The following is a 57,671-nucleotide window of genomic DNA, read 5'->3' on the forward strand; positions in this document are numbered from 1 at the left end:
CTGAAGGCCCTGGTCACGGACCTGGGCGCGATCGACGCCCGGGAGATCTCCAGCTTCCCCGTCGGCGATGGCATCGTGCTCCGCGTCGGCCGCTACGGCCCCTATGTCGAACGCGGCGAGAAGGGCGAGGAGGGCCACCAGCGGGCCGACGTCCCCGAGGACCTGGCGCCCGACGAGCTGACCCTGGAGCACGCGGAGGAGCTGCTGGCCAAGCCGAGCGGTGACTTCGCCCTGGGCAAGGACCCCGTCTCCGGCCACGAGATCGTCGCCAAGGCAGGCCGCTACGGCCCGTATGTCACCGAGGTCCTCCCCGAGGGCACCCCGAAGACCGGCAAGAACGCGGTGAAGCCGCGGACCGCGTCCCTCTTCAAGACCATGTCGCCCGACACGGTCACCCTGGAGGACGCCCTGCGGCTGATGTCGCTGCCGCGCGTGGTCGGCACGGACGCCGAAGGCGTGGAGATCACCGCGCAGAACGGCCGGTACGGCCCGTATCTGAAGAAGGGCACCGACTCCCGGTCGCTGGAGACCGAGGAGCAGCTCTTCACCATCACCCTGGAGCAGGCGCTGGCGATCTACGCCCAGCCCAAGCAGCGGGGCCGGGCCGCCGCCAAGCCGCCGCTGAAGGAGCTGGGGACCGACCCGGTGAGCGAGCGGCCGGTCGTGGTGAAGGACGGGCGGTTCGGCCCGTACGTCACCGACGGCGAGACCAACGCGACCCTGCGGACCGGCGACAGCGTCGAGACGATCACGCCGGAGCGGGGCTACGAGCTGCTGGCGGAGAAGCGGGCGAAGGGGCCCGCGAAGAAGACGGCGAAGAAGGCCGTGAAGAAGACCGCGGCCAAGAAGACCGTCGCGAAGAAGACGGTGGCCAAGAAGACGGCCGCGAAGAAGACCACGGCGAAGAAGACCACGGCCACCGCGAAGAAGACGGCGGCGTCGAAGGCGTCGGCGGACGAGTAGCGGTGGTGTTCGAAGGCCCGTGTCCCGGTGCGGGGCGCGGGCCTTCGGCATGTACGGGGCCGGGCTCCGGGGGCCCGTACCGTACGGGGCCCCAATCTCCGGGAGTCCGTACCGTACGGGTACTCCGGCTCGCGGCTCCCGTCCGTCCCGTACGCCCCCCGGGCCGACCGTCCCGCGCGGTGCCGCCGGTTTCCCGCGGCCCGGGCCCGCGGCGGCTCCGGCCTCCGGGAAGGCCGGAGCGGGGGTCCGCCGGTCATTCGTTCGGGTGGCGGACCGCGGTGGGCCGGTCGCGCCCTTCCGCCCCCGATGCCTTCGGCGCCTGGGCCCTCGGCGCCCCTGAAGGCTCCCCGAGCCTTCGCCGCGCCGAGGCCGCAACGGCGGAGGCGTTCAGAGGCGCACCTCGGCGCGGAGTTCCGACCGCGCGCCGTCATGGGCTGGCGGTGCCCCAGCCCGGCACCCGCCCGTCGTCCTTCGCGCCGCGTGAGCGGGGACGTACGCCCCGTATCGGACGGTTCGACCGCGCGGCACCCCGGGCGGTCATATGTTCGGGCGCGACTCCGGGGGTGGTGGCCGTCCGGCTAGGCTGGGCGGATGACGCGAGCCGAGCAGCCAGCCGAGCCGAAGGCGGTCGAGAGCGCCGACTCAGAGACTGCCGAGGGCTCGACCGCAGTAGACCCCACCGGCCCCGAGGGCATCCGCCCCGACGACGCACTCGCCGCCGACTCCCGGGAGCGCGCCCTGCGCGCCCTGCTGAGAGTCCCGTCGCTGCGACGGCTGTGGCACGCGCGGATCGCGGGCGGTGTCGCGGACACCGTGGCGCTCCTCGTCCTCGTTCTGCTGACCCTTCAGGCGGCGATCTCCGACGGCACCTTCGGCGACGGGTACCGGGGCGCGGCCTTCGCCGTGGCCGCCGTACTCGGCGTACGGGCCCTCAGTACGGTCCTGTTCGGGGCCGTGCTCCTCGGCCCGCTGACCAAGCTCACCACGCCCCCGGGCCCGCTCGACCGGCGCTGGACCATGCTCGGCGCGGACGGGCTCCGGCTCGCCCTGCTGATCGTCGCGCCGCTGTGGATCGACTGGACCCCCGCCGACGCGACCCTGCTCCTCCTGGTGACCGTCTTCGTCACCGGCGGCGCGGAACGCTGCTGGACCGTGGCTCGGGACGGCGCCGCGCCCGCCCTGCTGCCCGCACCGCCGCCCGAGGGCGCGGCCGTCCGCCCGCTGCCGGACCATCTCGACGCGCTGCGCGGGCTGTGGCTCCGTACCTCTTTCGCGGTGATCCCGGCCGGGGCCGCCGTACTGCTGGCCGCCGTACTCGTCGGTGAACTGATCGGCCTGGGCTCCGGCTGGTTCGAGACCCACCCGGCCGCCCTCGGCTCGTATGTCGCCGCCGGGCTCTTCGCCGCGTCCGCCTCCATGCTCTGGGCCGTCGAGCTGCCGGGCGGCCGGACGCCCCGGCCGCGCTCCCCGCTGGAGGGGCTGCGCAGGCCGCTCGCGGCCGGAAGCCCGGACGGCGGGCGGGTCACCGACAAGGGCAGGACCGGGGCCGTACCCCTGTTCGTGCTCGCCTGCGCGGCCGTCGCCGCCGCGATCGCGGCCACCGTCGCCGTCTCCGTACTCCACGCCTACGACCTCGGCGGCGGCCCCGCCGCCTACGCGCTGCTGGTCCTCGCCCTGACCGGCGGTACGGGTCTCGGGATCCGGACCGCGCGCGGCGTACTGCCCGCGCTCTCCCGGCGCCGGCTGCTCGCCATCGCCGTCGCCGTCACCGGTGTCGCGCTGCTGGCGATGGGACTGGTGCCGGACACGGCGACCGTCCTCTTCATCGCCCTGACCGCCGGATACGCGGCCGGGGTCGCCGCCGCCACCGGGCACGCCCTGATCGACCAGGAGACCGAGGAGCCCCGGCGGGCCCGGATGACGGACCATCTGCAGGCCGTCGCCCGGGTCGCGATCGCCCTGGGCGCGCTGGTGGCGCCCCTGGTGGCCGCCGCCATCGGACCGCACCGGCTGGCGAGCGGCGATGTCGTCTTCGCGCACGGCGGCGCCGCGTTCACGCTGATGCTGGCGGGCGCGCTGCTGCTGCCGGTCGCCGCGGTCGTCCTCGCCAAGGGCGACGACCGGTCCGGCGTACCGCTGCGCCGGGACATCGGGGACGCGCTGCGGCGCGGCGCCGACCCGAAGCAGGCCGTATCGCCGACCGGTTTCTTCATCGCCGTCGAGGGCGGCGACGGGGCCGGGAAGTCCACCCAGGTCGAGGCGCTCGCCACCTGGATCCGGGCCAAGGGCCACGAGGTCGTCGTCACCCGCGAGCCGGGCGCCACGCCCGTCGGCAAGCGGCTCCGCTCGATCCTGCTCGACGTCTCGTCGGCCGGTCTGACCAGCCGCGCCGAGGCGCTGCTGTACGCCGCCGACCGCGCCGAGCACATCGGTTCCGTGGTCCGGCCCGCCCTCGAACGGGGCGCGGTCGTGATCACCGACCGGTATATCGACTCCTCGGTCGCCTACCAGGGCGCCGGGCGGGATCTGGCGCCGACGGAGATCGCCCGGATCTCCCGCTGGGCGACGGACGGACTCGTTCCGCATCTGACGGTGCTGCTGGACGTGGCGCCGGAGACCGCGCGCGAGCGGTTCACCGAGGCCCCGGACCGGCTGGAGTCGGAGCCGGTCGAGTTCCACCAGCGGGTCAGGGCCGGGTTCCTGACGCTGGCCGCCGCCGACCCCGGGCGGTACGTGGTCGTGGACGCGGGCCGGGAGCCCGAGGCCGTCACCACCGTCGTACGGCACCGGCTCGACCGGATGCTGCCCCTCTCCGAGGCCGAGATCAAGGCCCGCGAGGAGGCCCGCAGGGCGGCCGAGGAAGAGGCCCGGCGGAAGGCCGAGGAAGAGGCCGCCCGCAAGGCCGAGGAGGAACGGCTGGAACGCGAGCGTCAGGAACAGCTCGCCCGGCTGCGCGCCGAGGAGGAGGCACGGCGCAAGGCCGAGGAGGAGGCCGCGCGGCAGCGCGAGGCCGAACGGCAGGCCGAGGAGGCGCGGCAGCGCGCCGAGGAGGCCCGTCGCCTCGCGGAGGAGGAGCGCCGCAGGCGGGAGGCCGAGGAGAAGGCCCACCGCGAGGAGCAGGAACGGCTCCGCAAACTCGCCGAGGAACAGGCCCGGCTGCGGGCCGAAGCCGAGGAGCGGCGGCTGGAGAAGCAGCGCAAGGCGGAAGAGGCGCTGATCAAGGCCGAGCAGGCCCGGCAGGCGGCCGAGCTGGAGGCGGCGCGGCTGCTGGCGGAGGCCGAGGCGGTCCGCGCGGCGGCGGCGAAGGTCGAGGCGGACGCGCGGCGGCGGGCCGAGGAGCAGGCGGCGGAGGAGGCCAGGCGCCGGGCGGAGACCCGTACGACGGAGCTTCCGGTGCCGCCTCCCGTGCCGTCGTCCGATGACGCTTCGGACGCGGCTTCGGCTTCGGACGCGGCTTCGGTTTCGGCGAACGAGGTGACCGTACCGACGCCGATCGTCCGGCCGGACGACGAGACGCATGAGATCCCGCAGGTCGCGCCGCCGGAAGGGCACGCGGAGGGACCGGTGGCCCTGAGCACGGACGAGACGGCGGTCCTGCCGCCGGTCCGGGACGCCGACGAGACGGCGGTCCTGCCGCCGGTCCGGGACGTGGACGAGACCGCCGTACTTCCGCCCGTACGGGGAGACTCGCCCGCCGACCGCGTACCGCAGGACATCTTCCGCAAGGACGACGGCGACGGCGGCACAAGTACTGGTGCCGGTTCCGGACCGGATGCCTCCGCCGCTCCCGACGGCGAGGTCGGACCGAACGACCGTACGCGGGAGCTTCCGCTGGTCGACCCCGGTGACGGCGGCTCCGGCGCGGCGGACGACGCCAAGGGCGCCCGGCGCCGTCCCGACTGGGCGGAGGAGACGCCGATGGACGATCTGCCGACGCTCGCCGACGAACTCTTCGGGGCACACCGCGACGAGGGCGACGAGCCCGGCGGACGCGGCGGCAAGGGCGGCCGGGGCGGTCCGCGCGGCAAGCGCTGAGCCGTACGGTCACTGAGCGGTACGGGCGGGGCGCACGGTCCCGGGGGTCGGCAGGCGTCCGCCCCGCCGCGCCACCCCCGCCCGGCCGCTGACGTGCGGGTTCCCGCGTTGTCACACCCGCCCGCCACAATGAGAACCACGCGGCACGGTTCCGGACCACCCCCCGGGACCGGCGCCGCGGGCATGATCGTGTCCGTTGCCGCGGGCCCGGGAAGGAGCGGGTGACGTATGACGGTATGGGACGACCTCGTCGGTCAGGACCGGGTGGCGGAGCAGCTCACGACCGCCGCGCGGGACGCCGACGCGCTGGTGACCGCCGAGGCGGATGGCACCGCTCCGCCGGAGGCGTCCAAGATGACGCACGCCTGGCTGTTCACCGGGCCTCCCGGCTCGGGCCTGGCCACCGCTGCCCGGTCCTTCGCGGCGGCGCTGCACTGCGTCAGCCCCGACCGGGCGCTCGGCGGCGTTCCGGGCTGCGGATTCTGCGACGGCTGCCATACGGCCCTGGTCGGGACGCACGCCGATGTGGAGGTCGTCCGTACGGACCTCCTCTCGATCGGCGTCAAGGGGACACGGGAGTTGGTCCGCCGGGCCCAGCTCTCCCCGGCCGGCGGGCGCTGGCAGGTGATCGTCCTGGAGGACGCCGACCGGCTCACCGAAGGCGCGGGCAATGTGCTGCTGAAGGCCGTGGAGGAGCCCGCGCCCCGCACGGTCTGGCTGCTCTGCGCGCCCTCGCAGGAGGACGTGCTGCCGACGATCCGCTCCCGTTGCCGCCATCTGACGCTGCGGACGCCGCCGGTCGACGCGGTCGCCGACATCCTCGTCCGGCGGGACGGCATCGAGCCCGACGCCGCGCGGGCGGCGGCCCGGGCCACCCAGGGCCATATCGACCGGGCCCGCAGACTGGCCACCGACGAGGGGGCCAGGGCGCGGCGGGCGACCGTACTGAAACTCCCGCTCAGGGTCGCGGACGTCGGCGCCGCCCTCAAGGCCGCCCAGGAACTGATCGACGCTGCGGCCGAGGACGCCAAGCAGGTCGCCGACGAGGTCGAGACCAGGGAAACCGAGGAGCTGAGGGCCGCGCTCGGCGCCGCCCAGGGCGGCCGGATGCCGCGCGGTACGGCCTCGGCGATGAAGGAGCTGGAGGACCGGCAGAAGAAGCGCCGGACCCGGACGCAGCGGGACAGCCTCGATCTGGCGCTGAGCGATCTCACGGGTTTCTACCGGGACGTTCTGGCGCTCCAGCTCGGCAGCGGTCTCGCCCTCGCGAACACGGACGTCCGGGACGCCCTCGACCGGATCGCCCGGGACTCCACCCCCGAGGCCACCCTGCGCAGGATCGAGGCGGTCCTGTCGTGCCGGGAGGCGCTGGGGGCGAATGTGGCGCCGCTGCTGGCGGTGGAGGCGATGACGATGTCGCTGAGAGCGGGCTGACGTACCCCCGCCGGGGCCCGCGCCTTCCCGGACGTACCGCCCACGACTCCCGGGCCGGGCCAGTCCCACCGCGATTCACCCTTACGAGCCGTACGGCGGCGGCGCGAGGGTCCGATACGAGAGGTTCGTCGCCTAGGCTCCGGGAATGGACCATCGCCGTTTGCTCCGCAGTTCCGCTCTCGCGCTGGCAGCCACGGGCCTGTTGCTCTCCGGCTGCACCGGCCCGGGCACCGGCGACAGAGCGTCGGCGGCCCCGGCCGGAGGGTCGGGCCAGGGGGCGAGGTCGTCGCCGTCGGCGGAGCTGAAGCCGTTCTACGGCCAGAAGCTGTCCTGGCGGAAGTGCGGCACCTCCGGCTTCCAGTGCGCCACCCTCAAGGCCCCCCTCGACTACGGCGCACCCGGCGGCGAGACGATCGAGCTGGCCGTGGCCCGCAAGAAGGCCACGGGCCCCGGCTCCCGCCTCGGCTCCCTGCACGTCAACCCGGGCGGCCCGGGCGGCTCGGCGGTCGGCTTCCTCCAGTCGTACGCGGCCCTCGGCTACCCCGCGCCCGTCCGCGCCCGCTACGACATGGTCGCGATGGATCCGCGGGGCGTGGCCCGGAGCGAGCCCGTGGAGTGCCTCGACGGCAAGGCGATGGACGCCCACACCCAGGTCGACCAGACCCCGGACACGGCACCGGACGCGTCGGCGTTCCACACGGCCCTGAAGAACTTCGCGGCCGGCTGCGAGAAGAAGTCCGGCAAGGTCCTGCCGCATGTCTCCACCGCCAACACGGCCCGCGACATGGATATCTTCCGGGCGGCCCTCGGCGACACGAGGCTGACGTACGTCGGCGCCTCCTACGGCACCTTCCTGGGCACGATCTACGCCGAACTCTTCCCGGCCCGGACCGGCCGGCTGGTCCTGGACGGGGCGATGGACCCGTCGCTCTCGGCCCGGCAGCTCAACCTGGACCAGACGGAGGGCTTCGAGACGGCGTTCCGGTCGTTCGCCGAGGACTGCGTGGCCCGCGAGGACTGCCCCCTGGGCCGTACGTCGGTGAAGGCCGCCGGACAGCACCTGAAAAAGTTCTTCACCGACCTCGACCAGCGCCCCGTCCCCACCGGCCAGAGCCGTGAGCTGGGCGAATCCCTGGCCACCACAGGAGTCCTGGCCGCGATGTACGACGAGGCGGCCTGGCCCCGGCTCCGTGCGGCGCTCTCCGCCGCGATGGACGGCCGGGGCGAGGCCCTGCTGGCCCTCGCCGACGCCTACTACGAGCGGGACCCGGACGGCACGTACTCGAATCTGATGTTCGCCAACGCGGCCGTGAACTGCCTGGACGCCCCGCCCGCCTTCTCCCGCGAGGCCGAGATGCACACGGCGCTCCCCGACTTCGAACGAGTCTCCCCGGTCTTCGGCCGGAACTTCGCCTGGGCGGCCCTGAACTGCACCTACTGGCCCACCCCCGCCACCGGCACCCCCCACCGCGTCACCGCCGACGGAGCCCCCCCGATCCTGGTCGTCGGCACCACCCGCGACCCGGCGACCCCCTACAAGTGGTCCCGCGCCCTCGCGTCCCAGCTCTCCTCCGGCCGCCTCCTGACCTACGACGGCGACGGCCACACGGCCTACGGCCGCGGCAGCGACTGCGTGGACACGGCGATCAACACCTACCTCCTCGAAGGCGAAGCCCCCCAGGACGGCAAACGCTGCCGCTGACCCCCGCCCCCACCCCGTCCCCCCAGGTCGGAGCCGGGATGGTCCGGGGCACCCACCGGAACCCTGTAGACTCAGCACCGCTGCCGATGCCAGTGTTCTCCTGCGGGACGCACTACGCCGTCGCGGCTTGCCGCCTTAGCTCAGTTGGCCAGAGCAACGCACTCGTAATGCGTAGGTCTCGGGTTCGAATCCCGAAGGCGGCTCGTTCGAACCCCGGGTCGGATCTCATCCGACCCGGGGTTTCTTCGTTTCCGGAGCCGGACGCGTTCGGATTGTCCGGTGGGAGCCGGGGAGAGATCCGGCGGTCCGGGCCGTGTTCCCTGGGGCGCCGGTGCGTCAGGATGGATGCCGTTCGTACGACGGGATCCGGTAGCGGTCGCCTCAGGGGGAGCGATGGACGCTGAGCTGATCGTGGCGATGGCCGGCACGGCGGGGACCTTTCTCGGGCTCGGTGTCGCCTGGCGGCAGTTGCGGTTGCACGGGGCGGCGCGGGCGGGTGGGCCGTACCCTCCTGAGCCGGACGGGGCGTCCGTCCATCCGCCCGCCCTGCCGCCGCGTGCCGTGCGGGGGCGGGACCGGCTGCTTCGTACCCTTCGGAGGCGGATCCGGCGTGGGCGCGGTGGCGTCGTCGTCATCGCCGGGCCCGGTGGTATCGGGAAGTCGACCGTGGCCGCGGCCCTCGCCCATGGGACCCTCGGGTCCCGGGGCCCGTTTCGGAGGCGGGAGCGGGGGGTGTGGTGGGTGCACGCGGGGGATCCGGCCGCTCTTGCCGCGGGGCTGGTCACCGTCGCCCGCCGGGCGGGTGCCCGGCGGGGCGATGTGGAGGCGCTGGCCCGGGGCTCGGGCGATGCCGCCGACCGCTTCTGGGACGTACTGGGCCGGGTTCCCGCGGGGTGGCTCCTCGTCCTCGACGAGGCCGACGACCCCGGGGTTCTCACCGGGCCGGGCTGGCTGCGCCCGGCCGGGCGCGGGCTGGTCGTGGTGACCACCCGGCACACCAGGGCCGATACCTGGGGCGGGCACGCGACCGTGCTGTCACTGCCCCCGCTCGACGAGAGCGACAGTGCCCTGCTCCTCACCGACCTGGCTCCCGGCGCGGGCGGCCACGACGCGGCGGTGGGGCTCGCCCGCCGTCTCGGTGGGCTGCCGCTCGCCCTGGAGCTGGCGGGGACCCATCTGCATTCCGGTGTCGCCCGCAGGGCGACCTTCACCGCTTTTCGCTCCCTCCTGGAGTCCTGTCCGACCGACGGCTGGCCCGGGGACCCGGATCCCCGGGCGGACCCCCGGGCCACGGTGACGTTCACCTGGGAGATCTCCCTCGACGCTCTGGAACGCCGGGGAGTCCCCGCCGCCCGCCCGCTGTTGCGGCTGCTGTCGTGCTACCAGTCCGGTGTGCCCGTACCCCGGGACGTCCTCGACACCCGTTCGCCCGGGCCGGTGTGGCCGGCCGGATCGGAGCTGATCGTCGAACAGGCCCTGCGGGGACTGGTCGACGTGGGGCTGCTGACCGCGAACCCCGGACCCGGCGGCTCCGCGGGGCTGACCGTCCATCCGGTGGTGGCAGACATCAGCCGGATCCATCTCGGTCCGCCCCGGGACCCCGGTGATACCCCGGGTGACGCGATACCGGCAGCCGCGGTGGAACTCCTGCTGGCGGCCTTCGGACGATTACGGATGGACCAGCCCGACGACTGGCCCCACTACCGTCGGCTCACGCCGCACCTGGGCGCCCTGTACCGGACCGTCGCCTCCCGGCTGCGCCCGCCGCTGCTGGCCGCCCTCGCGGAGGCCACGGCGGACGCCGCCCGCGCGGGCGATCGTGAGGGGGCGCACCGTTCGGCCGCCCAGCTCTGTCTCACCGGCCTGGAGCACACCGGCCCCCTGGGCGCCGACCATCCGGCCGTACTCGCCCTGCGGCACCAACGAGCCTGGCAGATCTCTTTCCAGGGCGACAGGGCGGCTGCCGAGCTCCTCTACCGGGAGGTGTACGCGGCCCGGCTGCGGGTCCTGGGCGCCGACCACCCGGACACCCTCGCCAGCCGGCACGAGCTGGCGTGGATCGCCGCCTGCCGGGAACGCTGGACGGAGGCCGAGCACGCCTACCGCCTGGTGCTCGACGCTCGCCGGTCCGTCCTCGGCCCGAGCGCGCCCGAGACCCTGACCACCGCCCATGAACTCGCCTGGGCCGTAGCCAACCAGGGGCGGTACGCCGAGGCCGCCGCCGCGCTCGACCAGGTCCACGCCGACCGGTGCGGGACACTCGGCGCCGATCACCCCCAGACTCTGGCCAGCCGGCACGAGCTGGCCTGGACTCGTTTGAAGGGCGGCGACCGCGCCGGTGCCGAGCGCCTCTACCGGGCGGTGTACGCGGCCCGGCTGCGGGTGCTCGGCGAGGACCACCCGGAGACCCTGACCACCCGCCATGAACTCGCCTGGACCCTCGCCGTCCAGGGCCGGGCGGACGAGGCCGAGCGGATCTTCCGGAGCGTGCTCGCGCGGAGGTACGAAGCACTGGGCGATGGCCACCCCGACACCGTCGCCGTCTCGCGGGCCCTTGAGGCGCTCCGGCGCGGTGAGACCTTGGAAGTGCGCCATGTGGCCTGAACCCCGTGCCGACAGGTTCTCCGGGAGCCGGGCCGATGACGAGGAGGAGTTCGATGATCGGTAAGGAGCAGTTGAGCGGGGCGGTGGGCGAGATCGGTCTCTCCGGTCGGCCCGTTCTGGTCCACGCCGCCCTGCGGTCGTTCGGGGCACCGCTCGACGGAGGCGCGGACGCCCTGATCGACGCCCTCGTCGGCCGGGGCTGCACCGTGCTCGTACCCGCTTTCACCGAGCCCCATTTCGAAGTGGCCCCGCCGCCGTCGATGCGGCCGGCCCGCAATGGAGTGGACTACGACCGGCCTCGGCCGGGTGAGTCCCTGCCCGCGCCCGCCGTCTTCACCCCGGACTGCGGACTGGTCAACCCGCGTCTCGGTGCCTTTCCGGCCGCGCTGATCGCCAGGACCGGGGCGAGGCGGGGGCGGCATCCGCTGAACTCGTTCGCCGCCTTCGGGCCGGACGCGGAGCGTCTCGTACGCGGTCAGGGCCCGGAGGACGTCTATGCCCCGCTGCGCGCTCTGGCCGACCGGGACGGGCGGAGTCTCCTCATCGGCGTCGGACTCAACCGGATGACCGTGATCCATCTCGCCGAGCAGCGGTCCGGGCGCCGGCTGTTCCGCCGCTGGGCCCGGACGGAGGACGGCGGGGTCGCGATGGTCGAGGTCGGATCCTGTTCGGAGGGTTTCCACCGGCTGGAGCCCTGGCTGCGGTCCGGCGTCCGTACGACCACGGTGGGCGCCGCCCGCTGGGCCGCCCACCCCGTACGGGAGACCCTGGCGTCCGTGGTGTCGGCCCTGGTCGCGGAGCCGGGGCTCACCCGCTGTTCGGAGGACTGTCCGGCTTGTCGGGATTCCATCGCGGGCGGACCGCTGGGCTGACCCCGCGGACCGGTGGGTTTCGGCCATCGGCGCGGGCGGCGACAACGTGGACCGGTCTTGATCACTCTCATCGGGTGGGAGTGGGGAGCGGGGCCACTTCCGGTACCGCGTCCGAATCCCCGCGGAGCAGGGAGTCACCTTGTTCTCCACCAGACATGTCGTCACGGGTCTCGTGGCGACGGCACTTGTCGCGGGGATGGGCAGTACGAACGCGGTCGCCGAAACCGGCGGAAGCGGGAGCGGGAGCGGAACCGGGAGCAGCGCGGTCGGCGGGAGTGCGGGCGGGGGCCGGTGGGTCACGCTGATCACCGGGGACCGGGTCGCGGTCGACGGGCGGGGCCGGGTCACCGCCGTCGAGCGCGGCGAGGGGCGGGCGAGGATACCCGTACGGACCTGGACCGAGCGGGGGCGTACCTATGTCGTCCCGGTCGACGCCGAGCGGCTGATCGCCCGGGGCACCGTGGACCGGCGGCTGTTCGACGTGACGGCGCTCAGCCGGGTCGAGAGCCGGCGGGCGTACCGCGACGGGCTCAAGGTCATCGTCGCCTACGAGGGTGCCGCCGAGGTCTCGGCGCGTAAGGGCGTACGGGCCGACGCGGAGGTGCGGCGGACCCTGTCGTCGCTGAACGCGGATGCCGTGACCGTCGCGGAGCGGGACGCGGGCGCGCTGTGGTCGGCGCTGACCCGGACCGTGAAGGGCGAGGTGTCGGCCCGGACCGCGCCGGGTGTGGCGCGGGTCTGGCTGGACGCGGTGCGGACAGTGAATCTGGAGACCAGTGTCGGCGCGATCGGCGCGCCGAAGGCGTGGGAGGCCGGGTACGACGGGACCGGCGTCAAGATCGCCGTACTCGATACCGGTGTCGACGCGAACCATGCCGATCTGCGGGGGAAGGTCGAGAAGGCGGGCAACTTCTCCGACTCGCCCGACGCCGTGGACCGGCACGGGCACGGGACGCACGTCGCGGCGACCGCGGCGGGTACCGGGGCCCACTCGAACGGGAAGTTCAAGGGGGTGGCGCCGGGGGCGACCGTCCTCAGCGCCAAGGTGCTGGACGACGGCGGCAGCGGTTCGGACTCCGGGATCCTCGCGGGCATGGACTGGGCCGTCGCGCAGGGCGCCGATGTGATCAATATGAGCCTCGGTGGCCAGGACTCGCCGGGGCAGGATCCGCTGGAGCTGCGGATCGACCAGCTGACCAAGGAGAAGGGGGTCCTGTTCGCGGTCGCGGCGGGGAACTCGGGGCCGCAGCCCGGCACCGTCGACTCCCCGGGCAGCGCTGACGCCGCCCTCACCGTCGGCGCGGTCGACGACAGCGGCGCGATGGCCGGTTTCTCCAGTGTCGGGCCGCGGGTCGGCGACGGCGCGGTGAAGCCGGACGTCACCGGGCCGGGTGTGGACATCACGGCCGCCGCCGCCCGGGACAGCCTGCTCGCCCGGCAGAACGGGGAGAGCCCGCAGGGCTATCTGACGATCTCCGGCACCTCGATGGCCACCCCGCACGCCGCGGGCGCCGCCGCCCTGCTGAAGCAGCGGAACCCCGACTGGTCGGGTACCCGGCTGAAGTCGGTACTGACCGCGTCCGCGAAGGACGGCGGTCACTCCGCGTTCCATCAGGGCACCGGCCGGATCGCCGTCGACCGGGCGCTGGCCCAGACCGTGGTCTCCGACGAGTCGTCGGTCTCCTTCGGGCGGCAGAACTGGCCGCACACCGACGACCGGCCCGTCACCAAGAACGTGACCTACCGCAACCTCGGTGACCAGCCCGTCACCCTGGATCTGACGATCCGCGGCCTCGACCCGCAGGGGCGGCCCGCCCCGGCCGGGTTCTTCACCCTGGGCGCCGACCGGGTCACCGTGCCCCGCGGCGGTACGGCCACCGTCCCCGTGACGGCCGACACCAGGATCGGCGGCGACAACGAGGGCGCCTACACGGCGGCCGTCGTCGCGACCGGCGGCGGGCAGACCGTCCGGACCGCGGCCGCCGTGGACCGCGAGGTCGAGTCGTACGATCTGACGCTCAACTACAAGGGCCCGGACGGAAAGCCCAGCAACCAGTTCGTCTCCTATCTGGGGCAGCTCAGCGGGGTGGCCGACGCCGGTGCCTTCGACCGCGAGGGCAGGCCGACGGTCAAGTTCCGGCTGCCGAAGGGCGAGTACGTCCTGAACGCGATGCGGGAGGCCGAGACTCCGGCCGGGTTCTCCATCGACCGGCTGGTCCACCCCAAGCTGGCTCTGACCAGGGACACCACCGTCGAGGTCGACGCCAGGCTCGCCAAGCAGGTCCGGATGAGCGCCCCGGACGCCGGGGTCCCGATGACCGACGCCCGGGCCACGTACGAGGTGAGCAAGGGCCGCCGGATGGTGGGCTCCACCGAGTTCGTAGGTGTCTTCGACAACTACCGGATCGCACAGCTCGGCCCGGCGCGGCCGACCGGTGTCACCCTCCACGAGTCTTTCAACGCCCAGTGGGGGAGCGGCGCCGGGAGCCAGTACAACGCGGCGGCCGGGGGCGTGGTGGACCGGCTCTCGAACGGCCACAGCTCGACGTTCCGGCGGGCGGACTTCGCCCGGGTCTCCGCTCTCACCGGTTCGACCGTCAAGGGCAAGAAGGCGGTCTCCGCGGTGGTCTCCGCCCTCGACGGAATGTCCTCCGACTCGGACCACCCGTACAAGCTGCCGGGCAGCCGCACCCACTACGTCGCCACCGCCGGGAAGGTCAACGCCTGGGCCCTGAACGTGATGCGGCTCGGCGCCGACGGCTCCTACGAGGCGGGCTACGACTCCCCGGTCCGGCACTTCCGGCCCGGTACGACCCGCCAGGTGACGATGGTCGGGACGGGGGTCCACTCGCCGCTGACGCACGAGTTCAGCGGAGTCAAGCGGGCGGGTGACGACCTCTGGGCCGAGGTGCCGCTCTTCTCCGACGGCCCGGGCAACGCGGGCTGGTCCGCGCACACCTCGGCGAAGACGGCGCTCTACCGGGGCACCACCAGGATCGGTGAGATCGAGGACGCGCTGGAGGGCTCGGACGGCTTCCCCGGCCTCGCGCCCGAGGAGGCCGAGTACACCCTGACGACCTCGGTCCGGCGGAGCCCGGCGGTCGACCGGACCTCGACCCGGATCGACGGTTCGTGGACTTTCCGCAGCGCCCGGACGCCGGAGGAGGAGAGCACCCGGATCCCGCTGTCCATGGTCAGGTTCGGCGCCTCGACCGGTCTGGACGGATCCGTTCCGGCGGGCCGCGCGTCGACCTTCCCGGTCACCGTGCAGGGCCCGGCGGCGGGCTCCGGCCTGGCGTCGCTCGCGGTCTCCGTCTCCTACGACGCGGGAGCGACCTGGCACGACGTCCCCGTCAGGGACGGCCGGGTGACCGTACGGAACCCCGCCGAGGGCAAGTCGGTCGCCCTCCGCGGCGAGGTCACCGACACCCGGGGCGGCAAGGGGAGCGTGACCGTGTACGACGCCTACTTCGGCCGGTAGGCCCGCAGGGCGTGTTTCGAAAGTCCCGCCTGCCCCGCGACGCCTGGCACGCCCTCCCCCTGGGCCTGGCGGCCCGGGCGGTACCCCCACGCTGCGTTGTCGGGATCGTCCGAGTACGCCCAGTACGAGGACGACCGCCCCCTGGCTTCGCCGGGGGGACCCCCACCGCCATCGCGATCGCACGCACCAGACGCCGCGGGGCCCGCCCTTCGGGCGGACGGCGCTACTTTCGAAACACGCCCTGGGCCGTACGCGGCAGAGTTACGGGGCGCGCCGCCCGGGTCCGTGGAGACGGGGCCGGGCGGCGCTGTCGTGCCCGTACGCGCCGGAGTTACGCCGATGCCGCCCCGGCGACGATCTCCCGGGCCCGGCGGGCGACGGCCGCGGTGCCGGTGTCGTAGTTGCCGAGTGCGATCACCGTCCAGCCGGACTCGTCGTCGATATCGATATTGGTGGCGGTGCCGGGGCCGCCGCCCGGATGGCCGTAGAGCCGCAGGCCGGCGGTGACGAACTCGTGGAAGCCGTAGCCCGCGTACTCCCGTTCCCCGGCCGGGGTGTCGGCGCCTCGCGGCGGAACCGGCACCTTCCCGGTGGTGATCAGCTCCGTGTACGCCGGGTGCAGCAGGGTGCCCGCGCGGACGGCCTCGGCGAGTCGCAGCAGGTCGGGCGCGGTGGAGTAGGCGCCGGAATCGGGGCCGCCGATGAAGCCGAAGGCCGGGGTGGTGGTGAAGTCGACCCGCTCGCCGCCCGACGGGCGGGACCAGTAAGGGCGGGCGACATCGGTCCTGCTCCGTACGTCGGGCCGGGTGAGGAAGCCGGACGCGGTCATTCCGGCCGGGGTGAAGATCTCCTCGCGGACGTAGTCGTAGTAGGACCGGCCGGAGACGGCGGCCACGACGGCGCCCAGCAGCCAGTAGCCGTCGTTGCTGTAGCCGAACCGGGTGCCCGGGGCGAACCGGGGCGGGGTCGAGCCGATGATCCGCAGGGTGTTCTCGACGGTCTCCTCGACGCCGTTCCAGGTCTGCGGCGGGCCACCGCCGACCGGTGGCCGGCCGATGCCGGAGGTGTGGGTGAGCAGCTGGTGCAGGGTCGTATCGGCGATCGCGGCCGGGAAGCGGTCGGTGTACGTGCCCAGCCGCTCGTGGAATCCGACCAGCCCGCGCGAGGCGAGCCGGGCGATGGCGAGCCCGGTGAGGCACTTGGTGACCGAGGCGAGGCCGAAGACGGTACGGGGCCCGTTGCGCAGGCCCGTCTCCCGGTTCGCCGTGCCGTACGAGCGGGACAGGGCCGTCCTGCCGTCCCGGGCGACGAGGACCGTACCGGAGAACACGTCCCGGGCGGCCAGGTCGGCGACGAAGGCGTCCAGGGCGCCGCCGGGCAGCAGATCCGGATGCGGCGCGTCCCGGCGCGTCCGGGCGGTGGCGGTCGGCGCGGCGGCGGGTAGGCCGGCTTTGGCCGGGGCCGCGCCGGTCGTCAGGGCGGCTCCGGCGGCCAGGGCCCCGGCGCCCAGCGCGCCGAGCACCGAACGCCGGGCGAGGCGCCGTTCGGGCTGTTCGGTTCGTTCGGTTCGTGGCGTCATGGACGGGGGCTCCTGCGGTCGGTTCGGGGACGGTGTCCGGGCCGGTCGGCGGTGATCAGCCGACGGGCCTCGGCGACGATCGGCAGGACCTCCGGTACGTCGTGGTTGGAGAGCACCACGGAGACCCAGCCGTTATCGGGGTGGACCTCTAAAGAGGTGCCGGTTCCGGCGCTGCCGCCGCTGTGCCGCAGCACCCACTGCCCGCCGGTGAGGATCGCGTGCGGCCCGTACCCCTGGAAGGCCAGTTCCGGCACCGGGCCGGTGCCGCCGGGGCCGTCCGGCCGGGGCGGCAGCGCCAGTCTGCCGCTGAGGAAGTGCCGGGTGTGGGCGGAGCCGAGGAGGACGCCGTCCGCCAGGGCGCGGCCGAAGCGGGCCATGTCCCGCGCGGTGGAGAACGCGTCGCCCGACGCCGTGCCGACGAACGGCTTCTCGGCCAGGACGTCGGCCCGCTCCCCGGAGGGGCGGCGGGTATAGGGGCGGGCGAAGTCCGGATCGGCGTCCCAGCGGGGGCGGGTGAACCAGCCGGTGGCGGTCATCCCCGCCGGGCCGAAGACGTGCTCCCGGATGTAGTCGGGGTACGGCCGCCCCGACACCCGGGTCACCAGGGCGCCCAGCAGTTCGTAACCGGAGTTGCTGTAGTGGAACCGGGTGCCTGGGGGAAAACGCAGGGGGGACGCCCGGATGATCGCCGCGATGCCCTCGTGCAGTTCGGCCGAGGACGCCCAGACCCGGGCCCCGGCCCGGAACTCCTCGGTGGCCCGGTAGTCGCCCAGGCCCGAGGTGTGGGTGAGCAGCTGATGGAGGGTGACGTCCGCGATCGCGGCCGGGAGGCCGTCGAGATACGTGCCGAGCCGCTCGTGGTGGACCACCTCGCCCCGTCTGACCAGCTGTTGGACCGCGACGGCCGTGAACAGCTTGGCCGTGGAGGCCAGGGCGAACCGGGTGCCGGGGCCGATGGGCACCCGCCGCGCCCGGTCGGCCGCGCCGTGGGAGCGGGCCAGGACGGTACGCCCCCGGAGCGTCAGCAGCACGGTCCCGGAGAAGGCGTCCCGGGCGGCCCGTTCCGCGACGAACCGGTCCAGCGCGCCACCGGTGCGCAGCTCCCGGGGCGGCCGTCCGCCTCTTGTTGGAGAGTGTCGAGTCATGCCCGGATGTCTACGCGCCGGGGTGTGTCCGGAACCGATCGCTGCGCCATACGACCGCCATATACGGGCACTGCCATGCTGCCGATATGCGAGTGCTGCTGGTCGAGGACGAACAGCCGCTGGCCGGGTATGTCGCGGCCGGGCTGCGGAAGTACGGCTGTGCGGTCGATGTCGCGCACGACGGCCGGACGGCTCTGGAGAAGTGCGCGGTCGTGCCGTACGACGTGGTGGTGCTCGACCGTGATCTGCCGGGGGTGCACGGGGACACGGTCTGCCGTCGGCTCGCCCGGGAGGGCCGGTCGCGGGTGCTGATGCTGACCGCTTCGGACGCGGTGGAGGACCGGGTGGACGGGCTGGCCCTGGGCGCCGACGACTATCTGGGCAAGCCGTTCGCGTTCTCCGAACTCGTCGCGCGGGTGGGGGCGCTGGCCCGGCGCAGCGCCCCGGCGAGCCCGCCGGTGCTGCGGGCCGGTGATCTGGTGGTGGACCCCGCGCGGCGGACGGCGGAGCGGGCCGGGCGGCTGCTGCGGCTGACGCCGAAGGAGTTCGGGATCCTGGTCCGGCTGCTGGCCGCCGACGGTGCCGTGGTGAGCGCCGAGACCCTGCTCGACAAGGTGTGGGACGAGCACGCGGATCCGTTCACCAATGCCGTACGGATCACCGTGGGGACGCTGCGGCGGAAGCTCGGCGAGCCCCGGCTGATCGAGACGGTGATCGGCGCGGGTTACCGGCTGGCACCGCCGTGACGGGCCGGGCCGTGAGCGGGCGTGACGGTCCGGGGCGTCCGGCGGCGGGGGAGGACCGGGCCGTGCCGGGGGCCGGCCGGGGGCGGTGGGGGCGGGCCGTCGGGGTCCGGCTGACCGCCCGGAGCAGGCTCGCCCTGCTCTCCACGGGGCTGGTTCTGGTGGCGGGGGCGCTGTTGAGCGCGCTGACGTTTCTGCTGGTCCGGCGGAATCTGGAACACCGCTGGGTGGTACGGGTGGACCGGGCGGGGCCCCCGTCGGCGGGGCCCACCGGCACGCCCGGAGCCGGTGCCTCTGCCCCTGCGCCTGCTCCTGCTCCTGCGCCTGCCGATGCCGATGGCGGTCCCGTGGTGTCGGGTGCGGATCTGCCCCGGCTGCCGGGCCGGGACGAACTCGCCGACGCGGGCCGCCGGATACGGGCCGACGCCCTCTCCGAGCTGATCACACAGGCCGCAACGGCGCTCGTCGTGGTCACCGTCCTGACCGCGGTACTCGCCTGGTTCCTGGCCGGGCGGGTGCTGCGTCCGCTCCGTACCGTCGCCGCCACCGCGCGGCGGCTCTCGGCGGAGAATCTGGCGGACCGGGTGCCGGTCCGCCGCCCCGACGACGAACTCGCGGCCCTGGCCCGGACGATCAACGACATGCTCGACCGGGTCGAGCGGGGGGTGGTGGAGCGCGGCCGGATCCTGGAGAGCCAGCGGATGTTCGCCGCCAACGCGGCACATGAACTGCGCACGCCGCTGACGACGATCCGTACCGCCGTGGACGTCACCCTTGACGGCGATCCGGCCCGGGACGAACTCCTCACCATGGCCGAGGACATCAGAAACGCGGTCGCCCAAGGGCAGCGGACCCTCGACGGGCTGCTCGTACTGGCCCGGGGCCGGGCGGGCGCGCTGGTGCCCGTACCGCTCGATCTCCGCCGGATCGCCGCGGACGCCGCCGACCGCGCGGCAGGTTCGGCGGCCGGCCGCCGGATCACGCTCGAAAGCGATCTGGCGGCGGCGCCGGTCGCGGGGGAGCCGATTCTGCTGGAGCGGGCCGTGGGCAATCTGCTGGAGAACGCGGTCCGGCACAACCACCCCGGCGGGGAGATCACGGTGACCACGGGCACCTCCGCCGCCGGGGCGTTCGTACGGGTCGTCAACACCGGCCGCCGGATAGCCCCCGACGAGGCGCGCGGTCTGCCGGAGCCCTTCGTCCGGGGCAGCGGCGCCCGGACCCGCTCGGACGGCGGCGCCGGGCTCGGGCTGTCGATCGTCCGGGCGGTCGCCACCGCCCACGCCGGCGAACTGACCGTCACCGCGCGCCCGGGCGGCGGTCTGGAGGTGCTGGTCAGTCTGCCCGTACGGCGGCTCTACGGGGACGGCGCCGGTGGCGCCGGGTCCAAAGCCGGGTCCGGCGCTGGGGACAGTGCCGGGGCCGGGGACGGGCCGATATCCCTGAGGGCGGGGGCGGCTTCCGGCCCGGGGAAGGTTCGGGGCTGAGCCCCCATCCCTCTCGTGGACATCCCCGATGTCCCGGGCGTCCGCCGCCGGTTGACTGCCGGAAACGGGTCCGGTCCGCCCGGTGCGGGCCGGTCCGGGGCATCGACCGATCAAGGGGCAGGAGATGGCCGATATGGGCGAGGGGAACGATCCGGGGACCTTCTTACGGGCACGGCGGCGCCGTCATGAGCGGCGCGACCGCCGACGGCGGGCCGGACTGCTCGCCATGGCGGGGGCATTGGTGTTGGCACTGTCGACGGGGGAGGCGGGAGCGGCGGGAGACAGGGGCCGGTCCGGCGGTACGGATTCCTGGAATCCGGCTGCCGGGGCCGGGGACACCCGGCCCGCGACCCGGGCCGCGCTGGACGCGATCGTGACGGGCGGGACGCCGGGAGCCCTGGCCCGGGTGACCGACGGGTCCGTCCGCTGGACCGGGACGGCCGGGACCGCCGACCGGCGGACCGGGCAGCCGCGCCGCGCGGACGAGCGGTTCCGGATCGGCAGCCCGACCAAGACCTTCACCGCCACCGTGCTGCTCCAGCTGGAGGCGGAGGGCGTACTCGGCCTCGACGACAGTGTCGAGAAGTGGCTGCCCGGGGTGGTCCGCGGCCGGGGCCACGACGGGCGGCGGGTCTCCCTGCGGCAACTGCTCAACCACACCAGCGGCATCCCGGGCTACAACCGGGACCCCGGCTTCCTGGCCCGGTTCACGGGGGAGGCGTTCCTGGAGCACCGGTACGACGGGGCGACCCCCGGGGAACTGGTCCGGATCGGGCTCTCCCATCCGCCGGAGTTCCCGCCCGGTACCGGCTGGTCGTACTCCGACACCAACTACGTCCTGGCGGGCCTGGTGATCGAGCGGGCCACCGGCGACGACTACGCGGCCCAGATCGAACGGCGGATCATCCGGCCGCTGGGGCTCTCCGGCACCACCGTGCCCGGTACGTCCCCCGAGGTGCCCCGGCCGCACGCCCGGCACTACTCACGGCTCTACTCGGACGATCCGGGCGCGCGGATCCACGACGTCACCCGGTTCGATCCCTCGGTCGCCGGGGCGGCCGGGGAGATCATCTCCACCACCGCCGATCTGAACCGGTTCTACGCGGCCCTGCTCGGCGGCCGGCTCCTCCCCGCCGGTCAACTGGCCCGGATGCTGGAGGGGATCCCGATCGGCGGCCCCGAAGCCCCTGGTGGTCCCGGTGGTCCCGGTGGAGGGCCGGGCCGCGACGGGGAGCGGTCGGGTGCCGCGTACGGACTGGGCATCCGCTCGGACCGGCTCTCCTGCGGGGTGACCGTCTGGGGCCACGGCGGCCAGGTGCCAGGCTCCCTCACCCGGGCCGCGGCGACCCGCGACGGCCGCCATGTGCTCACCCTCAACCGGAACGGGGACTGGGGCGAACAGCGGCTGGAGGACGCCGTACTGGAGGCGGAGTTCTGCGGCCGGGGGCGTACGGCCTCCTGAGACCGTTCACCGGCGGTGGCACCGTGTTCCGGCGGCGGCACGTGTTCCGGCGGGGGTTGTCAGGACGCGCGGCGGCGCAGCGCCGGATCCGTGATCGCGGGTACGGCGGTCGGGTTCTTCTCCTGGGGCGCGAGGTCCACCCCGGGTGCCACGACGGCGTCGACGGCGTCCAGGATCTCGGCGGACAGGACGGTGTCGGCGGCGGCCAGCTGGGACTCCAGGTGCTCCATGGTCCTGGGGCCGATCAGGGCGCAGGTGACCGCCGGGTGGGCGGTCACGAAGCCGAGCGCCAGCTGGATCATCGTGAGCCCGGCTTCGTCGGCGATCGCGGCCAGTCGCTCGACGGCGGCCGTCTTGGCCCGGTTCTCCGGTACGGAGACGTCGAAGCGGCCGGGCATGAACGCCGACCTGTTCGTGGTGATCTCGCGGCCCTCGCGGACGGCGCCGGAGAGCCAGCCGGACGCCAGCGGGCTCCAGACGAGGACCCCGAGGCCGTACTCCTGGGCGATGGGCAGGATCTCGGTCTCGGCGCCGCGTTGCAGGATCGAGTAGTTCGGCTGCTCGGTGACATAGCGGCCCAGCCGGTGTTCGCGGGCGGCCCACTGGGACTCGACCAGCCGGTACGCGGGGAAGGTCGAGGTGCCGAAGTAGCGGATCTTTCCGGCGCGCCGGAAGTCGGTGAGCGCCGCGAGGGTCTCCTCGTCGCCGGTGAGCGGGTCCCAGCGGTGGATCTGATAGAGGTCGATGTGGTCGGTGCCGAGCCGTCGCAGGCTGTCGTCGAGGGCCCGGGTGAGCCAGCGCCGCGACGCCCCGCGGCGGTTGGGTTCGTCGCCCATGGGCAGTGCGGCCTTGGTGGCGAGTACGACGTCGTCGCGGCGCCCGGCGATCGCCTTGCCGACCAGCTCTTCCGACTGGCCGCCGCTGTAGACGTCGGCGGTGTCCACGAGGTTGATCCCGGCGTCCAGGGCGGCGCCGACGATCCGGTCGGCGTCGCCCTGGCCGGTGCGGCCGAGGGCGCCGAAGTTCATCGCGCCCAGCGCCAGTGAGCTGATCCGGACACCGGTACGGCCCAGCGTGCGGTACTGCATGGTCGTCCTCCGAGATCTGGTCCCGGCCCGAGGCCGCCCGAGGGCGCGCGGGCACGGGAACGCGGCAGGACCGAAACGGAACCTCGATCCGTTTCGACGATACGGAACGCCGATCCGTTTTCGCAAGAGTCCGCGGAGCGGGGGAGAGGGGGCGCGTGCTGAGGGGAGTTCGTCAGAGGGGGTCCGGCAAGGGCAGGGCCGGGGGTGGCTCAAGGTGTGGCGAGAGCCGTGAGCGCCGAGCAGGCCCGGACCATGGCGTCCAGGTCCCGGTGGCCGTCCGGGATGCCCCGGAGCAGAAAGCCCGCAGTGACGGCCAGCAGTGACGAGGCGATCAGCGTCGCCTCGGCCCGGCCGACCGGGCGGGCCGCCGGGCCGTCGGTGACGGGCCGGCCGGTGAGCAGCTCGGCCAGCGCGTCCCGCTGGGCCCGCTGGAGCCGCAGACACTCGTCGCGGAAGAACGGGTCCTCCAGGCAGAGCAGCACCATCAGGACTTCGAGCCGGGCCTCTTCGGGGAAGTCGTCGGTCACCCCGGCGGCGACCCACCGGGCGTACGCCTCGACCAGGCCGGGCAGGGTCGCCCCGGCCGTACCGAGCCGGGCGACTCCCTCCGCGTACTCGGCGACGCTCTCCTCGACCACCGCGAGAAAGAGATCCCGCTTGCTGCCGAAGATCGAGTAGACGGCGCCGGTGGTGAGGTCGGCCGCCTCGGCGATGGTGTCGACGGGGACGCTGGTGCCCCGGGTCGTGAGGAGGTGCCGGGTCGACGCCAGCAGGGCCCTGCGGTTGTGTTCCCGTTGTTCGGCGCGGGTGCGGCGCATGAGAGTCCCTGGAGGTTCGGACGGCGGCGGGGTCCGGAAGGCGGAACGCCCGGCGGGCCGCCGTCGCTGTCGTGCCCGCGTCGAGACTACCGGGCCCTCGCGGCGGCCAGCCCGATCTCGATCTGGACCGCGGCCAGTTCCCGGGGGTCGTACGCGCGGCCGGGGAAGTCGCGGGCCATCTCCGCGCACCGGCGGTTGAACCAGCTCCGCAGTCGCGCCCGGCCACCGGGATCGGCGCCGCCGTCCGCCGCCGGGTCGGTGACGAGCCGGGTCAGCATGCCGCCGGTACGGAGGGCGATGGTGTACGCGATCCAGCGGAGGTCGTACCTCTCGGCGACGGTCGCCGGACGGCCGTACGCGGGGTCCGCCGCCATCTCGCGGAACGCCCCGGCCGTCCGGCCGGTGAACAGCAGGCCCTCGTCGACCGCCGCGGCGATCGGCGAACCCGGCGGGAAGCGGTCCCGGGCGGCGTCCGCGACGGCGGTCAGCAGCTCCCCGTCCCGGGTGAGCCGTTCGGCGGCCCGGTCGAGCAGGGCGGCGTAGCGGTGGCCGCTGTCGGAGACGTCCCCCAGCTGGGGTGTGTGCCACATCGGGGTCTCCGGCAGCACGCCGAGGGCCCCGTGCCGGGCCGCGTAGTAGATGCTCGAAGCGCCGGGCGGCAGTTGCTCGCCCGTCCCGGGCGCCGCGAGCGGGGGCAGTAGAAAGGAGCCCGGGCCGATGGGTTCGGCGCCGCCGTCGACCGGGCCGCGATGGAACGGCAGTCCGCGTCGGGCCACGGCCCGTTCGACATCGGATATCAGCGCCGGTACGGGCCGGTTCATCATGAAGTGGAAGCCGGAGAAATCCGAACTGTGCAGGCTGTAGACGAGCTTTGGCGTCAGTTCGTCGATGACCGTCATCAACCGGCGGGTTTCCGGGAGGGGTCGGTCGAATCCCCCGGATACCGGGAAGGTCCATTCGACCTGATTGCGGAAGGCGGGCCGGTAGAAGTTCCGGTAGTAGTTCCGGATGGTGTGCGGTCCGCCGTACCAGCCGTCGCCCAGCGCCGCCGCGTCCGGATCCATACAGGGGACGATGTGCCAGGTCAGATCGAGCCCCTCGGCGAACTCCGGCCGCCTGGCCGCCAGGCGGGCCAGCTGAAGGGCTGTCAGGAAGCCGGTCGGTTCGTTGGGGTGGGGACCGCCGAGTACGAGGGCGTTCTCCCGGCCCTTGCCGACGGAGAGCAGCAGGATCTCCCGGCCGCCCCGGGAGCGGCCGATCGTCCGCAGGTCGGTACGGCGCGGATGGGCGTCGGCAACGGCCCTGATGGCGCCGTGTAATTCCCGGAGAGTCGGATACCGGCGCATTGCGGGAAGGTCGGATTCCCAGCTCCCGGCGGCGGGTTCCGGGCGAGCGCCGGAGCCGGTGGTGAATCCCGTGGTGGACGCGGTGACGGCGGCCATCGCGCCGATCGAGCCGGTGGTTCGGAGAAAGGTGCGGCGGTTGTTTCCGGACGGATTCGCCATGCTCTCACTCCCGTTGATGGGCGTTCGATAATGCAATTATCACCATCATGGTGTTATCGAAGTCAAGGGAGATGAGGCAGGAGGGGCCGCCGGGCAGGCGGATGCCGGGGGATGCGAGGGAGATGCCGGGGCGCAGTGTGGCGGCGTACAGCCGCCAGGATTATGACGGTTTGTCAGACTTCGCGGACGGCGAGGAACCGGGTCAGCAGCAGCCGGAGCAGCGGCGCCTGTTCCAGCGGGGCGAATCCGGGGTCCGTGGCGACCCGGGCGAAGAGCGCGTCGAACTGGGCCGCGACCCAGGTGGCCGCCGCCTCCGGGGCGAGATCCGGGTCGATCCGTCCCGCGTCGGCCGCCCGCGCGAGCAGACCGGCGATCGCCGTCCGCAGTTCGAGGTCGTTCCGGGAGAGCAGGGCGGCCACGGCCTCGTCGCGCTGCGCCTCGGCGGCGGTGTCGAGGGTCAGGCTCGCGTACGCGGGGTCGGCGGCCAGCTCCGCCACGGTGTCGACCAGGGTGAAGAGCGCCGCCAGCGGGTCGTCGGCGGCGGCCAGCTCGGCGAGATAGGCCGAGGTGTCGGCGCCTTCCTTCTCGATCAGGGCCAGCACGATGGCGTGCTTCGTCGGGAAGTAGTGGAAGAGATTGCCGGGGCTCATGCCCGCCCGGGCCGAGATGTCCGCCGTCCGGGTGGCGTGGAAGCCCTTCTCCGCGAAACAGGCCGCGGCGGACTCCAGGATCCGGCCGCGCCGGGCGGCGTGCTTGACGGGGTCGACGGTGCGCATGGTCGGGCCAGCCTATCGGGCCGGGGTCCGCGCGCCGGATCCTCGCGCGGGGTCGGCCCGCCGGGCGGCCGGGGTCCGTACGCCGGGCCGGTCCGCAGGTCCGTCGGGCGGCCGGGGCCCGGGGGCCGTACGCCGGGTCCGTCCTGAGGAGGACGCCGGAGTACGGCGGCAAGGGGGACGACTTCGAAGGGCCGGGCCGGAAGGATCGGGGTGTGATCGAACTTTCCCGCCGGACCGCGCCCCCGCCTTCGACCGTTGCCTACCGCAGCTGTGTGACCCTCGCACTCGTCGGAGCGCTGGCCTCGACCCTGCCGTACGCGATCGCCGACAGCGGTCCCGGACGCCCGGCGACGGTGGCGGACTGGACCACGGTCGCGGACACCGCTCCGATACCGGGCCCGGCGTACGTTCCCGTCGGGGATCCGTACCGGGTGCCTGCCGGGCCGGGGGCGCCCGCGTACGGCTCCGGCACCGCTCACGGCTCCGGCTCCGGGCACGGATCAGGCGGTACGGGCGCGGCTCCGGCGGGACGTACCGCCCCCGGGTCCCATCACGCGTCTGTCCGGGGCGGCCTCGGCTCCGGCCCCGCTCCCGCCTTCGGCGAGGGCGCCGGGCCCCGGCGACAGCCCGTAGAACCGTAGGACCGTAGATCCGTAACCCCGCGCCCGCGACGTCCGGATGCCGGGTGCGCCGGAGTTCACATGCTCCACTGGTCCAGCAGCGCGTCCGTCAGATCGGGGCCGCCGGGGGTGCCGTCGCCCGGCCCGTGGAGGTTCTGCTCGGTCCAGATCGCCTTGCCCCGGGCCGTGTACCGGGTGCCCCAGCGGTCCGCGAGCTGCGCCACCAGGAAGAGCCCCCGGCCGCCCTCGTCGGTGATCGACGCCCGCCGCAGATGCGGTGCCGTACTGCTGCCGTCGAAGACCTCGCAGATCAACGAGGTGCTGTGGATCATCCGTACGGTGATGGGCTGGGAGGCGTACCGGATGGCGTTGGTGATCAGCTCACTGATGATCAGTTCCGTGGTGAAGGAGATGTTCTCCAGGCCCCACTCGCGGAGCCGGGCCGAGCACTCGGCGCGTACGGGGGCGACGGCGGCCGTGTCCGACGGTACGTGCCACTCCGCGATCCGCTCCGGGTCCAGCCGGTGGGTCCGGGCCACCAGGAGCGCGATGTCGTCCCGGGGCTGGGCGCCGGGGAGCGCGGCGAGCACGGCCCGTACGGTCGCCTCCGGGTCGAGGCCGGGGCGGCCCGACGCGGCGTCGCAGAGCAGGTCGAGCCCGGTGTCGATGTCCCGGTCGGGGCGTTCGATCAGGCCGTCCGTGTACAGCACCAGCCGGGCGCCCTCCGCCAGCCGGAACCGGGTGGTCTCGACGGGCAGTCCGCCGCCGCTCCCCAGGGGCGGCGACACGGGTACGTCGAGGACGTGGGCCCGGCCGTCGGGTTCGACCACGACCGGCGGCGGATGTCCGGCCCTGGCCATCACACAGTCGCCGGTGACCGGGTCGTAGACGGCGTAGACGCAGGTCGCGCCGGTGACGTCGGGCCCGTTGTCGCCGGGGGTGCGCTCCTGGTCCATCCGGTCGACGAGTTCGTCGAGGTGGCCGAGGATGTCGTCGGGCGGCAGATCGAGGGCGGAGAAATTGTGTACGGCGGTACGGAGCCGGCCCATGGTCGCCGCCGCGTGCAGCCCGTGGCCGACGACGTCGCCGACGACGAGCGCGACCCGGGCGCCCGGCAGCGGGATCACGTCGAACCAGTCGCCGCCGACCCCGGCCTGCGCGGGCAGATAGCGGTACGCGACCTCCACCGCCTCCTGCGCCGGGAGATAACGCGGCATCAGGCTGTGCTGGAGCGTGACGGCCATGGTGTGCTCACGGGTGTAGCGGCGGGCGTTGTCGAGGGAGGCGCCGGCCCGGGCCGCGACCTCCTCGGCGAGCGCCAGATCGTCCGCGTCGAACGGCTCCGGCCGGTCCGCGCGCCAGAAGCAGACCACGCCGAGCAGGGTGCCCCGGGCCGCGAGCGGGGCCGCGAGCAGGGTGTGGACCCCGTACTCCACCAGCTGCCGGGCGCCCCCGGGGTCCTGGGTCCGCCAGTCCCGGGCGGCCCTCAGCTCGGGCTCCAGAACCGGGCGGCCCGTGGTCATACTGCGGGCCTGCGGGGTGGCGGAGGCCAGTTCGATCCGGGAGCCCTCCGGGTAGAACGGGGCGTCGTCGCGGATCCCGGCGACGACGATCCGGCGGACGTCGCGCTCCGTGCCGTGGAGTTCGTCGCCGCGCAGCACCGCGTCCGCGAGGTCGACGGTGACGAAGTCGGCGAACCGGCCGACGGTCGTCTCCGCCAGCTCCCGGGCGGTCCGGCGGACGTCCAGGGTGCTGCCGATCCGCATCCCGGCCTCGTAGACGACGCGGAGCCGCCGCTGGGCTGCCTCGGCCCGGCCGGACGCCGCCAGCAGTTCGGTGGTGTCGCGTACGGTGGCGACCCGCCCGGCGCCGGTCCTGCCCTCGGTGCCGCTTCTGCCTTCGGCGCTGCTCTTGCCCTCGGCGTTCTCGGGTTTGCCGACCGGGCTGCCGGAAGGGGCGGGGGCGTACGCGCCCCGGGTGGGTCGCTGGCTGACGGCCAGGGTCCGCTCCCCGACCAGGAACAGTTCGTCGGTCGCCTCCCGGCCCGACACCAGCAGCTCCGCCAGTTCCGGCGGCAGATCGAGCCCCGCCACCCCCCGGCCCTCCGCGTCCGGCGGCAGGTCCAGCAGCCGCCGCGCCTCGTCGTTGACGAGCCGCAGCCCGCCGTCGGGGCCCACGATGACGACGCCCTCGCGGACGGAGTGCAGCACCGCGTCATGGTGTTCGTACATCCGGGTGATCTCGGCCGGTCCGAGGCCGTGGGTCTGGCGCAGCAGCCGACGGCTGAGCAGGGCGGTCCCCCCGGTACTCAGGGCCACCGCGGCGGCGGCCCCGCCCAGGACGGCGGGCAGCTGCTCCCGGGCGGCGGACTGGATCCGGGCGACCGTGACACCCGCCCCGACGGCGCCGACCACCGCGCCGTCCGGCCCGCGTACCGGGACGTACGCCCTGACCTGCGGCCCGAGGGTGCCCACCCAGTCCTCGACCACGGTCTCCCCGGCCAGCAGGGGCTTGATATCGGTCGACGACGGCTTGCCGATCCGGTCCGGGAACGGATGGGTGAGCCGGATGCCCTTCCGGTCGAGCACCACGACGAAGTCGACCCCGGCCCCCTTACGGGCCTCCTCGACCCTCGGTTGCAGTACGGCGGTCGGATCCGGCGACTGGATGGCCGCGGCCGTCCCCGGGGCATGGGCGAACCCCTCGGCGATCGCCAGGGACCGGCTGCCAGCCTCCTGATGGCTCTCCTGCCGCGCCATGACCAGCAGCAGGACGACGGCGCCGAGGGTGAGCAGGATGACGACGACGAGCTGGAGCAGAAACATCTGCCCCACGACACTGCGCGGCCCGAGAACGGACCGCGCCCCGCCGCCATCCGCCCCGGAGGAGCGCCCGGATCGCACCATGAGCCATTTTTATCCAGATATCCGAGGCTCCGCCTCTGCTGGACCCGGCGCGGAAGCCGGTAGAGGGGGCGCATAGGCGGTCACCGCTACGGCACCACACGGCGCGGGAGGGGCTTGGCGGGGCGCGGGGGCTTGGCGGGGTGGGCGGATTGGCCCCGCGGGCGCGGGGAGCACGCGTACCGGGCGGTGTACGACATCGGCGGCCGAGGACCATCCCCGCTCGCGCGGGGAGTACGTGTTCCGTGCAACCCCAAGGCGGCGCGAAGTGGGACCATCCCCGCACGCGCGGGGAGCACCCGAGCTGGAGGAGCTTGTCGAAGAACTTGATGGGGCCATCCCCGCTCGCGCGGGGAGCACCCGTACGGGACGCTCGCCGGAAGCTCGGACTTGGGGCCATCCCCGCTCGCGCGGGGAGCACGACGGCTCTCAGGAGCTGATCCCGCAGGGCCGGGGACCATCCCCGCTCGCGCGGGGAGCACCCGGTCATCTGGGCCCACGCCTGGGGCGACCCGGGACCATCCCCGCTCGCGCGGGGAGCACTTGGCCAGCCAGATCGACGCGCAGAAAGAGGAGGGACCATCCCCGCACGCGCGGGGAGCACCGAGGTAGTGACTCGCCGGGCGGTCACTTTCCGGGACCATCCCCGCACGCGCGGGGAGCACGTCGCCGACATCAGCCCGCCCACCGTCGCCGTGGGACCATCCCCGCACGCGCGGGGAGCACGGGCCAGCAGAACGGCAAGGGATACGCCCCCAGGGACCATCCCCGCTCGCGCGGGGAGCACGACCCCGCCACGCCGTCGTACGGTCCCCGCTCGGGACCATCCCCGCTCGCGCGGGGAGCACACCGCCTGGGGCCTGACCGCCGCCACGATCGCGGGACCATCCCCGCTCGCGCGGGGAGCACCCGGCCGCCCCGGACGAGTTCGACGACGGGCCGGGACCATCCCCGCTCGCGCGGGGAGCACAGTTTCCCACCTGCGGGTTTGTCAGGTGGGGGTGGCGTTTTTGCTTACTAGTGGGGAATCCGGCGAAGGGGGCGAACGGTGTGAACGGGGTGGCCGCCGGGGCGTATCGATTGGCATGCCTTCCACCTCCGTTCGTCGGTGTCGAGCGCTGACGATACCGGGCGGGGCACAGGCCCCGTCGGCGCTTCGGCAGGGCCGCCGTACGGCAGGGGAATGTCACTCCTCTGCTACGGCCGGGCTTCGCCCGGTGTCGTCCGCCGCCCCGATCCGGCCTCCTGACCTGCGGTGATAGTCGTCCGCGCATGACCGCCTTATCCATATCCGTCTTGGACGCGGCGGCGGGGCCGCTGTTCTGCTCGGCACGGAAAGGGCCAGGACATCCTTACGGAAGGACGTACTCACCATGACCGATCGCCATCTCTCCCGCCGGGCCGCGCTCGTCGCCGTCGCCGGGATCGCGGCCGTGCCTCTCGTCGGCTGTGGTAACGACGAGACGCCGGACCGGAAGGCGCCGCCGGGCGGTACCCGCAAGCCCGACCCCACCGGCCCCACCAACCACACCGGTCAAACCGGGCCCGCCTTCGCGGCGCTGGAGCGGAAGTACAAGGCGGTGCTCGGGGTGTACGCGGTGGACACCGGCAGCGGGCGTACCGTCGTCCACCGGCCCGACGAGCGGTTCGCCTACGCGTCCACCTGCAAGGCGCTCATCGCCGGAGCCGTACTGAAGCGGAACACCCTGCGTCAGATGGAGCGGCGGATCGTCTTCGGCCCGGAGGTGATCGAGCCGCACTCGCCGATCACCGAGCCCCGGGTGGGGAAGGGCATGAGCCTGCGCGAACTCTGCGACGCGACCGTCCGCTACAGCGACAACGCGGCGGCCAATCTCCTCTTCGACGAGCTGGGCGGGCCCGCCGGGCTCCAGAAGGCGTTGCGCGCGATCGGCGACCGGGTCACCCGGTGCGACCGGTACGAGACCGAGCTGAGCGCCGCCGTGCCCGGTGACCTCCGGGACACCAGTACGGCGCGCGCCCTCGCCGCCGATCTGCGGGAGTACGCCCTCGGGAACGTGCTCCCGGGCGACCGGCGGGCCGTTCTCGTCGACTGGCTGAAGCGGAACACCACCGGTGACGCGCTGATCAGGGCCGGGGCGCCCGAGGGCTGGACGGTCGGTGACAAGACGGGTTCCGGCGGCTACGGCACCCGTAACGACATCGCCGTCGTCTGGCCGCCGGGCCGCGCGCCGATCGTGCTGGCCGCGCTCTCCAAGAAGGACGTCGAGGACGCGAAGCCGGAGGACGCTCTGATCGCCGAGGCGGCCGGGGTCGCGCTCGGCGTCTTCGTCTGACGGTACGTCTCGTCCCGGCCGCCGGAGCGAGAACGGAGGCGGGCCCGGAGGCGAGGCGCACTCGGAGGCGAGGCGAGGCGAGGCGGGCCCGGGGCGGGTGGCGGGAAAGGTGGGGTACGCGTCCCTTCGGCCACTGCCGCCGCCCGTCCCCGCCCGCCTAGCGTGACGGGGACCGATGGAAATCCACCCGTGAGACGACGGTGCCGCCCGTGTTCGAATTCCTGCTCATCCTTCATGTGATCGCCGCGATCGTCGCGGTGGGGCCGGTGACCGTGGCCGCCAGTATGTTTCCGCCCGTACTGCGCCGGGCGCGGGCCGAACCCGGGGCCGGTGAGCATCTGGCCGTCCTCCGGGTGCTGCACCGGATCTGCCGGGTGTACGCGGCCGTCGGGATCGCCGTGCCCGTGCTCGGGGTGGCCACGGCCCTCAGTCTGGGGGTGCTCGGTGACGGCTGGCTGATCGTCTCGATGGCGCTCACCGGTGCCGCCGCGGCCGTTCTGGTGGTCCTGCTGCCCCGCCAGGAGGAGGCGATCGCGGCGGTCGGGGCGGTGGGGGGCGGGGGTGCGGGAGCCGGACTGGCGGCGCTCACCGGGGTCTTCAACCTCCTGTGGGCCGTGGTCACGGCCCTGATGATCATCCGACCGGGGTCGACCACGGGCGGCTGACCTGAGTGGCTGTCATCGCTACCACCAACAGAGGTACTTAAGCCGCATTTATACGATGAACTGATCGCGCATGGGGAGGGTGCAGTCCGTGGACCAAGGACCGGTCAGCACGGAAGGCACCCCTCATGAGACGCATCCCCGGGCGACGGCCCGTACCGGGCGGTCGGCGCGGACGCGGTCTGGCCGCCGTCTGCTGCGCGCTGGGCGCGGGGCTCATCGCCCTGACCCCGTCGGTCGCCGCGAGCGCCACGAGCCCGGTGGGCCCGGCGGACCCCGGGGGAGCGACCGGTGCGGCGGGAGCGACCAGCGTGGCGGGCGTGGCGGGCGCGGCGGGGGTGACCGAGACCGCTGAGCCGGGCGGCACCGGTACGGCCCCGGCGGCGGCCGACGGGGCGTCACCCGGGAGCAACCGTACGGCCCGTGAGACAGGGCCCCGCTCCCCGGGGCGCGCCGATCTCGCCGTCCGCTGGGAACCGGTCGACACCCCCGCTTCCGGATCGGCGTCCGCCTCGGCCGGGCCCGGGGGAGTGTCCGCAGGCCCGGTCCCGGGCCCAGGCACGGCCGCCGGCACCATCAGGCCCGGCACCACCGGCACCGAGCCCGGTGCCCAGCCCGAAGCCGACGTCACCGTCACCGACCCCGGCGCCGACGTCACCGTCACCGGCCCCGGCGGTTCCGCCGCCGCCGGGGCGCCCGGCGCCCGGTCCGAGGCCACCGACCAGGGCGGCACCCCGGAGACCGCCGCCACGGAGAGCACCCCGTACACCTATCGCGTCTCGGTGGAGAACCACGGCCCCTCCCAGGCCGTGGACGTCGTCGTCACCGACCGGCTGCCCGACTCCCTGGTCTTCGTCTCGTCCTCCGACGGCTGTACGGCCGACGGGCAGAACATCACCTGCGGCCCGCTGGCCACCCTCGACGTCGGCGAGACCCATACCTGGCTGCTCACGGTCCGGCCCGCCGACGACTACACCGGCGACGGCTCCGACATCACCAATGTCGCCGTGGTCAGCTCCGACACCGAGGACCCCGACGAGGAGAACAACACCGCCACGCATACCGGTGTCCCGGTTACCCCCGGCACCGGGCGGGCCGACCTCGCCCTGACCAAGACCTCGGTACTGCCCCCGGGCCGTACCGACACCGTGCTGCCGGGCGACCGGTTCACCTATCGGATCACCGTCCGCAACAACGGGCCCGCGACGGCCGTCGGGGTCCGGGTCACCGACGCGCTCCCCGCCGTACTGGCCTTCGAGTCGTCGCCGGACGGCTGCGAGCCGTCCCCGGACGACGACCGTACGGTGCTCTGCCCGGTCCTGGACCGGCTCCCGGCCGGGGAGTCCGTCACGTACGAACTGCTGGTACGGGTCCGGGAGGACGCCGAACTACGCGGCGGCGGGGGCGGAGGCGGCGGCGACCACCACGGAGGCGGCGGCGACCACGGTGGCGACGACCCCGCCCACCAGCACCGGCGCTGCGAGATCGAGAACACGGCCTATGTCACCGCCGTGACCCGTGACCCCGTACCCGGGAACAACAACAACCGGCCCGGTACGACCGGCCCCGGCGGCGGACCCCTCTATCTGGAGCACCCGGACGACAACGGCCCGCAGAACCCGCACGAACCGCACCACCCGCACCATCCGCAGGAACCGAACCAGCCCCACGAACCGCAAGAACCCCACAAGCCGCATAAGCCGCATCAGCTCGCCCAGACCGGGCGGGAGATCCCCGGCTGGCTGCCCTGGTCCGCCGGGCTGACCCTGGCCACCGGCGGCGCCCTCGTCCTGCTCTCCCGCCGTCAGCTGCGCGCCCCCGGCCCGTCCGGCACCCCGGAGGAGGGCCCCCGGCCATGAGAAACCCCACGGCCCGGCCCCGTACAGCTCGGCTCCGTACGGCCCGGCCCCGTACGGTCCACCGCCCCACCCGCCGGTTCGGATCCGTACTCGCCCTCGCCCTGGCCGCCGTACTCGCCGCCCTGCTGCTCGCCCCGCCGCCGACCCACGCGGCGGCCCCGCGCGCCCTCAGCTTCCCCGTCCACGAACCCTTCGACGGACCGACCGGCAACCTCGGCAGCCTCACCGGTACCGCCAGCTATCAGAGCGGCGGCTGGCTCCGGCTGACCAGCGCCGCCACCCAGCAGGCGGGCGGCTGGGAGATGAACGACTCCTTCCCCACCAGCCTCGGGATCGTCGCCGAGTTCACCTACTCCACCTACGGCGGCACCACCTTCGACGGCAAACGCGGCGACGGCCTCACCTTCTTCCTCGCCGACGGCTCCGCGGCCAACGGCACGGGCGCCACCGGCGGCAGCCTCGGCTATGCCTGCGGCGGCGGCCCGCCCTGCAACCGGCCCGGTGTCCCGGGCGCCTTCCTCGGGATCGGCCTGGACGAGTTCGGCAACTTCTCGTCCAACGCCGTCGGCAACGGCGGCCCCGGCGGCCAGGCCAACCGGATCGTGCTGCGCGGCGGCGGCAACAACAACACCGGCTACCGCTTCGGCACCTCCGCCGCCGGACCCGGCGGCACCGTGGAGACCCAAGGCCGGGGCGACTACCGCACGGTCCGGGTCACGGTCACCCCCAGCGGCGGCCGGCTGATGGTCTCCATCTGGTCCGACACCGGACCCGGCACCGCGCTCAACCAGGTCATCAGCAACTACGACGTCTCCACCATCACCAATCAGCCGACTCTCCCCTCCTCCCTCAAGGTCGGCTTCTCGGGCAGTACCGGGCTCGCCACCAATATCCACGAGATCGGCGATCTGAAGATCAACGTCCCGGCGGACCTCTCCGTCACCAAGACCGGCAGCCCGGCCACCGCCCGCGCGGGCGACCCCGTCACCTACACCGTCACCGTCGCCAACAGCGGCGCCAACGACGTGATGGGCGCCCGGATGCTGGACAACGTCCCCGGTCTCACCGATGTCACCTGGACCTGTACGGCGGCCACCGGCAGTACCTGTATCCAGACCTCGGGCAGCGGGAACACCGTCCTCGGCGCGAGCAATCTGCCGCGCAACGGCTCCGTCACCTACACCATCCGGGGCCGGGCGTCCGCCGTCGCGGGGACCTATCTCAACACCGCGACCGTCTATCCGCCCGCCGACCGGACGGACACCAACTCGGCCAACGACAGCGCCTCCGCGACCACCACCGTCACCGCCCTCGCCGATGTCTCCGTCACCAAGACGGCCCTCGGCACCGGACCCGTCACCCCTGGTCAGACCTTTGACTACCGGGTGACGGCGAGCAACGCGGGCCCCTCCGGCACCAGCGCCGTCACCATCACCGACACCCTGCCCGCCGGGCTGACCTTCGTCTCGTCACCCGACGGCTGTACGGCGAGCGGACAGACCGTCACCTGCCCGGCGGCGGCGACCATGGCCGCGGGCGGCTCCCAGTCCTGGACCTTCCGCGTCAAACTCGCCGACACCTATACCGGGGACGGCACCGACCTCGGCAACCGGGCGACCGTGACACATGCCGTCGCCGACCCGAACCAGGCCAACAACACCAGCGGTACGGTCACCCCGCCCGGCGGTGTGACGGAGCCGCGGGCCGATCTGCGGACCGTCAAACAGCCCGTCACCTCCACCCCCGTCTCCCCCGGGCAGACCTTCGACTACCGGGTGACCGTCACCAACAACGGCCCGTCGGTGGCCCAGGGCGTCCGGATCTCCGACCCGCTCCCGGCCCAGCTCTCCTTCGTCTCGTCACCCGACGGCTGTACCGCGAGCGGCCAGGACATCAGCTGTGCCTCGGCCGCCCGGCTGGCCGTCGGGGCATCGGTGAGCTGGACGTTCCGGGTCCGGATCGATCCGGGGTACGAGGCCGACGGCACCGCCCTGCGGAACACCGCGACCGCGACGGCGACCACCCAGGACCCGGACACCACCAACAACAGCGGCACGGCGGGCGTCCCGGGCGGCCGGGTCACCCCGCCGACGGCCGATGTGACGCTCAGCAAACGAGCCGACTGAGCGGCCCGCGACCCGCCGCCCACCCCGGGGCGAGGCGGGAGCGCCACCCCCAGGACCCGGCCGGTCCGGTGACCCGGTGACCCCGGTCACCGGACCGGCCGTACCCCCGCCCGTCTCGACCCCCTTACGGGACCCCCCTTCCGGGACTCCGTCCCTCCCGACCGACCCCGACCCCGACCCCGAACCCCCGCCTCCGACGAACGGATCCGAAACGAGATGAGACCGAGCAGCAGACAAGGGCGGCGGCGCCCGAGATCCGTGGTGAGAGCCGCGGTCGCCGTCGTCCTGGCCGGAGCGGCCCTGCCCCTGGGGGCCGGGACCGCCGGCGCCGTGAACCTGGCCGCGCCCGCCCGGGTCGTGACCGAACTGGGCACCCTCGCCCCGGCGGCGCGGGCCGCCGCGACCCCGCCCGGCGGGCTGGTGACGTACACCCTGACCGCCCGGAACAACGGCCCGTCGGTGGCGCGTGACGTGGTGGCCACGGACACCCTGCCGGAGGGCCTGGAGTTCGTGTCGTCGGCGGACGGCTGTACGGCCGCCGGACTGACCGTGACCTGCGGTCCGGAGCCGGAACTGGTCGTCGGCGAGACCAAGACCTGGACGTTCGTCGTCCGGATCAGCCCCTCCTATCAGGGCGACGGCTCCGATCTGGGGAACACCGCCACCGGTACGTCCGAGGCCGTGGACCCCGACCCGGACAACAACAAGACCGATCCGGTGAGCCCGCCGGGACCGTTCGACCCGGTCTCCGACCTCAACACCCTGAAGACGGCGATCGGGACCGGCCCGACCACCCCGGGCGAGGAGTTCCAGTACCGGATCACGGTGGAGAACACCGGTCCGTCCGACGCCCGTAACGTCACCGCGACCGACAGCCTTCCGGCCGGTCTCTCCTTCGTCTCGTCCGGCGACCCGTGTACGGCCTCCGGCCAGCGCGTCACCTGCGGCCCGCGCGGGGTGCTGCCGCCAGGTGACACGGTCACCTGGACGTTCCGGGTCAAGCTCAGCGACTCGTACACCGGCGACGGCACCGATCTGCGGAACACCGCGACCGCCACGTCCGACTCGGAGGACCCCGACCCGACGGACAACACCTCGCCGCCGGTCCTGCCGCCCGGCGGGGTGACGGAGCCGCAGGCCGATATCTGGGTCACCAAACGGCCGACCACGGATACCGTCATCGCGCCCGGTGAGACCTTCCAGTACGCGGTCACCGTCACCAACGACGGCCCGTCGCGCGCGGTCGGCGTCACCGCCACCGACACCCTCCCGGGGCCGCTGGCCTTCGTCTCGTCGGCGGACGGCTGCACCGCCACCAGGCAGAACGTGAGCTGCGGCCCGCAGCCGACGCTCGCCCCCGGCGCGTCGAGGACCTGGCGCTTCACGGTCCGGCTCGACCCGAACTACCGGGGCGACGGCACCGACATCCAGAACGTGGCCGTGGTGGACTCCGACACCGCCGACCCGGTGCCCGGGAACAACACCAGCCCGCCCGCCGGACTGCCCGGCAGTACGGTCAACCAGCCGTACGCGGACCTCTCCGTCACCAAGGAGCCCGTCGGCACCACGTCACCGATCCCCGGGCAGCGGTTCGACTACCGGATCACGGTGACGAACAACGGCCCGTCGGCGGACGCGTTCAACGTCCGGCTCTCCGACGACCTGCCCGCCGGGCTGACGTACGTCTCGTCGTCACCCGCCGGATGCACGGTCTCCGGCCAGGCCGTGTCCTGCCGCCGGACCGCCCCGCTGGGGGTCGGCGAAACGGTCGAGTACATCCTCACGGTCCGGGTCGACCCGGCGTACAAGGGCGACGGCAGCGATCTGCTGAACACCGCCCGGGTCACCGCCGACAACATCGACCCGGCGAGCGAGAACGACACCGACACGGCCACCGTCCCCGGCGGTACGGTCGCCCAGCCGTCGGCGGACCTCGGGATCGTCAAGCGGCCCGTCACCTCGACCCCGGTCGCACCGGGCGAGACCTTCGAGTACCAGGTGACGGTCACCAACAACGGCCCGTCGCAGGCGGAGGACATCGAGGTCAGGGACGTCCTGCCGACCGCCCTCACCTTCGTCTCCTCCGACGACGACTGCCTGTCGGAGGACGCGGTGGTCTGCGGCCCGCTGCCGACCCTCGCCCCCGGCGCGTCCGTGACCTGGGTCTTCCGGGTCAAGCTGGCGCCGGACTACACGGGCGACGGCTCGGACATCCGGAACACGGCGACCGTCGACGCGACGACCCGCGACCCGGTGGCGGGCAACAACAGCAGTACGACGGGTACGCCGGGCGGCACGGTCAAACGGCCGACGGCGGACCTCCAGATCACGAAGAAGACCCCGTGACCTGGAGCTCATGACCCGGGCTCGATGAGCCGGCCGGGGGCCCGTACCGCCGTGACGGTGGTACGGGCCCCCTGGCTCGCGCGCTCCGGTCGGCCTGCGGTCTCCGGACCGGGCCCGGTGGCGGGCCGGGCCCCTCGCGGCTCACTCGTGGTTCACTCCCGGGGACGTAGGGGACGTACCGGACCGTCGTCCCGGGCCCGCAGATCCTCCAGCAGCCGGGCCTGCCCGGCCAGTACCCCGGTCAGGATCGTCCTGGCGACCCGGAGGAGTTCGGCGACCTCGGGGCTGGCCAGGGCGTAGATCACGGTCGAGCCCTCGCGCCGGGTGACCACGAGCCTGGCCCGGCGCAGTACGGCGAGCTGCTGGGAGAGGGCGGCGGCCTCCACCCCGATCTCCGGGAGCAGTTCGGAGACCGCGTGCTCCCGCTCGCTCAGCAGTTCGAGTACGCGGATCCGGACCGGGTGGCCCAGGGTTTTGAAGAACTCCGCTTTGAGCTGGTACAGCGGTGTACTCATCGGACCGGCCCCGCCGGACGTGTACGCATGTCGGATCGCGACCCCTGTGAACTCTTCGCCATGCGCTCATCATCGGGCATGGCCCCGCCCGGCGGGCGGGGCGGCGGCCCGAAGCCGCCGGGACGGGGCCGGAAACCCGAGGTCAGAGCGGCAGATCGATCCAGACGGTCTTGCCGTCGTGCTCGGTATCGGTCAGGACGGACGCCGTACCGCCGAGGTCTTGGACCAGCTCCAGCACGGTCGCCAGACCGCCGCCGGGCCCGGTCCGCTCCGCCGACAGCACGGGCCGGTCCGGATGGCGGTCGTGGACCCCGAGGGCGAGGGCCGACGGGCTCGCGCCGAGGACGACGGTGACCGAGGGGGAGAGTTCGGCGGCGTGCCGGACGCTGTTGGTGACCAGCTCGGCGAGGATCAGCAGCGCCGTGTCCGCGACCCGGTGCCGGGGCTGTATCCCCCACTCCCGCAGGGCCTGTTCGGCGTTCTCGCGGGCGACCCGGACGGAGGGCCCTGTGGCGGGGAGAGTGAGCACGAGGCGGCGGGGCAGCACGCGGAGGGCGTCGAGACCGGGGAGCGCCACGGTGTTCGCGCCCCCTCGTCCGTCCGGGCCCCGGCCCGGGGCGTAGGCGGCCGGGCCCGCGGCTACCTGCGGACCCGGCCGATTCGACGCCCCAGCATCCTGCTAATTGCAGAATTTTGCAATTCGGCAGTCCGCCGGTCCCGCCCGGTGGCCGGGAACGAGGGCCCGGGACGACTCCTCGTACGTAGGCCCGGGACGAGTGCCCGGGCCGGTCCGGGACGAGCGCCGGGGGCGGTCCGGGATGACGGTCCGGGGAGGCCGGACCGCGTACGGTCACCGCGCGGTGACGCGTACCCGAAACGGGTCTAGGCTGGGAAACGAGGGCCCGGCGCGGCCCGGAACCGGGTGTGTCAGGGCCCTGCGATCAGCCACAGGAGGCGACGCGCCATGACCACCCCCACGGTCAACCGGGGTGAGATCGAGGCCGAGATCAAGGAGGCCCTGGGACTCGTCCCGCACTTCTTCTCCCGGATCCCCACCGAACTCCTCGGCCCGGAATGGGAGATCTTCAAGCGGCTCGAACTCGGCGAGACGCTCATCCCCAACAAGTACAAGGAACTCATGGGCGTGGCCATCCACGCCGAGACCAAGTGCCGCTACTGCACCCTCTTCCACACCGAGGCCGCCAAACTCTTCGGCGCCACGGACGAGGAGATCCAGGAAGCGGTCCACTACGCGAAGGCGTCCCTCGGCTGGAGCGCCTACCTCAACGGCATGCAGGAGGACTACGACTCCTTCGCCGCCGAACTCGCCGAGGTCGCCGCCTATGTCAGGGCCAAGGAGGACACGTCCTGACGGGGCGCGCCCGATGGAACTGGAACGTATCCGCCCCACCGTTCTGCGGATCACCCTCCACGCCTACGAGCTGGCCGCCCTCACCGCCGCCGCCCGCTATGTCGCGGAGACGGCCCCCGCGGAAATCCCGCCCGAGGCACTGGACCAGCTCCGGGACCTGCTCGCCGAGTACGACGCCGGGGTACGCGGCCTCGACGGCCCGCCCCGGGCCGGGCCGGATCCGTGACTCAGCGACGCCCGGCGTCCTCCACATTGGCCACCATGCGGCGCAGTACCTTGAGAGCGGCCACGTACTCCTCGTCGTCGATCCCCTGGTGGACCACGGCCCGCACCTCGGTCACCAGCTCGCGCAGCCGCGCCCTGGCCGCCTCCCCGGCGTCGGTGAGCGCCAGCGCCTCGCCGTCGGGGAGCGGGCGCAGCCAGCCCCGGTGGAGCAGTTGGTCGACGGTTCTGGCTATCTCGTACGGCCCGTCGGCGAGCGGAGTCAGCTCGGCGACGACCTCGGCCGCGGCGGGTGGCGTGGGGCGGCCGTGGACGAGGTTCAACACCCAGTACTGGGGCTGGGTGACGTCCGTCCTCGCCATGGCGTCCCGCAGATGGCGGGTGACGGTCGCGTGCGCGAGCCCGGTCCAGTAGCCCACGGGCTGGCTGGCCAGCATGTCGTCGGTGGCGGCGGGGTTCGCGGGCGCCTGGTCGGTGAGGTTTCCCTTCGGCGATTGCATGATCGTGACGTTATCCGGCATCCGCCGCCGGTGCGGGGCCCTGTGGACAACGCGAAGCGCCGCCCCCGTGATGTCGGGGGCGGCGCCTCGGGTGCGGGTCAGACGAGTTCGGCCTCGGCCTCCGGCTCGGAGTCGGGCTTCCGCTTCGACGCGGACTTCGACTCGGCCTCGGCCGCGGTCGCGGTGTTGATTTCGGGCTCGGTCCTCGGGCCCGGGACCACGGCGGTCCCGGTCCCGTCCCCGGCCTCGGTCTCCTTCGCGGCCTTCGCCTCGGCGTCCCGATCCCAGCGCCTGGTGAGCCGTACATAGGCGTAGATCACCGAGGCCATCGACAGCAGCGTCAGCGGCCCGAACACCCACGGGTGGTCGCCCATCGGGACGGACAGGAAGCGGTACGACACCAGGAGCGCGGCGAAGACGGCGGTGCCGTACACCACGAACTGGACGACCTGGCGGTTCCAGCCCCGGTCCAGGGCGCGCATACCCGCCTCGATGGTGAGGGTGAAGACGACACCGGCGACCAGGTCGAGACCGTAGTGGTAGCCGAAGCCGAGGGTCGCGGCGAGCGTCGCGATCAGCCAGATCGTGCCCGCCCAGCGCAGCGGGCGAGGGCTCCGGCGGGTGTGGATGTAGATCGCGGTGGCCCAGGCGGTGTGCAGACTGGGCATGCAGTTGCGCGGGGTGATCTCGTCGAACGGGATCGGCGCCGGGGTGCCGATCGACGGCAGCGTCTCCGGCCAGACGTTGGCCGCGGCGAAGGCGCCGCCCTCGACGCCGTACGCGTAGATCGGCCCGACCACCGGGAAGATCATGTAGATGCCCGGCCCGAGCAGCCCGATCACCAGGAACGTGCGGACCAGGTGGTGTCCGGGGAACCGGCCGTCCCGGTTGACGTGGCGGAGCTGGTAGAGCGCGGCACAGACCGCGGCGACCGCGAGCTGGACGTAGACCCAGTCCAGGACGTTGTGCCCGACGGACCCGGTCGCCTCGACCATCCGGCCCACCACCCACGACGGGCTGCCGAGCGCCTGGTCGGCGACGACCAGATACGGGTCCAGCACCTCGGGTTTGGTCTTCGAGGTGATCAGCAGCCAGGCGTCACCGGTCTTCCGCCCGGTCACCAGCAGCAGCCCCAGCCCGACACCCTTCAGCATCAGGATCCGCTCGGCCCCGGTCCGGCGCGTGATCGCCAGCACGGCGACCCCGATGATCACCCAGAGGGCGCCGTTGCCGTACCCCTGGGCGGCGCCGAACGGCAGCCGTACGAGCGCGAAGACAACATCGATCCCGACGGCGACGGAGAAGGCGATGGCCCGCTGCCGCCAGCTGAGGACGACCATCATCAGCGCCATGCTGGCGTACAGCAGGGGCCCCGACACGGGCCGGAAGATCGCCTCGCGCCACTGCGTGGTGATGGGCCCGGGGGCGCCGTGATGACGCGCGGCGATCTCCAGCGCGATCACGAATCCGAGAGCGATGGCACCCGCCGCGGCCCACAGGAGTATCTGGGGTCGGCGCCAACCCGCGGGCGTCGTTCCGTTATGTATTCGTATCAATTTTCCGGCCGATGTCTTCGAGTCTGGTGGGGTGAAGAGTCGCCCTTCGCGCTCGATGGCACGTATTCCGGTGAAGGACGGATGGGCAGGCGATGCTGGTAGCCCGATCATGTTATCGAAGCGGCGTGGGGGTGTTTTTCCCGTTACAGACGGTGTGTACGGGTTCGGGATTCCGCTTCCCGGGGCACCGCCGCGCGGCGACGGCGGCGAGGCTACCCGGTGGCCGCCTGCCCGCCGCCCGTCTTCAGCGGTCGGCGGTGCCGGGCGGTACGACCCATTCGGCGGGCTGGCCGGTGATGGAGGCGATCATGTCGAAATCGCTGTCGTAGTGGAGAACGGTCCGCCGGTTCAGTTCGGCCGTCGCCGCGATCAGCAGATCGGCGAGGGAGAGGGCCCGGTGGAATCCCGCGTTGAGCGCGTGGCGCTGGACTTCGAGGGCGCGGGTGAAGGCGTCGTCCCCGGTGGGGAGATAGTCGAAGGCGTGCAGCCAGGTACTGATCCGGAGGGCCTCGGCGCTGTCCCGCGCGGAGTGGACCATCTCGTACTCGGTCGGTCGGCATACGGCGAGCAGATACCGCTCGTGCAGTGGCTTCAGTACTTCTTTGACATCGGGTTTCGTCCAGCGGGCCAACGCGGACTTGTCGATCAGATACGCGTTCCGCATCAGGCGGCGCGACCTCCGTCGCGCTTCAGGGAGCCGTCGGGGTGCCGGGGCCCGGTGCTCTCCACGATCTCGCTGAAGTCGAGGTCGCCGGCGTCCATGGCGTCGAAGAACTCCTGCCGGAGATGGCGCTTGACGGCGTCCTCCATGGCGAGACGTACGGCCTTCGCCTTGGTTTTGGTCCCGAAGATCCGCATGGCTTCGGCGACCATGTCCTCATCGAGGTCGATGACTGTTCTGGCCATGTGGACGACTCCTCCCGAGCGCCGACTGTCTACCTGGAAACGATATCACTGACGCGCTGAAATCGATATCGTTCTGTGGGCGGTGGCGATGCCCGCCGGGCGGGGACGGTCGCCCGCTCCCACGGGCGCAGGGATGTCGGACCCCTCGGCTATCTTCACCGCATGTCTCTCACCGTCGGGCAATTGACCGGCTACGTGGACCGGGATCTGGACGGCGACCTGGCGCGCTGGTTCCCCGACCTGCCGCGAGTCTCCGTCCCCGCGTCGACCCGCCCGGTCGCCCCCTTCCTCGCCGGGCTGCCGCCCGCCGCCGCGACCGCCCTGGCCGGGTACGACCGCCGGGTCCGGGCCGGGACGCTGCCGGAGTGCCTGGACATCCACGACTGGTCGTACGCCTTCGAGTTCGCGGCCAACGACTGCCGGATCCTCGACTCCGACTACGAGACGGAGCTGTCCGACGACGACGTCTGGTCCATCGGCGCGGACGGCGGAGGCAACTACTACGTGGTCCTTGCCGACGGTCGGGTCGCGGTGTGGTTCCACGAGGAGGAGGTGATCGAGACCGGTACGCAGTTCGACAACCTCGACGTCTTCCTGTGGTCGGTCGTCCGCTACCACGCGATACGCGCGGGAGCCCTCGAACTGTCCGAGGTCGAGGCGGACTTCCACGCACTCGGCCAGCCCGGCGCCCTGGCGGAGAGCGTCGGCCTCCTCGCGAACCTGCCGTCCCGCTGACTCGCGGCGCGGCGCCGAGGGGCGGTGCGGTGACGGGAGTTCACGCGTCCGCCCGGTAGTCGGCGAGCATCTCGCCGGGCCAGGCGGGTTGGTGGACGGTGCCCGACCATGGCACGGCTCGGAACCCCTGGTGCCCTGGGCTACGCGTGGTCGTGCCGCGCCTTGCCCTGAAGGGCGTCGGCGGCGGCCGCGAGGGCGGTGTGCCAGGGGAACGAGATGGGATCGCCGTGCTTGGGCGGGTGGGGCTGGTAGCCGTGGGTCCCGTCGAGATAGATCACGCCTTGGGCGCGCAGATCGGTGATGCTGCGAGTGACGGCCGGCTGCCGGGCCTGGGCCTGGTTGAAGTAGGGCATCGCCACAACGGGGACGCCCATGTTGACACCTTCGGAAACGAGCCCGATGGCGAGGGTGTCGGCGATTCCCGCCCCCCACTTGTTGAGGCTGGTGCAGCTCAGGGGCGCGACGAGCATGGCGTCGGCCGGGGGCAGGGCGTCCTTGTCGCCCGGGAGTTTGTACTGGGACCGTACGGGGTGGCCGGTCAGCTCGGTGAGTTCGCCGATCCGGTCCTGCCACCAGCTGGCGGCGGACGGGGTCAGGACGAGACAGACATCCCAGTCCGCCTCCCGGGCGGCGCGTACGCCGTGGTCGATGTACTGGGTGGCCCCTGCGGCACAGGCGATGAGGTAGAGGACAGGCGTCGTCATGCCCGCAGTCCACAGCGTCCGGCGAGCGCCCGCAACCGGCTGTCGGGGATCGCGGTAACCCTGAGAGTGTCCTTGACGAGGGCGGTGTTGCGGGGACGGCGTTCGACTTCCTCGGGTGCGAGTGCATGGGCCAGCAGTAGTTCGTCCGCGGCCTGTTCTTTTTGCCGTGTGAGGAGCCCGGCGTGGGCCTTGGACAGGTGGAACCTGGCCCGTCTTTCCGGCTTGAGCGTGCTGATCGACTCGGGGGTGAGCGCCTTGGCGGCTTCGAGTGCCGACCAGCCGTCCTCGAAGCGGACCAGCATGTCCACTCGGTGGAGGGTCACATTGGTGCGCCCGAACATCGTCCAGTCCTCGTTGAGGTCCGCTCCTTGCCGTCGCGCTACTTCGGCGGCCTCGTCGATGAATCCGGAGGCGGTGCGGACGTGATCGATCGTGCGTTCCCGGGACGATACGGCGAGCGCGGCGGACAGATACAACATGCCGAGCGTCGACAAGCCGACAGCACCTCGGCCCGGAAGCTCGGAGGCGAGCCGCCGGGCGTAGCCGGATGCGAAATCCGCCGCTGTTTCCGGGCGGTTCTGGTAGACGAGACTCTTGGCCACACGGCGTGCGGCGGCTCCGACCTGCACCGGATCGCCCGACAGCTCTGCCGAGTTCAGAGCCCGATCAGCGGCGAGGGCCGCCGGAGTGGCGGTGGGCGGGCCGTACTTGTGCAGATAGGACGTCGTGAGCTGGTACACCCGCGACAGCAGTGCCCTAGCTGCGGCGCCACGGTTGGCAGGGGAGTCGTACACGAGCTGCTCTGCCCCCCGGATCAAGCCGGGCAACTCCCGGCCGAGGGACGTGTAGTGGCATGCCTGGAACGCTTCACAGCAGTAGACAAGCCTGCGTCGAAGACCGGCCATCGGGGGAACCGGTACATCGCTTCCGGTTCCGGCGAGGTGGAGTGCGTCGAGCACACGGAGGACCTCCGGCGGGGTCGTCATGTCGGGGGTGGGCGCGGGCCTGTTGTCGGACAGGAGGTACTCCAAGGGCACACGCAGCACCTCGGCCGCGCGCAGGAGAACGGAAAGGCGTGGGTCGTTCTGTCGCTTGCCGCCTTCGATGTCCTGGACCCAACGCTTGGCCTGGCCCATGAGACGGCCGAAGTCGGTTTGCGTCAGCCCTCGGCGCTCTCGCCAATAGGCGATCCGGCGGCCGATGCGTCCAGCCTCCATGGCGGCTCCTAGCGCAGGGCACGCACAGTGCGTGCCTCCATCCGTTGTAGCCCAGATTACGGTGCGTTCGCAGTCGATCGCCGAGAGTGGAAGCGGGAGCGCCGTAATGACGGATCAGCAGGTAAGGGCACGCTTGTGTGCTGTATGTGGTGAGCCGGGAGCCGACGCCTGTATCCGGATGGCTTCGGGGGCGCCTGGTGAGCGGCGGCGGCCGGTGTTCGGGCATGCGGAGTGTGCGCGGGGGCGGGGGATCGTTCCGTTGTACCGGCTCGTCCTCGTGGGCGGTGTGCGGTGAGTGACGTCTGCGGTCCGGTGTTGGGTGGGTTTCCGGAGTACTGCGTGTACTGCGAGCGGTTGGTGGAGCGGACCGAGGAGACCCTGCTGATGCTGGGGTTCTCCGCGTCCGGGTCGCGGCCCTCGTTGTACGCGCATCCGGAGTGCCCCAAGCCGCGTATGCGGGCGCCGGTCCGGCCCCGGCGGGCCTGATAGCTCCCGGGTTCGGTGGCCCCACGCCCCGGGCCCGGGAACGGGTCCCGGCTCCGTACAACCCATCCCCCGCGGCACGGAGCCGGGACCACCCACACAAAACCAAGACGCCCCGACCGACCGTTCGCAGCGGTCCATCGGGGCTCAACCGACCAGCCATACAGGAGCTGACCTGTCGTATGCGCGACCTTATCCTCAGCCTGATTACCCTCGTGCGGGCTTTACTCAAGCCGCGCCGGAACCCTCCCACCGTGATCCTGGTGGTCCGGCCTCCGGTCGATCCATGGGTCCGGCCCTGGACCAGCCCCTCCCAGGACGAAGCCCGCGACATCCTCCGGGCCCGGGCCACCGCCACCCGCACCGGCACCCCCGCCCCACCCCACGCCCGCAGGCTCATCGTCGCCCGCCACGGGCTCCACTTCGAACAGCCCGTCGCCGTACGAGCCGCACGCCCCGGACCCGCCTGGACGTGGATCCGGTGACCCGCGACGGACTCCTCACCGAACCACCACCCGCACCCGACACCGCGAGGTGTCACAGCTGTGGGCGTACGACAACCGTGCCCGTCGAGGTCCACCCGGGGCGCGTCACCTGCCCCGAACACATCCTCGGCGACCGTTCCCGAGGGCTGGTCCTGTGCTCCGGGGCGGACGTTCGGTGACCAGGGGTCGGTCGAGCACGGTCGGTGCGCCTCGTATTCCGTAGGGAATTCCTCGCCGGTTGACGCGACATGCCGACCGGGACCGGGGCCCCTTGACCCTCACGTCACGTGATACCGCATCGTCGGTCGTATGGCGGAAGAGCTGACCGTGGGGCGCGTGGCGGAGCTGGCCGGGGTGAGTGTCCGTACCTTGCACCACTACGACGAGATCGGGCTCGTCCGGCCGTCCGCGCGGACCCCGGCCGGGTACCGGGCCTATTCGGCGGACGACGTGGCGCGGCTGCGGGCGGTGCTGGGCTTCCGGCGGCTGGGGTTCGGGCTGCGGGAGATCGCGGATCTGGTCGACGACCCGGGCACGGACCCCGTCGCCCGGCTGCGGCGGCTGCGCGGGCTGCTGCTGGAGCGGCGCGACCAAGCCGCCGCCATGGTGGCGGCGGTCGACAGGGAGTTGGAGGCACGGGTGACGGAGAGCGGAGCGATATCGTCCGGCGGGCGGCTGTACGACCTGATCGGGGCGGCCTATCCGGCGACCCGGCGGACCGAGCCGAGGATCGCCGCCCAGGTCTGGGCCGCCCTCGGGGACGCGCGGACCGTACTGAACGTGGGGGCCGGGACCGGTTCCTACGAACCCCCGGACCGTGAGGTGACCGCCGTGGAGCCGTCCGCCGTGATGCGGGCGCGGCGGCCCCCGGGCGCCGCGCCCTGCGTGGCCGCCGACGCGGAGCGGCTGCCGTTCGAGGACCGGTCCTTCGACGCCGCCATGGCCTTCAGCACCGTGCACCACTGGCGCGACCCGCTCGCCGGGCTGCGCGAGCTGCGCCGGGTCGCCCGGCGTGTGGTGGTGTTCACCCACGAGACCGGCGACCCCGGCTGGCGGCACCGGTTCTGGCTGAGCCGCGACTATCTCCCCGAGGTCGCCGGACTGGTCGCCGGACGCCCTCCGCTGGACCGGCTGGTCCGGGAGATCGGCGGGCGTACGGAGCCCGTACTGATCCCCTGGGACTGCGCCGACGGCTTCTTCGAGGCCCACTGGCGGCGGCCCGAGGCGTATCTGGACGAGGAGGTCCGGCGCGCGGTCTCGGTCTGGACCCGGGTCGGGCCGGCCGCCGAACGGCGCGCGGTGGACGCGCTCCGGGCCGATCTCGACTCCGGCCGGTGGGCCGAACGCAACCCCGAACTCGCCGGTCTGGACGCGGCGGAACTCGGCCTCCGGCTGATCGTGGCCTGAGCGGGGCTCGGCCCCTGCCGCCGCGCCCCGGGCCGTACGGGACTGTTCGTCCGTTCCGGATCATCCGCTCCGAACATATTCGCGGCCCTGCCGTCCGCCTGATCCGCTTTACGGTCGACCCTTCGCCCCCTAGCCTGAGTGGCGACCTATCTTGCAATTCACTTGTTCACAAGGCGAGTTGGTGGGCCGAATGGAGGAGGCGGATAGCTTGTGTTGATCAATTTCAGGGTCGCGAACTACCGATCGTTGAAAGAGCCGCAGGAGCTGGACCTCCGCCCCGTCTACCGGGACGGCACCGCCCCGCTCAATGTCTCCGCCGTCTACGGGGCGAACGCGTCCGGGAAGTCCAATGTCTTACGCGCCCTGGAGTTCCTGCACGACGCGGTGACCGACCAGGGCGGCTGGAACCGGCGGGGGAGGATCCGCCTCACGCCCTTCCTGCTGGACCAGGAATCCGCTCGGCAGCCGACCTCCTTCGCCGTCGAGCTGGACATCGAAGGGGTCCGGTACGCCTACGGGTTCTCCGCGACCGCCGAGCGCGTCACCGAGGAATGGCTGCACGCCTTCCCCAAGAAGAAGAAGCGGGTCCTCTTCGAGCGGGACTCCGAGCGGGGCGATGGCGAGTACTACTTCGGGCCCAGTTTCGCCTCCGCCCGGGCCGAGGTGGTCAAGGAGATCACCCCGGTCACCGGTCTCTACATCTCCACATCCGCCAAGGCCAACAACGCCGAATCCCAAGCCGTCCACGACTGGTTCGCCCGGCGGCTCTGGTTCGCGGACGACACGGAGAGCAGCCGGTCGACCCAGCGCCGCAACACCATCGCGCTGCTCCGCGACGAGGTGCGGCGGGGCCGGGTCGAGAAGCTGATCGCGGCGGCCGATCTGGGGATCAGCGAGACCCGGGTGGAGGACTTCGAGATCGAGTTCCGCGAGGATCCCGACCGTACGGAGCCCAGTACCGCCTTCCGGGTCTCCCATCGGAACGGAAAGGCCACGGTCCACTACCGGGGTACGCGCCCCGAGCTTCCGCACCAGCTCAGGACCCTGATCGAAACGGAATCGGCGCTGGCCTTCCGGCACCGGGGCGCGGCGGAGCACGACTTCACGCTCGACCAGGAGTCCCGGGGCACCCGGACCTGGTTCGACATCTCCGGCATGGTCGTCAGGGCTCTCGACGAGGGGAACACCCTGGTCGTCGACGAACTGGACACCAGCCTTCACCCCCTTCTCCTGGCCCAGATGATCAAGCTGTTCCAGCGGCCGGACTCCAACCCCCGCAACGCCCAGCTGATCTTCACCACCCATGACGCGTCCCTGATGGGCCGCAACCGGGGTGAGGAACTGCTGCGCCGGGACGAGATCTGGTTCACCCAGAAGAACCCCGACACGGGAAGTACGGAGCTGTATCCGCTGACGGACTTCAAACCGAGGGAGGGGTTGAACTGGGAGAAGCGCTATCTGGGGGGATCCGTGGGCGGAGTTCCCTACCTCAGTGAGAACGGTTTCGAGGCAGCTTTCTCCTGAGGGTCCGACGTCCAGAAGACTGTCCGCCCGCCGGGCCCGGCGGGGTGCACCAGGGGAGGGTGCGTGGCTTCTCGTTTCCGTACGACCAGATCACAGGGGCGCAGGCCGAACACGGCGAAGAGGGAGATCAAGAAACGTCTGCTGGTCGTCTGCGGGGGCCGGAGAACCGAGAAGGACTACTTCGAGGCGTTACGCGACCACTTACGTGCCGCGAATGTCACGGTCAAGGTGAAGACCGACCCCCGGTCACCCCTCCATGTCGTCCGCACCGCGGCCGATCTCTTCGAGAAGGCCCCGGACGACTTCGACGAGTGCTGGGCCGTCTTCGACGTCGACAGTTTCGACGTACGTCAGTGCATCACCGAGGCGGACCGGAGACAGGTCCGCCTCGCCATATCCAACCCCTGCTTCGAGTACTGGCTGCTGCTGCACTTCTGCGATCACGCCGGCCATCTGCCCGAGTACCGTTCCGTGAAGGAACGGCTGAAGCCCCATCTCCCCGCCTACGACAAGACGGGTATCCGGATCGCCGACTATCTGGGCGGCGTGGACCGGGCGATCGAGTGCGCGAGGAAACGCGACGAACACCAGCCGCCGCCGGGGGAGAACCCCAATACCGCCGTCTGGCGCATCGTCTCCCAGCTGGTTCCGGCGCCGGTGTCCCTGCCGTCGCCGCGTCAGGGGGAGTGATCCGGGCCCCGGCGGGTGAGGGACGCCGGGTGGACCGCCGACGGGCCGAAGCGGGTGCGGGCGCGGTCCGCGGCGGCCTCCAGGCGGCGGGCGCGGTCGTCCGAGGGGTCGAAGGTGAGCTGGTGGGTGGCGTGTGACTCGGTGGTGACACGGTCCGCGCGGAGTGTGACAGTACGGACCCGGGCGCGCTGGAGGGCCAACGTCGCGTGGAGGCGGTACGCCTCGTCGGCCAGCGCCCGGGAGTGCGCGGTCGGTTCGGGGAGCGTACGGGTGCGGACCGTCGTCGTGCCGTCCGCGTAGCCGACCGTCAGGGTGAGAGCGGCCGCCGCGCGGTGGTCGCGGCGCAGCCGCCAGCCCAGCTCCTCCGCGCAGCCGAGGATCGCCCGGCGGTGGTGGTCCGGGTCGAGTTCGTCGCGGGGGAACTCCCGGGTCGCCGCCACCGTTTCGGGTGGCGCGGCGGGGACGACCCGGGTGGGGTCGGTGCCCCGGGCGTACTCGCCGAGGCGGCGGGCCGCCGGGCCGCCGAGGATCCGCTGGAGGGTCGCGGCCGGGGTGTCCCGGACCGCGCCGACCGTCGTCAGGCCGTACGGCGCGAGGGTGCGTACCGTCGCCGGGCCCACCCCGGGGAGCACCGCCACCGGCAGCGGCGCCAGATACGCCGCGATCTCCGCCGGGTCCTCCGGCGCGCAGCGGATCGTGCCCGGCGGGCCGGACTGGGCCGCGATCCTGGCCAGCAGCGGATTGGGGCCGACGCCGATCGTGCAGTCCACGCCGTGGACCGCCGCGATCCGCAGCCGGACCAGCGCCGCGAGATCGCGGGCGTCGCGGTCGAAGTACCGCCGGGCCCCGGCGACATCGGCCAGCAGCGCGTCTGGTGGCAGCGGCTGCGTCATGGGGGAGATCCCGCCGACCAGGCCGACCAGCCGCCGGAACACGGCCTCGGTGTCGCCGAGTTCGGCGACCGCCCGCAGTCCGAAGTGCACATAGAGGATCATCGCCGGTCACCCCGCGCTTCCCCGGCTGGCGTGATGGAGGGTACGGCCGCCGACCAGCGGCACACCCGGCGGGCGCAGATCGGACCAGGCGTTCATCACATAGCCGGTGGGTTCGGTGAGGGTACGGCTCCGGGCGCTCCGCCCGTCGTCCCGGGCCCGGGACGGGGCCGGTGTCGCGCCGGTCAGCCGGTCGGCGACGGCCGACGCGCCCCCGTCGCGGTGGAGTTCGATCAGCTCGGCCAGGTCCCAGGCGGCGACGCCGGTGACGCTCAGGCTGCCGGGCCGGTTCCGGGGGCGGGAGACCGTGCCCCGGACCAGCAGCAGCGCGCTGTGGAACACGGTCGCCGCGCACCGGTCGTGGCTGTCCTCGAAGAACGCGAGGTCGGACAGGCCGGTGGGGTCGTCGAGGGTGGCGAAGACGACCCGGCGGCCGCCCCGGATCGGCGGGGTCTGGGTGGCCGCCTTCACCCCGGCGACCAGGACCGTCGTGCCGTGCGGCAGTTCGCCGAGCCGGGCGGCCGGGGTCACGCCGATATCGGTGAGCAGGGCCCGGTGGTCGTCGAGGAGATGGCGGCTGACATCCATGTCGAGTACGTCGAGTTCGGCGGCGAGCTGGTCCCAGTCGTCCATGGCGGGGAGCCCGTCGGGGGTGGCCGGGGGTTCCGTGGCCGGGGCTTCCGCGGCGGGGGTTTCGGTGCGTTTGGTGCCTTCTGTGCCGCGGGGGGCGTACGTGTTCAGGGGGCCGGGGCCCTGCGCCGGGCCGGGGCCCTCCGGCGTACCGGACGGCTCGGCCGGGGCCCCCTTCGCCGACTGTGCCGCCTCTTCCAGCGGCAACTGGCCCGGGTCCAGTGCCGTACGGCCGTGGCGGTGCAGCTCCGCGATCTCCAGCAGCAGTTCGCGGCGGCCCGCCCGGCCGCCCGTGCCCAGCGCGTCGAGCGCGCCGATCCTGGCCAGCCGGTCGGCGACCGGGCGGCTGGGGTGGGCGCGGCGCCAGAAGTCGGTGAGGGATACATAGGGCTGGCCCGCGACGATCCGCCCGGTCTCGGTATCGCTGATGCCACGGATATGCGCGAAACCCAGCCGTACGCCCCATTTCTCACCCTTGTCGCCGGACACCAGTTCGATCCTGGTGGCGCCGTGGGACGTATTCACCTCCGGCAGCAGCAGCGGCACCCCGTTCCGCCGGGCGTCCGCGACGAAGACCCGCTTGTGGTACATCCCGGGGTCATGGGTGAGCAGCCCCGCGTAGAAGGCCGCCGCCCGATGGGTCTTGAGCCAGGCCGACTGGTACGTGGGCCGGGCGAAGGCCGCGCCGTGGCCTTTGCAGAAGCCGTACGCGCCGAACCCCTCCAGCACCTTCCACACATCCCGCACCACCTGCGGCGGATAGCCGCGCCGTCCCGCCCGGTCGGCGAACCAGGCGCGCAGCCGCCCCTTGCGGTCGCGGTCGGAGAGCGCCCGGCGGGCCTCGTCCGCCTGGCCGAGATCGCAGCCGGTCATCGTCGTCATGATCCGGATGACCTGCTCGTGGAAGACGACCTGGCCGCCGGTCTCGGCCAGGATCTCCCGCAGGTCCTCGTGCGGATAGCCGACCCGGGTCCGGCCGTCGCGGACCGCGATCAGCGGATCGATCATATTGGCGGCGACCGGGCCCGGCCGGAACAGACTGATGTCGAGGGTGATGTCGTCGATCGTGCGCGGCCGCAGCCGCCGGACCAGGTCGCGCTGGCCCGGCGACTCGATCTGGAAGCAGCCCATGGTCCGGGCCGAGGCGATCAGCCGATACGTCTCCGGATCGTCCAGCGGCACCTGTGCCGGGTCGTCGATATCGAGGTGCTCGCCGGTGACCCGGTCGATCTCGGCCACGGCGTGGGCGAGCGTCGACTGCATCCGCACGCCGATCAGATCGGCTTTTATATGACCGGTGTCCTCGACGTCCTCCTTGTCGAACTGGGTCATGGCGATGCCGTCGAGCGTCGTGGGGACCACGGGGACGCGGTCGAGCAGCCCGCCGTCCGAGATCAGCAGCCCGCACGGGTGCATGGCCGTACCGTGCGGCAGCCCGTCCAGCGCCTCGACCAGCGCCCAGAGCCTGCCGTGGTCCTCGCCCGCGACCTCCCGCAGTTCGGGCAGCTCCCGCAGGGACGCCCGGACGTCCCGGGCCCGGATCTGCGGGAACGCCTTGGCCAGCCGCCGGGCCTCGTCGGGCTCCAGGCCCCGGGCCCGGGCGACGGCCTCGATGGCGCCCCGGGCGCGGTACGTCTCGTAGACGGCGAGGGTCGCCACCCGATCACTGCCGAAACGTTTCAGCACGGCCTGATAGACCTCCACCCGCCGGGCGCTCTCCACATCGAGGTCGATATCGGGCATGGCGGTGCGGTACGCGGAGAGGAACCGTTCCATCACCAGTCCGTGTTCGACCGGGTCCACCGGGGACATCCCCAGCAGATGGACCACGAGCGAGCCGACGCCGGAGCCGCGCGCGGCGATCCGTACGCCCATCTCCTTCACCAGCCGGACGATCTCCGCCATGGTCAGGAAGTACCCGGCCAGACCGAGGCCCGCGATGATCCGCAGCTCGCTCTCCAGCCGGTCCCAGCGGCCGGGGTCACGGTGGTGGCCCCGGTGCATCATGGCCGCCGCGCACCGGGCCGCCAGCTCGCGGTCGGCCCCGGACCGGGTGGCGCCGATGAGATGCGGCTCGGGCAGATGGAGCCGGCCCAGGCCGAAGGCGTCGCCCGGGTCGACGACACAGGCGGCGGCGGTCTCCTCGGTCGCCGCCAGCAGCCGCCGGGCCCGGGCCGCGACCTGTCCGCCGCCGGTGGCCTCGGCGACCCGTTCGGCGATCCGCTCCATGTCACCGGCGTCCTTGAGCCAGCGTTCCCCGCCGTCGAGCGCCGAGCCGTCGCGGGTGTCCACGGGGACGAGCAGCCGCGCCGAGTCGAGGATGTCGGCGATCTCGCCCTGACCGGGGTCGGCGTACCGGACCGCGTTCGTCAGTACGGCGGTGATGCCCTGCTCCTCCGCGAAGCCCAGCAGCCGCGCGGCGAGGCGCAGCGACCCCGGCCCGGTACCCGGGCGGTCATGGCAGGCGATCTCGATCCGCAGCGCGTCGCCGAACCGGTCGCGCCACGGTTCGAGCAGCCGGACCGCCAGATCGGGGCGGCCCCGGGCCAGGGCGCGGCCCGGCTCGGAATCGGCGCCGAGGAGGACGAAGAGCCCGCCGGAGGGACCGCCGGGGGAGATGGTGGTGACCGAGGACGTGACGGTGGACGTGACCGGGGTGACAGACCCGGCGGCGCGGGTGTGACCCTGTGCCGCCCGGTCGAGGTCGTCCCAGGTCAGGCCGGATTCCCCGGGGCGCCCGGCGCTGTCACCGGACGCCGATGCCGATGCCGACGCCGATGCCGACACGAGTCGGCAGAGCGTCGCCCATCCGGCCGCGTCCCGGGCCAGAAAGGTCGCGCGCCGGGTCGGCTCGGCGACGAAGACCCCGCCCTTCGCGGGTGTTCTGGTGTGCTGCCGCCCGGGGCCGCCGGGCGGGCCGGGGCGGGGTGCGGCGGGCACCCCGAGGTCGGCGCCGAACAGTGGCCTGATCCCGGCCGCCGCGCACGCCTTGGCGTGCCGTACCGCGCCCGCGAGGCTGTCCCGGTCGGTCAGCGCCAGTGCGTCGAGACCGCGCTCGGCGGCGCGTCCGGCCAGGTCGTGGACATGGCTGGCGCCGTAGCGGAGGGAGAACCCGGAGGCGGTACGGAGATGCGTAAAGGACATCCGTACCTCCTCTCACCAGCCACAACTCTCCCTCCCGTGTCGTCGGGGCCCACGATAAACCTTTTCGAAGAAATGTTCGAAAGGATCGTCCGGACGGGGAAAGTTTGCATATCCACGATATCCGGCATAGGGGGCATTTAGGGTCGCCCGGGCCGGGCGGGGGCTGGGGCCGGACCCCGTGCCACTACGGCAGCCGCAGATACAGCCGCGTCCCCGAGACCCGGTAGCCGAGGCGCTCGTAAACCCGCCGCGAACCGTCCCCCGACGCCTCCAGCCAGACCGATTCCGCGCCCCGGTCGAACAGGGCCGCCGTGAGCGCCGCCGTCACCGCCCCGGCCACGCCCCGGCCCCGGAACTCCGGCCGCGTCCCGACCCCCGCCAGCTCGGACGTCCCCTCGGCGGGCGGCGAACAGGTCCCCGCCCCCGCGACCAGACCGCCGGGGGCGCGTACGAATCGGGTCGCGCCCCCGGAATCCTCGGTACGCCGCAGCCGGGCCACGCCCTCGGCGGACGGCGGGAACTCCCCGCCGAACGCGGCCGAGAGCGCCGCGTCCACCGCCGCGTACTCCTCGTCCGAACCGGGTGTCTCCACCACCGGCACCCCCGGCCCGGCGGGCGGCGTCAGGGCCTCCGGCGTACAGACCAGATAGCTGTGCGTCGCCTCCGTCACGAACCCCGCCCGGCGCAGCGCCGGAGCCACCTCGGGCACCGCGTCCGGCGCGAACTCCAGCCGGGGCAGCAGCCCCCGCTCCCGGAACGCCCCGATCAGCGCCGCGACGTCGGCGTCCGTGGGACGGCAACCGGCGAGCGGCGTGGCGTAGTTGAGATAGGGCTCCTTCGTCGAGGGGTCGAACCCCGCGACGAAGCCGCCGACTTCGACCGGCTCGGGGCGGCGGCGCAGATTGGCGACGGCGAAGTTCTGTACATCGGTTCTCATATGACCTCGTGGGCGGGCGGATCCGACAGTGGACGCGGAAAGGATCGCAGGGGATCGAAAAGGGGGCGAACGGATATGTGGTGGCGCCCGGCGGATCGCGTGGACGATCGCGAGACCACTCCCGCTGCCGGTCCGCCAGGCATAAAATCCGGACACGATTGGGGAGAAGCCGCCCCGACAGGGAACCCGGCGGCGTGTTTCGCCCTGTAGCACGATGACGGTCCGGTCGCCGTCGTCCGTCGGCGACCGGACCGCGTCCGGCCCGCCCGACGCTCCGTCACCGTGAGGTCTCCATGCCTTCGCACCCGCCCGCCCCGCCCTTCGAGCCGTACGCCGCAGCCGGGCGCGCGGTATCCGTCGAACGAGCGGGTACGGAGTCGGCGCCGGGGCTGCCCGACCGGAAATCGCCCGGCCCCGAACCCCGGCCCCGAACCGGCCTTGAAACCGGCCCCGACCCCCGGTCCGAGGAGGAGAAGCCCATGCCCGTCCCGCCGCCCGCCGACGGCTCCGGTGAGAGCCCCGCCGCCCCCGCCGCCCCCGCAATACCCGCAGCACCCGAGACCACGGAGAGCACAGAGAGCCCCGCGCCCCCCGTAGCTCCCGCCCCCGGACCACGGTCCGCGTACGAGCCGTATCCGTACGAGGACGACCTGCTGGAGCTGGCCCCCGAGCCGTCGGCCACGCCCGGCGGGGAGTACGAACCGACCGCCGACCCCGATTCCGAACGGACCTCCGCAGAGCGATGAATCTCTTCGACAGCGCCACCTCGGCCGATTCCCCGGGCGCCGCCCCGGCCGATGTCCCCGCCTCCCGGCTCGTCGACCCGGGCTGGGATTACGCCCCGGGCGCCACCCCGGCGGCCGTACGGCCCCGATAGCCCGGACCGGCCCGCCCCGATCCGTCGCGCCATCCGTCACGCCATTTGTCACCCCGGCCGTCACACATCCGTCACCCGGACCGTGACCCCGCCCCCGACACCGGCCGGGACGGACCGTGTCACCCGCGGTGTGACGCGGTCCGTGACCGCCACGACCTCGGCCGTCACCGAACCGCCGAGGTCTCCGTCACCCCGGCCGTCACCACCCCGCCACCGGCTGGTCGGGGAGCGGTGGGCGGGGCGGCCCGGA

At 73.0% G+C, this 57,671-nt stretch carries 44 protein-coding genes, 1 tRNA gene and 1 CRISPR repeat array (1 of these 46 running past the window's edge); of the genes, 27 read left to right on the forward strand and 18 right to left on the reverse strand.

Features of this window, described 5'->3' with window-relative positions:
• From topA to AB0G74_RS06245, 8 genes are all read left to right on the forward strand, one after another.
• Nucleotides 1–963, forward strand: the 3' portion of a protein-coding gene (gene topA / locus AB0G74_RS06210; protein ID WP_361141256.1) for a type I DNA topoisomerase. Its footprint begins 1,884 nt before the window's first position; 963 of the gene's 2,847 nt are visible here — the last part of the coding sequence; its start codon lies beyond the left edge, outside the window; its stop codon occupies nt 961–963.
• 591 nt (nt 964–1,554) lie between these two features.
• Entirely contained in the window at nt 1,555–4,998 is a 3,444-nt protein-coding gene (gene tmk, locus AB0G74_RS06215; RefSeq protein WP_361141258.1) for a dTMP kinase, read from the forward strand.
• Between the two features lie 228 nt (nt 4,999–5,226).
• A complete protein-coding gene (locus AB0G74_RS06220) occupies nt 5,227–6,432 on the forward strand; it encodes a DNA polymerase III subunit delta' (protein WP_361141260.1) in 1,206 nt (401 codons plus the stop codon).
• A gap of 145 nt (nt 6,433–6,577) precedes the next feature.
• On the forward strand, nt 6,578–8,134 hold the full coding sequence (locus AB0G74_RS06225) for an alpha/beta hydrolase (RefSeq protein ID WP_361141262.1): 1,557 nt from the start codon (nt 6,578–6,580) through the stop codon (nt 8,132–8,134).
• Between the two features lie 129 nt (nt 8,135–8,263).
• Nucleotides 8,264–8,337: transfer RNA gene (locus AB0G74_RS06230), tRNA-Thr, on the forward strand.
• A gap of 214 nt (nt 8,338–8,551) precedes the next feature.
• Nucleotides 8,552–10,738 (forward strand): tetratricopeptide repeat protein, encoded by a 2,187-nt coding sequence (locus AB0G74_RS06235; RefSeq protein ID WP_361141352.1) that lies wholly within the window; start codon nt 8,552–8,554, stop codon nt 10,736–10,738.
• 53 nt (nt 10,739–10,791) lie between these two features.
• A complete protein-coding gene (locus AB0G74_RS06240; protein ID WP_361141264.1) occupies nt 10,792–11,610 on the forward strand; it encodes an AAC(3) family N-acetyltransferase in 819 nt (272 codons plus the stop codon).
• Nucleotides 11,611–11,749: 139 nt separating this feature from the next.
• Nucleotides 11,750–15,091 carry a S8 family serine peptidase gene (locus tag AB0G74_RS06245; RefSeq protein ID WP_361141266.1) on the forward strand — a complete coding sequence of 1,114 codons (3,342 nt, stop codon included), beginning with the start codon at nt 11,750–11,752 and terminating at the stop codon, nt 15,089–15,091.
• 331 nt (nt 15,092–15,422) lie between these two features.
• Here AB0G74_RS06245 and AB0G74_RS06250 read toward each other — a convergent pair whose 3' ends face one another.
• Nucleotides 15,423–16,670: a serine hydrolase domain-containing protein gene (locus AB0G74_RS06250; protein WP_361141268.1), complete on the reverse strand. Its 1,248-nt coding sequence runs from the start codon at nt 16,668–16,670 to the stop codon at nt 15,423–15,425.
• Nucleotides 16,667–17,815 carry a serine hydrolase domain-containing protein gene (locus AB0G74_RS06255; RefSeq protein WP_361141270.1) on the reverse strand — a complete coding sequence of 383 codons (1,149 nt, stop codon included), beginning with the start codon at nt 17,813–17,815 and terminating at the stop codon, nt 16,667–16,669. The genes AB0G74_RS06250 and AB0G74_RS06255 overlap by 4 nt, the downstream gene beginning before the upstream one ends.
• An 86-nt stretch (nt 17,816–17,901) precedes the next feature.
• Between AB0G74_RS06255 and AB0G74_RS06260 the strand changes: the two genes are divergently transcribed.
• The 3 genes from AB0G74_RS06260 (at nt 17,902) to AB0G74_RS06270 (ending at nt 21,507) form a co-directional block, all read left to right on the forward strand.
• Nucleotides 17,902–18,561: a response regulator transcription factor gene (locus AB0G74_RS06260; RefSeq protein ID WP_361141272.1), complete on the forward strand. Its 660-nt coding sequence runs from the start codon at nt 17,902–17,904 to the stop codon at nt 18,559–18,561.
• Nucleotides 18,562–18,623: 62 nt separating this feature from the next.
• Nucleotides 18,624–20,045, forward strand: a complete 1,422-nt coding sequence (locus tag AB0G74_RS06265) for a HAMP domain-containing sensor histidine kinase (protein WP_361141274.1) — start codon at nt 18,624–18,626, stop codon at nt 20,043–20,045.
• 226 nt (nt 20,046–20,271) lie between these two features.
• On the forward strand, nt 20,272–21,507 hold the full coding sequence (locus AB0G74_RS06270; protein ID WP_361141354.1) for a serine hydrolase domain-containing protein: 1,236 nt from the start codon (nt 20,272–20,274) through the stop codon (nt 21,505–21,507).
• Between the two features lie 59 nt (nt 21,508–21,566).
• Here the strand turns inward: AB0G74_RS06270 and AB0G74_RS06275 are convergent, their stop codons facing one another.
• The 4 genes from AB0G74_RS06275 to AB0G74_RS06290 all read right to left on the reverse strand — a co-directional run bounded on the left by AB0G74_RS06275 (nt 21,567) and on the right by AB0G74_RS06290 (nt 25,694).
• On the reverse strand, nt 21,567–22,595 hold the full coding sequence (locus tag AB0G74_RS06275) for an aldo/keto reductase (RefSeq protein ID WP_361141276.1): 1,029 nt from the start codon (nt 22,593–22,595) through the stop codon (nt 21,567–21,569).
• Nucleotides 22,596–22,804: 209 nt separating this feature from the next.
• Nucleotides 22,805–23,413 (reverse strand): TetR/AcrR family transcriptional regulator, encoded by a 609-nt coding sequence (locus tag AB0G74_RS06280; RefSeq protein ID WP_361141278.1) that lies wholly within the window; start codon nt 23,411–23,413, stop codon nt 22,805–22,807.
• 86 nt (nt 23,414–23,499) lie between these two features.
• Nucleotides 23,500–24,918: a M14 family zinc carboxypeptidase gene (locus AB0G74_RS06285; RefSeq protein WP_361141280.1), complete on the reverse strand. Its 1,419-nt coding sequence runs from the start codon at nt 24,916–24,918 to the stop codon at nt 23,500–23,502.
• A gap of 173 nt (nt 24,919–25,091) precedes the next feature.
• Nucleotides 25,092–25,694, reverse strand: a complete 603-nt coding sequence (locus AB0G74_RS06290) for a TetR/AcrR family transcriptional regulator (RefSeq protein ID WP_361141282.1) — start codon at nt 25,692–25,694, stop codon at nt 25,092–25,094.
• A gap of 212 nt (nt 25,695–25,906) precedes the next feature.
• On the opposite strand from AB0G74_RS06290, the gene AB0G74_RS06295 reads away from it, so the two are divergent.
• Entirely contained in the window at nt 25,907–26,335 is a 429-nt protein-coding gene (locus AB0G74_RS06295; protein ID WP_361141284.1) for a hypothetical protein, read from the forward strand.
• Nucleotides 26,336–26,391: 56 nt separating this feature from the next.
• On the opposite strand, the gene AB0G74_RS06300 is transcribed toward AB0G74_RS06295, so the two are convergent.
• On the reverse strand, nt 26,392–29,220 hold the full coding sequence (locus AB0G74_RS06300) for a SpoIIE family protein phosphatase (RefSeq protein WP_361141286.1): 2,829 nt from the start codon (nt 29,218–29,220) through the stop codon (nt 26,392–26,394).
• 149 nt (nt 29,221–29,369) lie between these two features.
• Nucleotides 29,370–30,187: direct repeats of the CRISPR family, unit length 25 nt; unit sequence CCATCCCCGCTCGCGCGGGGAGCAC.
• A 403-nt stretch (nt 30,188–30,590) separates the two neighbouring features.
• Here AB0G74_RS06300 and bla point away from each other — a divergent pair.
• The 5 genes from bla to AB0G74_RS06325 all read left to right on the forward strand — a co-directional run bounded on the left by bla (nt 30,591) and on the right by AB0G74_RS06325 (nt 38,525).
• Entirely contained in the window at nt 30,591–31,532 is a 942-nt protein-coding gene (bla, locus tag AB0G74_RS06305; RefSeq protein ID WP_361141288.1) for a class A beta-lactamase, read from the forward strand.
• Between the two features lie 209 nt (nt 31,533–31,741).
• A complete protein-coding gene (locus AB0G74_RS06310) occupies nt 31,742–32,197 on the forward strand; it encodes a hypothetical protein (protein ID WP_361141290.1) in 456 nt (151 codons plus the stop codon).
• A gap of 125 nt (nt 32,198–32,322) precedes the next feature.
• A complete protein-coding gene (locus tag AB0G74_RS06315) occupies nt 32,323–34,053 on the forward strand; it encodes a DUF11 domain-containing protein (protein WP_361141292.1) in 1,731 nt (576 codons plus the stop codon).
• Nucleotides 34,050–36,179 (forward strand): hypothetical protein, encoded by a 2,130-nt coding sequence (locus AB0G74_RS06320; RefSeq protein WP_361141294.1) that lies wholly within the window; start codon nt 34,050–34,052, stop codon nt 36,177–36,179. The genes AB0G74_RS06315 and AB0G74_RS06320 overlap by 4 nt, the downstream gene beginning before the upstream one ends.
• A 258-nt stretch (nt 36,180–36,437) precedes the next feature.
• Nucleotides 36,438–38,525, forward strand: a complete 2,088-nt coding sequence (locus AB0G74_RS06325) for a DUF11 domain-containing protein (RefSeq protein WP_361141296.1) — start codon at nt 36,438–36,440, stop codon at nt 38,523–38,525.
• Between the two features lie 152 nt (nt 38,526–38,677).
• Here the strand turns inward: AB0G74_RS06325 and AB0G74_RS06330 are convergent, their stop codons facing one another.
• The gene (locus AB0G74_RS06330) at nt 38,678–39,040 is read right to left on the reverse strand and encodes a metalloregulator ArsR/SmtB family transcription factor (RefSeq protein ID WP_361141298.1); all 363 of its coding nucleotides are present in this window, start codon (nt 39,038–39,040) and stop codon (nt 38,678–38,680) included.
• Between the two features lie 142 nt (nt 39,041–39,182).
• A complete protein-coding gene (locus AB0G74_RS06335) occupies nt 39,183–39,617 on the reverse strand; it encodes an ATP-binding protein (RefSeq protein WP_361141300.1) in 435 nt (144 codons plus the stop codon).
• Between the two features lie 387 nt (nt 39,618–40,004).
• On the opposite strand from AB0G74_RS06335, the gene AB0G74_RS06340 reads away from it, so the two are divergent.
• Both AB0G74_RS06340 and AB0G74_RS06345 read left to right on the forward strand, forming a co-directional pair.
• Complete coding sequence (locus tag AB0G74_RS06340; RefSeq protein WP_358826711.1) at nt 40,005–40,412, forward strand: carboxymuconolactone decarboxylase family protein; 408 nt, start codon at nt 40,005–40,007, stop codon at nt 40,410–40,412.
• Between the two features lie 13 nt (nt 40,413–40,425).
• Complete coding sequence (locus AB0G74_RS06345) at nt 40,426–40,638, forward strand: hypothetical protein (protein WP_361141303.1); 213 nt, start codon at nt 40,426–40,428, stop codon at nt 40,636–40,638.
• Nucleotide 40,639: 1 nt separating this feature from the next.
• On the opposite strand, the gene AB0G74_RS06350 is transcribed toward AB0G74_RS06345, so the two are convergent.
• The 4 genes from AB0G74_RS06350 to AB0G74_RS06365 form a co-directional block, all read right to left on the reverse strand.
• Entirely contained in the window at nt 40,640–41,134 is a 495-nt protein-coding gene (locus AB0G74_RS06350; protein WP_361141305.1) for a MarR family winged helix-turn-helix transcriptional regulator, read from the reverse strand.
• Between the two features lie 98 nt (nt 41,135–41,232).
• Nucleotides 41,233–42,639, reverse strand: coding sequence for a phosphatase PAP2 family protein (locus AB0G74_RS06355; RefSeq protein WP_361141356.1), 1,407 nt, complete (start codon nt 42,637–42,639; stop codon nt 41,233–41,235).
• A gap of 295 nt (nt 42,640–42,934) precedes the next feature.
• Nucleotides 42,935–43,354, reverse strand: a complete 420-nt coding sequence (locus AB0G74_RS06360; RefSeq protein ID WP_361141307.1) for a PIN domain nuclease — start codon at nt 43,352–43,354, stop codon at nt 42,935–42,937.
• Nucleotides 43,354–43,596, reverse strand: coding sequence for a type II toxin-antitoxin system VapB family antitoxin (locus AB0G74_RS06365; protein WP_361141309.1), 243 nt, complete (start codon nt 43,594–43,596; stop codon nt 43,354–43,356). Before AB0G74_RS06365 ends, AB0G74_RS06360 begins: the two co-directional genes overlap by 1 nt.
• A gap of 162 nt (nt 43,597–43,758) precedes the next feature.
• Between AB0G74_RS06365 and AB0G74_RS06370 the strand changes: the two genes are divergently transcribed.
• On the forward strand, nt 43,759–44,331 hold the full coding sequence (locus AB0G74_RS06370) for a hypothetical protein (RefSeq protein WP_361141311.1): 573 nt from the start codon (nt 43,759–43,761) through the stop codon (nt 44,329–44,331).
• Between the two features lie 140 nt (nt 44,332–44,471).
• On the opposite strand, the gene AB0G74_RS06375 is transcribed toward AB0G74_RS06370, so the two are convergent.
• Nucleotides 44,472–45,035, reverse strand: a complete 564-nt coding sequence (locus AB0G74_RS06375; RefSeq protein ID WP_361141313.1) for a flavoprotein — start codon at nt 45,033–45,035, stop codon at nt 44,472–44,474.
• Nucleotides 45,032–46,252, reverse strand: a complete 1,221-nt coding sequence (locus AB0G74_RS06380; RefSeq protein ID WP_361141315.1) for a helix-turn-helix transcriptional regulator — start codon at nt 46,250–46,252, stop codon at nt 45,032–45,034. The genes AB0G74_RS06375 and AB0G74_RS06380 overlap by 4 nt, the downstream gene beginning before the upstream one ends.
• Nucleotides 46,253–46,567: 315 nt before the next feature.
• Between AB0G74_RS06380 and AB0G74_RS06385 the strand changes: the two genes are divergently transcribed.
• The 5 genes from AB0G74_RS06385 (at nt 46,568) to AB0G74_RS06405 (ending at nt 50,841) form a co-directional block, all read left to right on the forward strand.
• Nucleotides 46,568–46,738 (forward strand): hypothetical protein, encoded by a 171-nt coding sequence (locus AB0G74_RS06385; protein ID WP_361141317.1) that lies wholly within the window; start codon nt 46,568–46,570, stop codon nt 46,736–46,738.
• 179 nt (nt 46,739–46,917) lie between these two features.
• Nucleotides 46,918–47,220, forward strand: a complete 303-nt coding sequence (locus AB0G74_RS06390; RefSeq protein ID WP_361141319.1) for a hypothetical protein — start codon at nt 46,918–46,920, stop codon at nt 47,218–47,220.
• A gap of 309 nt (nt 47,221–47,529) precedes the next feature.
• Nucleotides 47,530–48,627, forward strand: coding sequence for a MerR family transcriptional regulator (locus tag AB0G74_RS06395; RefSeq protein ID WP_361141321.1), 1,098 nt, complete (start codon nt 47,530–47,532; stop codon nt 48,625–48,627).
• 246 nt (nt 48,628–48,873) lie between these two features.
• Complete coding sequence (locus AB0G74_RS06400; protein WP_361141323.1) at nt 48,874–50,151, forward strand: ATP-binding protein; 1,278 nt, start codon at nt 48,874–48,876, stop codon at nt 50,149–50,151.
• 63 nt (nt 50,152–50,214) lie between these two features.
• Nucleotides 50,215–50,841, forward strand: a complete 627-nt coding sequence (locus AB0G74_RS06405; RefSeq protein WP_361141325.1) for an RloB family protein — start codon at nt 50,215–50,217, stop codon at nt 50,839–50,841.
• Here the strand turns inward: AB0G74_RS06405 and AB0G74_RS06410 are convergent.
• The 3 genes from AB0G74_RS06410 to AB0G74_RS06420 form a co-directional block, all read right to left on the reverse strand.
• The gene (locus AB0G74_RS06410; protein ID WP_361141327.1) at nt 50,829–51,836 is read right to left on the reverse strand and encodes a hypothetical protein; all 1,008 of its coding nucleotides are present in this window, start codon (nt 51,834–51,836) and stop codon (nt 50,829–50,831) included. The two genes, AB0G74_RS06405 and AB0G74_RS06410, sit on opposite strands and share 13 nt — an antisense overlap.
• Before the next feature lie 6 nt (nt 51,837–51,842).
• Nucleotides 51,843–55,607: a PHP domain-containing protein gene (locus AB0G74_RS06415; RefSeq protein WP_361141329.1), complete on the reverse strand. Its 3,765-nt coding sequence runs from the start codon at nt 55,605–55,607 to the stop codon at nt 51,843–51,845.
• Nucleotides 55,608–55,791: 184 nt separating this feature from the next.
• The gene (locus tag AB0G74_RS06420) at nt 55,792–56,544 is read right to left on the reverse strand and encodes a GNAT family N-acetyltransferase (RefSeq protein ID WP_361141331.1); all 753 of its coding nucleotides are present in this window, start codon (nt 56,542–56,544) and stop codon (nt 55,792–55,794) included.
• A 479-nt stretch (nt 56,545–57,023) separates the two neighbouring features.
• Between AB0G74_RS06420 and AB0G74_RS06425 the strand changes: the two genes are divergently transcribed.
• Together AB0G74_RS06425 and AB0G74_RS06430 are read left to right on the forward strand one after the other, a co-directional pair.
• Nucleotides 57,024–57,290: a hypothetical protein gene (locus AB0G74_RS06425; RefSeq protein WP_361141333.1), complete on the forward strand. Its 267-nt coding sequence runs from the start codon at nt 57,024–57,026 to the stop codon at nt 57,288–57,290.
• The gene (locus AB0G74_RS06430; protein ID WP_361141335.1) at nt 57,287–57,421 is read left to right on the forward strand and encodes a hypothetical protein; all 135 of its coding nucleotides are present in this window, start codon (nt 57,287–57,289) and stop codon (nt 57,419–57,421) included. Before AB0G74_RS06425 ends, AB0G74_RS06430 begins: the two co-directional genes overlap by 4 nt.
• Nucleotides 57,422–57,671: the final 250 nt, after the last annotated feature.

Origin of the sequence: Streptomyces sp. NPDC020875 (assembly GCF_040641415.1) — a bacterium.
Lineage (GTDB): Bacteria > Actinomycetota > Actinomycetes > Streptomycetales > Streptomycetaceae > Streptomyces.

What these genes read in the sequence shown, in the direction of transcription:
- AB0G74_RS06330 (WP_361141298.1), bottom strand. Translation starts at nt 39,040, where the DNA reads ATGAGTACACCGCTGTACCAGCTCAAAGCGGAGTTCTTCAAAACCCTG.
- AB0G74_RS06300 (WP_361141286.1), bottom strand. Translation starts at nt 29,220, where the DNA reads ATGGTGCGATCCGGGCGCTCCTCCGGGGCGGATGGCGGCGGGGCGCGG.
- AB0G74_RS06420 (WP_361141331.1), bottom strand. Translation starts at nt 56,544, where the DNA reads ATGAGAACCGATGTACAGAACTTCGCCGTCGCCAATCTGCGCCGCCGC.
- AB0G74_RS06235 (WP_361141352.1), top strand. Translation starts at nt 8,552, where the DNA reads ATGGCCGGCACGGCGGGGACCTTTCTCGGGCTCGGTGTCGCCTGGCGG.
- AB0G74_RS06345 (WP_361141303.1), top strand. Translation starts at nt 40,426, where the DNA reads ATGGAACTGGAACGTATCCGCCCCACCGTTCTGCGGATCACCCTCCAC.
- AB0G74_RS06350 (WP_361141305.1), bottom strand. Translation starts at nt 41,134, where the DNA reads ATGCAATCGCCGAAGGGAAACCTCACCGACCAGGCGCCCGCGAACCCC.
- AB0G74_RS06315 (WP_361141292.1), top strand. Translation starts at nt 32,323, where the DNA reads ATGAGACGCATCCCCGGGCGACGGCCCGTACCGGGCGGTCGGCGCGGA.
- AB0G74_RS06360 (WP_361141307.1), bottom strand. Translation starts at nt 43,354, where the DNA reads ATGCGGAACGCGTATCTGATCGACAAGTCCGCGTTGGCCCGCTGGACG.
- AB0G74_RS06220 (WP_361141260.1), top strand. Translation starts at nt 5,227, where the DNA reads ATGACGGTATGGGACGACCTCGTCGGTCAGGACCGGGTGGCGGAGCAG.
- AB0G74_RS06240 (WP_361141264.1), top strand. Translation starts at nt 10,792, where the DNA reads ATGATCGGTAAGGAGCAGTTGAGCGGGGCGGTGGGCGAGATCGGTCTC.
- AB0G74_RS06225 (WP_361141262.1), top strand. Translation starts at nt 6,578, where the DNA reads ATGGACCATCGCCGTTTGCTCCGCAGTTCCGCTCTCGCGCTGGCAGCC.
- AB0G74_RS06255 (WP_361141270.1), bottom strand. Translation starts at nt 17,815, where the DNA reads ATGACTCGACACTCTCCAACAAGAGGCGGACGGCCGCCCCGGGAGCTG.
- bla (WP_361141288.1), top strand. Translation starts at nt 30,591, where the DNA reads ATGACCGATCGCCATCTCTCCCGCCGGGCCGCGCTCGTCGCCGTCGCC.
- AB0G74_RS06415 (WP_361141329.1), bottom strand. Translation starts at nt 55,607, where the DNA reads ATGTCCTTTACGCATCTCCGTACCGCCTCCGGGTTCTCCCTCCGCTAC.
- AB0G74_RS06380 (WP_361141315.1), bottom strand. Translation starts at nt 46,252, where the DNA reads ATGGAGGCTGGACGCATCGGCCGCCGGATCGCCTATTGGCGAGAGCGC.
- AB0G74_RS06320 (WP_361141294.1), top strand. Translation starts at nt 34,050, where the DNA reads ATGAGAAACCCCACGGCCCGGCCCCGTACAGCTCGGCTCCGTACGGCC.
- AB0G74_RS06280 (WP_361141278.1), bottom strand. Translation starts at nt 23,413, where the DNA reads ATGCGCCGCACCCGCGCCGAACAACGGGAACACAACCGCAGGGCCCTG.
- AB0G74_RS06270 (WP_361141354.1), top strand. Translation starts at nt 20,272, where the DNA reads ATGGCGGGGGCATTGGTGTTGGCACTGTCGACGGGGGAGGCGGGAGCG.
- AB0G74_RS06275 (WP_361141276.1), bottom strand. Translation starts at nt 22,595, where the DNA reads ATGCAGTACCGCACGCTGGGCCGTACCGGTGTCCGGATCAGCTCACTG.
- AB0G74_RS06430 (WP_361141335.1), top strand. Translation starts at nt 57,287, where the DNA reads ATGAATCTCTTCGACAGCGCCACCTCGGCCGATTCCCCGGGCGCCGCC.
- AB0G74_RS06285 (WP_361141280.1), bottom strand. Translation starts at nt 24,918, where the DNA reads ATGGCGAATCCGTCCGGAAACAACCGCCGCACCTTTCTCCGAACCACC.
- AB0G74_RS06290 (WP_361141282.1), bottom strand. Translation starts at nt 25,694, where the DNA reads ATGCGCACCGTCGACCCCGTCAAGCACGCCGCCCGGCGCGGCCGGATC.
- AB0G74_RS06375 (WP_361141313.1), bottom strand. Translation starts at nt 45,035, where the DNA reads ATGACGACGCCTGTCCTCTACCTCATCGCCTGTGCCGCAGGGGCCACC.
- AB0G74_RS06395 (WP_361141321.1), top strand. Translation starts at nt 47,530, where the DNA reads ATGGCGGAAGAGCTGACCGTGGGGCGCGTGGCGGAGCTGGCCGGGGTG.
- AB0G74_RS06250 (WP_361141268.1), bottom strand. Translation starts at nt 16,670, where the DNA reads ATGACGCCACGAACCGAACGAACCGAACAGCCCGAACGGCGCCTCGCC.
- AB0G74_RS06340 (WP_358826711.1), top strand. Translation starts at nt 40,005, where the DNA reads ATGACCACCCCCACGGTCAACCGGGGTGAGATCGAGGCCGAGATCAAG.
- AB0G74_RS06410 (WP_361141327.1), bottom strand. Translation starts at nt 51,836, where the DNA reads ATGATCCTCTATGTGCACTTCGGACTGCGGGCGGTCGCCGAACTCGGC.
- AB0G74_RS06425 (WP_361141333.1), top strand. Translation starts at nt 57,024, where the DNA reads ATGCCCGTCCCGCCGCCCGCCGACGGCTCCGGTGAGAGCCCCGCCGCC.
- AB0G74_RS06365 (WP_361141309.1), bottom strand. Translation starts at nt 43,596, where the DNA reads ATGGCCAGAACAGTCATCGACCTCGATGAGGACATGGTCGCCGAAGCC.
- AB0G74_RS06390 (WP_361141319.1), top strand. Translation starts at nt 46,918, where the DNA reads ATGCGCGACCTTATCCTCAGCCTGATTACCCTCGTGCGGGCTTTACTC.
- tmk (WP_361141258.1), top strand. Translation starts at nt 1,555, where the DNA reads ATGACGCGAGCCGAGCAGCCAGCCGAGCCGAAGGCGGTCGAGAGCGCC.
- AB0G74_RS06370 (WP_361141311.1), top strand. Translation starts at nt 43,759, where the DNA reads ATGTCTCTCACCGTCGGGCAATTGACCGGCTACGTGGACCGGGATCTG.
- AB0G74_RS06260 (WP_361141272.1), top strand. Translation starts at nt 17,902, where the DNA reads ATGCGAGTGCTGCTGGTCGAGGACGAACAGCCGCTGGCCGGGTATGTC.